The organism is Methyloligella halotolerans (assembly GCF_001708935.1).
GTDB lineage: Bacteria > Pseudomonadota > Alphaproteobacteria > Rhizobiales > Methyloligellaceae > Methyloligella > Methyloligella halotolerans.
The window spans coordinates 56,402-113,171 of the sequence record NZ_MASI01000008.1 but is presented as its reverse complement, the minus strand read 5'-3'; the positions used below and the strand labels follow the sequence as shown (position 1 = coordinate 113,171).

Annotated in this window: 49 protein-coding genes and 3 pseudogenes (2 of these 52 cut by a window edge); 28 read left to right on the top strand and 24 right to left on the bottom strand. The window is 63.8% G+C overall.

The genetic code is table 11. The features are described 5' to 3' along the window. On the bottom strand, positions 1-1,403 hold the 5' portion of the coding sequence (locus A7A08_RS13275; RefSeq protein ID WP_069095985.1) for a leucyl aminopeptidase family protein. It extends 31 nt beyond the left edge of the window; the window shows 1,403 of its 1,434 coding nt (coding positions 1-1,403); its start codon is at positions 1,401-1,403; its stop codon lies beyond the left edge, outside the window. A gap of 97 nt (positions 1,404-1,500) precedes the next feature. Between A7A08_RS13275 and A7A08_RS13270 the strand changes: the two genes are divergently transcribed. From A7A08_RS13270 to A7A08_RS13260, 3 genes are all read left to right on the top strand, one after another. Further along, positions 1,501-2,178 (top strand): glutathione S-transferase family protein, encoded by a 678-nt coding sequence (locus tag A7A08_RS13270; RefSeq protein WP_069095948.1) that lies wholly within the window; start codon positions 1,501-1,503, stop codon positions 2,176-2,178. A 292-nt stretch (positions 2,179-2,470) separates the two neighbouring features. Beyond that, a complete protein-coding gene (locus A7A08_RS13265) occupies positions 2,471-3,112 on the top strand; it encodes a tetratricopeptide repeat protein (RefSeq protein WP_141694001.1) in 642 nt (213 codons plus the stop codon). Continuing rightward, positions 3,055-3,615, top strand: coding sequence for a hypothetical protein (locus tag A7A08_RS13260; RefSeq protein ID WP_141694000.1), 561 nt, complete (start codon positions 3,055-3,057; stop codon positions 3,613-3,615). The genes A7A08_RS13265 and A7A08_RS13260 overlap by 58 nt, the downstream gene beginning before the upstream one ends. Before the next feature lie 196 nt (positions 3,616-3,811). On the opposite strand, the gene A7A08_RS13255 is transcribed toward A7A08_RS13260, so the two are convergent. The 10 genes from A7A08_RS13255 to A7A08_RS13215 form a co-directional block, all read right to left on the bottom strand. Next, positions 3,812-4,786 carry a type II secretion system F family protein gene (locus A7A08_RS13255; protein ID WP_069095945.1) on the bottom strand — a complete coding sequence of 325 codons (975 nt, stop codon included), beginning with the start codon at positions 4,784-4,786 and terminating at the stop codon, positions 3,812-3,814. A 2-nt stretch (positions 4,787-4,788) separates the two neighbouring features. Continuing rightward, positions 4,789-5,778: a type II secretion system F family protein gene (locus A7A08_RS13250; RefSeq protein WP_141693999.1), complete on the bottom strand. Its 990-nt coding sequence runs from the start codon at positions 5,776-5,778 to the stop codon at positions 4,789-4,791. After that, the gene (locus tag A7A08_RS13245) at positions 5,771-7,393 is read right to left on the bottom strand and encodes a TadA family conjugal transfer-associated ATPase (RefSeq protein ID WP_083226781.1); all 1,623 of its coding nucleotides are present in this window, start codon (positions 7,391-7,393) and stop codon (positions 5,771-5,773) included. Before A7A08_RS13245 ends, A7A08_RS13250 begins: the two co-directional genes overlap by 8 nt. Before the next feature lie 2 nt (positions 7,394-7,395). Beyond that, positions 7,396-7,758 carry a CpaE/TadZ family protein gene (locus A7A08_RS16940; RefSeq protein WP_245290942.1) on the bottom strand — a complete coding sequence of 121 codons (363 nt, stop codon included), beginning with the start codon at positions 7,756-7,758 and terminating at the stop codon, positions 7,396-7,398. Then, positions 7,746-8,687, bottom strand: a complete 942-nt coding sequence (locus A7A08_RS13240; RefSeq protein ID WP_245290941.1) for a CpaE/TadZ family protein — start codon at positions 8,685-8,687, stop codon at positions 7,746-7,748. Before A7A08_RS13240 ends, A7A08_RS16940 begins: the two co-directional genes overlap by 13 nt. Beyond that, the gene (locus A7A08_RS13235; RefSeq protein WP_069095944.1) at positions 8,687-9,433 is read right to left on the bottom strand and encodes a CpaD family pilus assembly protein; all 747 of its coding nucleotides are present in this window, start codon (positions 9,431-9,433) and stop codon (positions 8,687-8,689) included. Before A7A08_RS13235 ends, A7A08_RS13240 begins: the two co-directional genes overlap by 1 nt. A gap of 21 nt (positions 9,434-9,454) precedes the next feature. Next, complete coding sequence (locus A7A08_RS13230) at positions 9,455-10,897, bottom strand: type II and III secretion system protein family protein (protein ID WP_169823012.1); 1,443 nt, start codon at positions 10,895-10,897, stop codon at positions 9,455-9,457. Positions 10,898-11,001: 104 nt separating this feature from the next. Continuing rightward, on the bottom strand, positions 11,002-11,784 hold the full coding sequence (gene cpaB / locus A7A08_RS13225) for a Flp pilus assembly protein CpaB (protein WP_069095942.1): 783 nt from the start codon (positions 11,782-11,784) through the stop codon (positions 11,002-11,004). 181 nt (positions 11,785-11,965) lie between these two features. Next, entirely contained in the window at positions 11,966-12,487 is a 522-nt protein-coding gene (locus A7A08_RS13220; protein WP_245290940.1) for an A24 family peptidase, read from the bottom strand. Positions 12,488-12,655: 168 nt separating this feature from the next. Continuing rightward, a complete protein-coding gene (locus A7A08_RS13215) occupies positions 12,656-12,832 on the bottom strand; it encodes a Flp family type IVb pilin (RefSeq protein ID WP_069095941.1) in 177 nt (58 codons plus the stop codon). A 449-nt stretch (positions 12,833-13,281) separates the two neighbouring features. Between A7A08_RS13215 and A7A08_RS13210 the strand changes: the two genes are divergently transcribed. Next, on the top strand, positions 13,282-13,797 hold the full coding sequence (locus A7A08_RS13210) for a pilus assembly protein N-terminal domain-containing protein (RefSeq protein ID WP_169823011.1): 516 nt from the start codon (positions 13,282-13,284) through the stop codon (positions 13,795-13,797). A 91-nt stretch (positions 13,798-13,888) separates the two neighbouring features. On the opposite strand, the gene A7A08_RS13205 is transcribed toward A7A08_RS13210, so the two are convergent. Then, positions 13,889-15,460 (bottom strand): pilus assembly protein, encoded by a 1,572-nt coding sequence (locus tag A7A08_RS13205; protein WP_069095939.1) that lies wholly within the window; start codon positions 15,458-15,460, stop codon positions 13,889-13,891. Positions 15,461-15,679: 219 nt separating this feature from the next. On the opposite strand from A7A08_RS13205, the gene A7A08_RS13200 reads away from it, so the two are divergent. Together A7A08_RS13200 and A7A08_RS13195 are read left to right on the top strand one after the other, a co-directional pair. Then, a complete protein-coding gene (locus tag A7A08_RS13200; protein ID WP_069095938.1) occupies positions 15,680-16,198 on the top strand; it encodes a TadE/TadG family type IV pilus assembly protein in 519 nt (172 codons plus the stop codon). Positions 16,199-16,208: 10 nt separating this feature from the next. Beyond that, entirely contained in the window at positions 16,209-16,787 is a 579-nt protein-coding gene (locus A7A08_RS13195; protein WP_169823010.1) for a TadE/TadG family type IV pilus assembly protein, read from the top strand. Positions 16,788-16,807: 20 nt separating this feature from the next. Here the strand turns inward: A7A08_RS13195 and A7A08_RS13190 are convergent, their stop codons facing one another. Next, a complete protein-coding gene (locus A7A08_RS13190) occupies positions 16,808-18,910 on the bottom strand; it encodes an AsmA family protein (RefSeq protein WP_069095936.1) in 2,103 nt (700 codons plus the stop codon). A 371-nt stretch (positions 18,911-19,281) separates the two neighbouring features. Here A7A08_RS13190 and A7A08_RS13185 point away from each other — a divergent pair, with 371 nt between their 5' ends. The 3 genes from A7A08_RS13185 to pbpC all read left to right on the top strand — a co-directional run bounded on the left by A7A08_RS13185 (position 19,282) and on the right by pbpC (position 27,658). After that, positions 19,282-20,223 (top strand): LysR substrate-binding domain-containing protein, encoded by a 942-nt coding sequence (locus tag A7A08_RS13185; RefSeq protein WP_069095935.1) that lies wholly within the window; start codon positions 19,282-19,284, stop codon positions 20,221-20,223. Between the two features lie 129 nt (positions 20,224-20,352). Continuing rightward, on the top strand, positions 20,353-25,581 hold the full coding sequence (locus A7A08_RS13180) for an alpha-2-macroglobulin family protein (RefSeq protein ID WP_083226776.1): 5,229 nt from the start codon (positions 20,353-20,355) through the stop codon (positions 25,579-25,581). A gap of 13 nt (positions 25,582-25,594) precedes the next feature. After that, positions 25,595-27,658, top strand: coding sequence for a penicillin-binding protein 1C (gene pbpC, locus A7A08_RS13175; RefSeq protein WP_069095934.1), 2,064 nt, complete (start codon positions 25,595-25,597; stop codon positions 27,656-27,658). A 3-nt stretch (positions 27,659-27,661) separates the two neighbouring features. Here the strand turns inward: pbpC and A7A08_RS13170 are convergent, their stop codons facing one another. Next, positions 27,662-27,850 (bottom strand): DUF3008 family protein, encoded by a 189-nt coding sequence (locus A7A08_RS13170; RefSeq protein ID WP_069095933.1) that lies wholly within the window; start codon positions 27,848-27,850, stop codon positions 27,662-27,664. Positions 27,851-28,183: 333 nt separating this feature from the next. On the opposite strand from A7A08_RS13170, the gene A7A08_RS13165 reads away from it, so the two are divergent. From A7A08_RS13165 to metK, 8 genes and pseudogenes are all read left to right on the top strand, one after another. Then, positions 28,184-28,393 carry a hypothetical protein gene (locus tag A7A08_RS13165; protein WP_069095932.1) on the top strand — a complete coding sequence of 70 codons (210 nt, stop codon included), beginning with the start codon at positions 28,184-28,186 and terminating at the stop codon, positions 28,391-28,393. 199 nt (positions 28,394-28,592) lie between these two features. Beyond that, positions 28,593-29,984: a tRNA (N6-isopentenyl adenosine(37)-C2)-methylthiotransferase MiaB gene (gene miaB, locus A7A08_RS13160; protein ID WP_069095980.1), complete on the top strand. Its 1,392-nt coding sequence runs from the start codon at positions 28,593-28,595 to the stop codon at positions 29,982-29,984. A gap of 75 nt (positions 29,985-30,059) precedes the next feature. After that, positions 30,060-31,088, top strand: coding sequence for a PhoH family protein (locus A7A08_RS13155; RefSeq protein ID WP_425349029.1), 1,029 nt, complete (start codon positions 30,060-30,062; stop codon positions 31,086-31,088). Continuing rightward, positions 31,006-31,556: pseudogene (ybeY, locus tag A7A08_RS17710) on the top strand (rRNA maturation RNase YbeY); the annotation flags it as partial. The gene A7A08_RS13155 and the pseudogene ybeY, both read left to right, overlap by 83 nt. Positions 31,557-31,663: 107 nt before the next feature. Further along, entirely contained in the window at positions 31,664-32,638 is a 975-nt protein-coding gene (locus tag A7A08_RS13145; RefSeq protein WP_069095931.1) for a hemolysin family protein, read from the top strand. A gap of 42 nt (positions 32,639-32,680) precedes the next feature. Continuing rightward, on the top strand, positions 32,681-34,321 hold the full coding sequence (gene lnt / locus A7A08_RS13140; protein WP_069095930.1) for an apolipoprotein N-acyltransferase: 1,641 nt from the start codon (positions 32,681-32,683) through the stop codon (positions 34,319-34,321). A gap of 160 nt (positions 34,322-34,481) precedes the next feature. Further along, positions 34,482-34,895, top strand: a complete 414-nt coding sequence (locus A7A08_RS13135) for a helix-turn-helix domain-containing protein (RefSeq protein WP_069095929.1) — start codon at positions 34,482-34,484, stop codon at positions 34,893-34,895. A gap of 107 nt (positions 34,896-35,002) precedes the next feature. Further along, a complete protein-coding gene (gene metK, locus A7A08_RS13130) occupies positions 35,003-36,178 on the top strand; it encodes a methionine adenosyltransferase (RefSeq protein ID WP_069095928.1) in 1,176 nt (391 codons plus the stop codon). A gap of 24 nt (positions 36,179-36,202) precedes the next feature. On the opposite strand, the pseudogene A7A08_RS13125 reads toward metK, so the two are convergent. Continuing rightward, positions 36,203-36,986: pseudogene (locus tag A7A08_RS13125) on the bottom strand (sulfite exporter TauE/SafE family protein). A gap of 140 nt (positions 36,987-37,126) precedes the next feature. Here A7A08_RS13125 and trmB point away from each other — a divergent pair. The 9 genes from trmB to pnp all read left to right on the top strand — a co-directional run bounded on the left by trmB (position 37,127) and on the right by pnp (position 47,656). Beyond that, entirely contained in the window at positions 37,127-37,879 is a 753-nt protein-coding gene (trmB, locus tag A7A08_RS13120; RefSeq protein ID WP_083226775.1) for a tRNA (guanine(46)-N(7))-methyltransferase TrmB, read from the top strand. A gap of 176 nt (positions 37,880-38,055) precedes the next feature. Continuing rightward, positions 38,056-38,610 carry a ribosome maturation factor RimP gene (rimP, locus tag A7A08_RS13115; protein ID WP_069095927.1) on the top strand — a complete coding sequence of 185 codons (555 nt, stop codon included), beginning with the start codon at positions 38,056-38,058 and terminating at the stop codon, positions 38,608-38,610. A 59-nt stretch (positions 38,611-38,669) separates the two neighbouring features. After that, positions 38,670-40,346, top strand: a complete 1,677-nt coding sequence (nusA, locus tag A7A08_RS13110; protein ID WP_069095926.1) for a transcription termination factor NusA — start codon at positions 38,670-38,672, stop codon at positions 40,344-40,346. A gap of 27 nt (positions 40,347-40,373) precedes the next feature. Further along, positions 40,374-41,048: an RNA-binding protein gene (locus tag A7A08_RS13105; RefSeq protein WP_342586691.1), complete on the top strand. Its 675-nt coding sequence runs from the start codon at positions 40,374-40,376 to the stop codon at positions 41,046-41,048. Beyond that, positions 41,045-43,564: a translation initiation factor IF-2 gene (gene infB / locus A7A08_RS13100; protein WP_069095924.1), complete on the top strand. Its 2,520-nt coding sequence runs from the start codon at positions 41,045-41,047 to the stop codon at positions 43,562-43,564. The genes A7A08_RS13105 and infB overlap by 4 nt, the downstream gene beginning before the upstream one ends. A 205-nt stretch (positions 43,565-43,769) precedes the next feature. Next, a complete protein-coding gene (gene rbfA / locus A7A08_RS13095) occupies positions 43,770-44,156 on the top strand; it encodes a 30S ribosome-binding factor RbfA (protein WP_069095923.1) in 387 nt (128 codons plus the stop codon). A gap of 21 nt (positions 44,157-44,177) precedes the next feature. After that, on the top strand, positions 44,178-45,104 hold the full coding sequence (truB, locus tag A7A08_RS13090; RefSeq protein ID WP_069095922.1) for a tRNA pseudouridine(55) synthase TruB: 927 nt from the start codon (positions 44,178-44,180) through the stop codon (positions 45,102-45,104). 39 nt (positions 45,105-45,143) lie between these two features. Next, positions 45,144-45,413 carry a 30S ribosomal protein S15 gene (rpsO, locus tag A7A08_RS16050; RefSeq protein ID WP_069095921.1) on the top strand — a complete coding sequence of 90 codons (270 nt, stop codon included), beginning with the start codon at positions 45,144-45,146 and terminating at the stop codon, positions 45,411-45,413. Positions 45,414-45,532: 119 nt separating this feature from the next. Further along, complete coding sequence (gene pnp / locus A7A08_RS13080) at positions 45,533-47,656, top strand: polyribonucleotide nucleotidyltransferase (protein ID WP_069095920.1); 2,124 nt, start codon at positions 45,533-45,535, stop codon at positions 47,654-47,656. Between the two features lie 121 nt (positions 47,657-47,777). Here the strand turns inward: pnp and A7A08_RS13075 are convergent, their stop codons facing one another. The 4 genes and pseudogenes from A7A08_RS13075 to fabA form a co-directional block, all read right to left on the bottom strand. Beyond that, complete coding sequence (locus A7A08_RS13075; protein ID WP_069095919.1) at positions 47,778-47,963, bottom strand: hypothetical protein; 186 nt, start codon at positions 47,961-47,963, stop codon at positions 47,778-47,780. Between the two features lie 31 nt (positions 47,964-47,994). Beyond that, positions 47,995-48,896 (bottom strand): annotated as a pseudogene (gene fabI, locus A7A08_RS13070) (enoyl-ACP reductase FabI). Between the two features lie 44 nt (positions 48,897-48,940). Further along, entirely contained in the window at positions 48,941-50,161 is a 1,221-nt protein-coding gene (gene fabB, locus A7A08_RS13065; RefSeq protein ID WP_069095918.1) for a beta-ketoacyl-ACP synthase I, read from the bottom strand. A 55-nt stretch (positions 50,162-50,216) separates the two neighbouring features. Continuing rightward, on the bottom strand, positions 50,217-50,744 hold the full coding sequence (fabA, locus tag A7A08_RS13060) for a 3-hydroxyacyl-[acyl-carrier-protein] dehydratase FabA (RefSeq protein WP_069095917.1): 528 nt from the start codon (positions 50,742-50,744) through the stop codon (positions 50,217-50,219). Between the two features lie 315 nt (positions 50,745-51,059). On the opposite strand from fabA, the gene irrA reads away from it, so the two are divergent. Then, positions 51,060-51,479 carry an iron response transcriptional regulator IrrA gene (irrA, locus tag A7A08_RS13055; protein ID WP_069095916.1) on the top strand — a complete coding sequence of 140 codons (420 nt, stop codon included), beginning with the start codon at positions 51,060-51,062 and terminating at the stop codon, positions 51,477-51,479. Positions 51,480-51,518: 39 nt separating this feature from the next. On the opposite strand, the gene A7A08_RS13050 is transcribed toward irrA, so the two are convergent. Next, entirely contained in the window at positions 51,519-52,067 is a 549-nt protein-coding gene (locus tag A7A08_RS13050; RefSeq protein ID WP_083226774.1) for an SH3 domain-containing protein, read from the bottom strand. Positions 52,068-52,280: 213 nt separating this feature from the next. On the opposite strand from A7A08_RS13050, the gene A7A08_RS13045 reads away from it, so the two are divergent. Continuing rightward, the gene (locus A7A08_RS13045) at positions 52,281-53,270 is read left to right on the top strand and encodes a 2-hydroxyacid dehydrogenase (RefSeq protein ID WP_069095915.1); all 990 of its coding nucleotides are present in this window, start codon (positions 52,281-52,283) and stop codon (positions 53,268-53,270) included. Positions 53,271-53,370: 100 nt separating this feature from the next. Here A7A08_RS13045 and A7A08_RS13040 read toward each other — a convergent pair whose 3' ends face one another. The 4 genes from A7A08_RS13040 to coaBC all read right to left on the bottom strand — a co-directional run. Beyond that, positions 53,371-54,615, bottom strand: a complete 1,245-nt coding sequence (locus tag A7A08_RS13040; RefSeq protein WP_069095914.1) for an FAD-dependent oxidoreductase — start codon at positions 54,613-54,615, stop codon at positions 53,371-53,373. Between the two features lie 134 nt (positions 54,616-54,749). Beyond that, entirely contained in the window at positions 54,750-55,553 is an 804-nt protein-coding gene (locus A7A08_RS13035) for a HesA/MoeB/ThiF family protein (RefSeq protein ID WP_069095913.1), read from the bottom strand. Positions 55,554-55,708: 155 nt separating this feature from the next. Then, entirely contained in the window at positions 55,709-56,170 is a 462-nt protein-coding gene (gene dut, locus A7A08_RS13030) for a dUTP diphosphatase (protein ID WP_069095912.1), read from the bottom strand. Positions 56,171-56,187: 17 nt separating this feature from the next. Then, a protein-coding gene (gene coaBC / locus A7A08_RS13025; protein ID WP_069095911.1) for a bifunctional phosphopantothenoylcysteine decarboxylase/phosphopantothenate--cysteine ligase CoaBC crosses the window boundary here: on the bottom strand, positions 56,188-56,770 show its end. Its footprint extends 653 nt past the window's final position; 583 of the gene's 1,236 nt are visible here — the last part of the coding sequence; its start codon lies beyond the right edge, outside the window; its stop codon occupies positions 56,188-56,190.

Genomic DNA, 56,770 nt, shown 5'->3' with positions numbered 1-56,770 from the left:
AGATAGGCAAAGAGCGCGCGGGCGGCTTGCGGTTCGCCCCCCATCGGCCGGCCGGGCGTCGGCCGGGGTACCCAGCCATAGATGTCGAGATGGGCGAAGTGCTTCGCCTCGCTGACGAAGCGGCGCAGAAAGAGCGCGGCAGTGATCGAACCGGCGAAGGGCCCTTGCGAGATGTGGTTGACGTCGGCGATGGAGCTCTTCAGCCACTCGTCGTACGGCCCCCAGAACGGCATGCGCCAGACGGGGTCGCCGGTATCCGTCCCGGCTTGCTGAAGCGCCTCCGCGAAGCCGTCGTCGTCGCTATAGAGCGGCGGCAGATCAGGACCAAGCGCCGAGCGGGCTGCGCCGGTGAGCGTGGCGAAGGTGACGAGGTAGTCCGGGGCTTCCTCGTCAGCCAGGCTCAAAGCGTCCGCGAGGACGAGTCGGCCTTCGGCATCGGTGTTGCCGATCTCCACGGTCTTGCCGCTTCGGCTCTGGAGGATGTCGCCGGGGCGGAAGGCATTGGCCGAGATATTGTTGTCGGCGGCCGGGATCAGCACGCGCAGGCGTACGGGAAGCTCCGCCTGCATGATGAGGAATGCGGCGGCCAAGGCCGCGGCCGCACCGCCCATGTCCTTCTTCATCAGCAGCATGGCGCTAGGCGGCTTGATATCGAGACCGCCCGTATCGAAGCAGATCCCCTTTCCCACGATGGTTACTTTCGGTGCGTCGGGCTTGCCCCAGGTGAGATCGATGAGCCTGGGCGGCCGGTCGCTCGCGCGCCCGACGGCGTGGATCATAGGGAAGTTGTCGGCGAGAAGATCGCGGCCTTCGGTAACCTTCACGCTGGCGCTGAAGGTGTGACCGAGATCGCGAACCGCGGTCTCAAGCTCAGCCGGGCCGAAATCGTTCGCCGGCGTGTTTATGAGATCGCGGCCAAAATAGAGAGCCTGGGCGAGGGCGACGACCTTTGCCTGGTCGGCCCCGGCGGGAAGCTTCAGTCGGGTGGGCCTCACGCTCTGGTCGGCCTTGTAGCGATTGAAGCGATAGCAGCCGGCGAGCCATGCGAGGCTGGTGAGCTCGGAATCGGAAGTATCGTCGACGAAGGCGTAGTCGCCGGCCGGAAGCAATGCCGGAAGCGCGCCCGGCAGGAACGGGCGGTCCTTCTTCCAGGCGTCTCCGCCCGTGCCGAACAGCACACCGCCGATGGCGCCGCTATCGCCGGGCAGGATCAAGGCCTGGCCGGGCGCGGGCTGCCAGTTCTGGCTCTCGACCCATGCCCGCTGGCCATCGGTCAGCTTGTCGAGGGTGCCGTCTTCGAGAGAGGCGATGAGCCGGATCGGGATCGCTTCCGCGTCCTTGTCGGCGATGAACGTCTTCAGTTGGAGGCCAAGAGCCTCCAGGGTATTCGCTTTATTTGCCATGGATTCCGCAGCGTTGTGGCCGAGCTTGTGCGCGCGCAGCATTAATGGCAGGGCATTGCGGCGATGACAATGGCGACAACAAAAGTGGAGGGCAAGAATGGCTGACCATGGCTACCGGCTGGTGATCGGAGACAAGAATTATTCGTCGTGGAGCCTGCGGCCCTGGCTAGCCATGAAGCATTTCGGCGTGCCCTTCGAGGAGGAGTACATCGTTCTCCGCAGAGGGCTGGAGACGAAGCAATCGATCCTCGATCATTCACCGTCGGGGAAGGTGCCCGCGCTGAAGACCGACGGGTTCCTGGTCTGGGATTCTCTCGCCATCCTCGAATTCCTGGCCGAACGGCACCGGGAGGCCCGCTGGTGGCCCGAGGACGAGCGGGCCCGGGCGGAGGCGCGCGGCGTCTCGGCGGAGATGCATGCGGGCTTCCAGGCATTGCGCAACGATATGCCGATGGATCTGGTGAGCACCCTCCCAACGCCTGAAATCACTGAACCGCTGCAGCACAATATCGCCCGGGTCGTCGCCATCTGGAACGGTGCGCGCAAGACCTACGGCGCCGAGGGTCCGTTTCTGTTCGGGCGCTTCTCCATTGCAGATGCGATGTACGCGCCGGTTGCCACGCGGTTTAAAACCTTTCAGGTGGACCTCTCCGAATTCGGCGATGACGGACGGGCGGCTGAGTATGGCGAGACGATCCTGGCCATGCCGGAAATGGCGGAATGGCTCGCCGGAGCCAAGGTCGAGATGGCCGAACGCTATCCTGACGTTACCTAGGGCCGCACCCCTTTCCATCGGCAGAGTCTTAACGCCGGTTAACTTCTCAAGCCTTTCCAAGTCCTTATGGTTAATTCTTTTTTGACGCGTGTATCAGAAAGTGACGGGAGCGAATGCAGTGAAGCGGCCTCCTCTGCGGCCGCCAACGAGGTCCTTGCATGTTTCCCGTCTTTTCCGAGACCGAAGGTTCCCGGCGTCATTCTTCAGGATCCTGATCCTGACCACGGCCGCCGCGGCCCTGCTTGGAGGCTGCAATAAGACGGCCGGAAATGGGCTGATCGGCGCCAATGGCATGGCTCTTCCGACCGTTAACTCGGCGGCCCTGAGCGGCGATCAGTCGAATCGCGCAAAGGTCGGCCAATGGGCTGCGGCCTATGCCAAGAATCCGAGCGATCCGAAGATGGTGCTCGGCTACGCCTATGCGCTGAAAGCCACGGGCAACAAGCAGCAGGCGCTCACAGTCCTGAACAGCGGTTTCCAGGCCAATTCCGGCAACGGCGAAATCGCCGCCCAGCTCGGACGAGTGGCCCTTGAGCTGGGGCGCACGGACATTGCCCAGAAGTCCCTCGCCGTCGCCCAGCAGAAAGGCGTGACGGATTGGCGGACGCTTTCGGCCCAGGGCACCCTGCTCGCCAAGAAGGGCGACCACGCGAACGCGCAGCGCTATTTCCAGGCCGCGCTCAAGCAGAAGCCGGATTCGACCTCCGTGATCAACAATCTCGCCCTTTCCTATGCGCTGGACGGGAAGGCAAAGGAGTCCGAGACACTTCTGCGCCAGGCGGTGGCGAGCGGCTCCACGGATAAGCGGGTGCGCCAGAACCTCGCCTTGGTCCTTGGGCTGCAGGGCAAATACAACGAGGCGACCCAGGTAGCTCGGTGGGGACGAGCAAGAAGGAGGCGAACCAGAACGTCGCCTATCTGCGCAATATGCTGAACAATCAGACCCAGGTCGCTTCCGCCGAACCTGAACCCGTACCGGAGCCACCGGCGCGAGATTTCGGTCCGTTCGGCCCCGATGGACATGACAGCAGGCAGGCCGCCTCTCAGCCTGTCCGCATGGCGGCGGCCGAATCTCCGGCGGGCAATGTGCCCGCCCGTCCGGCCGGCCGGCTGCCCCAGAGCCTGCAGACACCATCGAGCCAAGCAGCGATCGAGGCCGAGCGCTCTCAGAGCTCCGGCTCCAGCGTGGCGCCGAAAGGAACGGCGCCGACGCCGGTCGCTTCCCGGAACATTCCGATTCCGGCCAGCGTGGAGCGGCCTGCCGTGGCTATGCGGTACGACCCCAGCGCGAACCAAGCGACCACGGTTGCAAAGAAGAGCGCGCCGCCGCGCACCGCAATCGCCCAGGCCGACCCGGCCCCGACCGTCCAGAGCCCTCCCGCGGGCGCCGTCAACCCTGCCGCCGCGGCCAGCCTGCTCCGCTCGGACGTGCAATAGGCTGACATCGATTTTTACTTAGATGGGGAAGCGGCGTCGTTTGGCGCCGCTTTTTCATTTGCCTGGATTGCCGCTATCGGCGCTCCGGCCATCTTGGCCGGTTAGCCCGGCGAAGATCCCGCGGCCACTCTCCTGGCGAGACGCTTCAGCCCGCGCGTACCTCTCCATCGCCGTGACGGGCGCGGGTGTCCGCTGTCTACTTCCAGACCGCCAGCACCTGGATTACGGCCGGACCAAGGATGACGATAAAGAGTACGGGCAGGAAGAACAGGATCATGGGAACGGTCAGCTTGGGCGGCAACGCGGCCGCCTTCTTCTCTGCCTCGATCATGCGAGCATCGCGGCTTTCCTTCGCCATGACGCGCAGTGCCTGACCGAGACCGGTACCGTATCGTTCGGCTTGAAGCAGACTTGTGCCGACCGCCTTGACCGCCGGCACGCCGGTCCGCTTGCCGAGGTTCTCATAGGCCTGACGCCGCTGGGGCAGATAGGACAGCTCAGCGGTGGTCAGCGCAAACTCCTCGGCGAGTTCGAGGGATTGGGTTCCCATTTCCTGGGAAACCTTGTTCATCGCCGCCTCAATCGACATGCCCGATTGCACACAGATGAGGAGCAGGTCGAGAGCATCCGGGAAAGCCTGGCGGATGGACTTCTGGCGCTTCTGGATGAGGTTGGTGATGAAAATGTTGGGTAGATAGAACCCGATATAGGCCGCGCCGATAGCTATGCAGAACTTCGTGACGCCTCCTAACTGGTACGACGTGACGAAGAATAGATAGAACAATGCACAGCCGAAAGTAACGAGCGGCAGCGTGGCGCGGAAGAACAGGAACGCGACCACGGGGGCCTGACCGCGCAAGCCGGCCATCTTCAGCCGCTGATGGGTTTCCTCCGTCTCCAACGCCTTGCGCAGGTTCAGCCGGTCCACCACCCGCTTCATGAAGGTCCGCGGATCCTGCCGAAGGCGCGCCTCGCGCTGCTGCTCGGCAAACTCCGCCATGCGCTGCTCGCGAAGACGTTCGCGCTCGCCCGCGACGTATTTCATTCGCGAGCCCAACCGGTCGGCGGCGAAGAACGGCATGATGAGCGTCGCTACGGTCGCGAAAGCGGCGATCGCGACGAGAACCATGATGAGGACCTGGCGGTCGAGGAGGAGATAGAGAATATCCATGGTCAGAAATCGAAGTTGATCATTTGACGCATGACGAGCACGCCGAAGAGCATCCAGACGCCGCTTACACCCAGGAGGATATTGCCGATGGGGTCGGTGAACAGCAGACCGATATAGTCTGGCGTCAGGACATAGACCGCCAACATCACCACGATCGGCAGCGCGCCGATGATCATCGCCGAGGCCTTCGCTTCGGCGCTGTAGGCTTTGACCTTGCTTCGGAGCTGCTGACGGGCGCGAAGCACCTGTGACAGGTTCGACAGCGCCTCCGCCAGATTGCCACCGGTCTGGGACTGGATGGCGATGACAATAGAAAAGAAGTTCACCTCCTGAAGCGGCATCCGCTCGTGCATTCTGAGGAAGGCCTGCGGCAGGGGGATACCGACACGCTGCTGCTCAACGATATCGACGAAGGCGCTCTTGACCGGCTCGGAGGCTTCGTTGGCGATGATCTGGAGGCAGTCGCCGAGCGGCAAACCCGTCTTGATGCCCCGGACGATGATGTCGATGGCGTTGGCGAATTCGACGATGAACTGGGTCTGCCGGCGATCAGCAGCCTTGTTCAGCACAAAGCGGGGCAGCCCCACACCTGCGGCGAAGCCGGCCAGCGCTCCGACCCAAAGCGGCGATCCAAGGAGCAAAACCGCGATAAACGCGACGAAGCCCGTCGCAAAGCTCAAGAGATAATAAGTGCGTGGCTTGAAGCTGAAGCCCGCCCGCTGGATACGCGTGCGCAAGTCGATGCGCTTGCGCTCCTTGTTCTTGGCTTCGAGCTCCTTGACCGTATCCTGCACCTGCTTCCGGCGCGTGGACAACGGCTGCTTTGCCGTCTTCTGAAGACGCCGGCTCGCAGCCCCCTCAGACGCGGATGCCAGACGCTTCTGCGCCTGACGGTCTCCGAAATAGGGCGAGATCAGCACATAGGCAAAGATGCCCACACCGAGTGCGACCATGAAGATGATCGCTGTCTGAAAGAGCTCGGAGCTAACCAACGCGCTCTCCCAACGGCCGGCCGGTCTCGTCGAGCACCTCGCCGGCGCTCAGCGCCTCGGCCAAGCGCTTCTCTTCGTTGAAATAGCGCGCGCGTTCGTAGAAGGCCGGGCGGGCGATACCCGTAGTGCGATGGCGGCCGAGGATGCGGCCGCTGGAATCCTCGCCCTCCAGGTCGTAGACGAAGAGATCCTGAAGCGTGACTACGTCGCCCTCCAGCCCGATCACCTCGGTAATCCGGGTGATCTTGCGCGAGCCGTCGCGCATGCGGGAGGCCTGGACGATGATGTCCACCGAGCCGACGATCATCTCCCGGATGGTATGGGCCGGCAGATTGTAGCCGCCCATCAAGATCATGCTTTCCAGACGTGAGATGCACTCTCGCGGACTGTTGGAGTGGAGAGTGCCCATAGAGCCGTCATGGCCGGTATTCATGGCCTGGAGGAGGTCGAACGCCTCCGGGCCACGCACCTCGCCGACGATAATCCGGTCCGGCCGCATACGAAGGCAGTTCTTCACAAGATCGCGCATGCTCACCTGGCCTTCTCCTTCCAGGTTGGGCGGACGCGTCTCGAGCCGAACCACATGGGGCTGCTGAAGCTGGAGCTCCGCGGAGTCCTCGCAGGTGATGATGCGCTCATCGGGCTCGATATAGGCAGTCAGACAGTTCAGCAGGGTCGTCTTACCGGAGCCCGTGCCGCCGGAGATGATCACGTTGCAGCGGACACGGCCGATGATGGCGAGAAGGGTCCGGCCCTCCGGGCTGATGGACCCGTAGCGAACCAGCTGATCGAGGGTGAGCCGGTCGCGCTTGAACTTACGAATGGTGAGGGTCGGGCCATCGATCGCGAGCGGCGGCGCGATGACGTTCACGCGGCTGCCATCGGGAAGACGGGCATCGCAGATCGGGCTCGATTCATCCACGCGCCTGCCGACCTGGCTCACGATGCGCTGACAGATATTCATCAGCTGGCCGTTGTCGGCGAAGCGGATCGTGGCCGGCTCGACTTTGCCGTTCACTTCGATGTAGGTCGTCTCGGCACCATTCACCATGATGTCGGCGATGTCGTCCCGGGCGAGCAGCGGCTCCAAGGGGCCGTAGCCCAATACGTCGTTGCAGATGTCCTCGAGCAGCTCTTCCTGCTCGGCGATCGACATCACCACGTTCTTGATCGCAACGATCTCGCTGACGATGTCACGGATCTCTTCGCGGGCGACGTCCGCGTCCAGCCTTGCGAGCTGGGTCAGGTCGATCGTGTCGATGAGCGCCGTAAAGACCGTGGTCTTGACGTCGTAATATTCTTCGGAGCGGTTGCGCTTCGGCTTATCCGAACGGGGCTGGGCCGATTTCGGCCGGATATCCTCCATAGGCGCGGCGGGCGGTTCGGGCGTCGGCGATCGTGGCTCCAGCAGCGCGGACGCCGAGTCCTCTGCCGCATTTAGCGGGGCAGATTCTAGCGGGCTAGATTCCTGCGGCCCGGCCTCCGCCGGCGGCGGCGCAGCCCGGCGCTCCTCCGCCTCGTGGGCAGGAGTGGGCTTCGGCCGCTCCGGTTCGGACTTTTCGTCCGGCCTGCTGGCATCGGAAAAGCCCTTATTGACGCCCCGCTTACCAAACATCCCTACGCACTCTTACTCAGACCTAGGCTCGAAAGAATGGACCCGAACATCGAAGAGGATTGGGTCCTGTTGTCCACACGACCAGTCAGCCGATACGCCAAAGCCCGGAATTGCTCCGCGGCTTTCGACTTGTCGGAAACCTCTTCGATCATCTGTCCGTTGTTCGCTGCGGTGCCGAACAGAGGCGCGTCAAAATCGATCACGACGGTCGGATCGAGATCCAGCGCCTGCGCGAAATCCTTGATGGAGATTTCGGGCCGCTTCGGCACGCCAACCTGATTCAGCACAAGGTGGGGCGGGCGGTCGTTCACACGCTTCGACTTGAGCTGATCGACGATGTTCTTAGCGTTCCTCAGATTTGCCAAATCCGGGACGCAGTCAGCACCACGTGATCGGCCCGCAGGACGACCTGCTGTGCCCAGTCCGTCCAGATGTGCGGGACGTCCAGAGCCACCCATGGGACATTGCTACGGACGGTATCGAGCACCGTCTCGCATGACGCCGCTTCAATGTCGTGGGTGCGATCAAGAGTCCCCGGCGCGGCGAACAGGCTCAGGTGATCGGAGCAGCGCGACAGAAGACGGTCGAGAAGCACCTCGTCCATGCGTTCCGGCGAAGAGAGCGCCTCGGCAATGCCCTGGATCGGGTCTTGATTGAAGTCCAATCCCGCGGTCCCGAAAGGCAGATCAAGATCGACGATGACGGCTTCGTCCTGGAGGTCCGCCGAGATGGCAAAGGCCGTATTATGGCAGACGGTGCTGGAACCCGCGCCGCCCTTCGCACCGACAAACGCCACGATCTGGCCGACGGGGTCGCTGTCGGGGTTGGCATAGATGTCGGATATGCTCTCGATGATCTGCGCGACGTTCATCGGCGCAACGACATATTCGCTGACGCCGCGCTTCATGAGCTCGCGATAGAGAAGCACGTCGTTGACGTGACCGATGGCGATCACCTTGGTGCCGGGGTCGCACACCTCCGCCAGCCGGTCGAGCTCGGCGACAAGCTCCTGGCCCTTCAGGAAGGACTCGATGACGATCAGGTTGGGCGTGGACGTGCTGCGAAAGAAGGTGACGGCAGCATCGATCCCGCCCATGCGAACATTCACATGAGCCTTAGCAAGGCGCCTGTCCTCGCTCGCCTGCTGGATGGCGGCGGCGGTTTCCTGGTTCTCGCAAAAAGCCTGAATGTTGATACGCGGCACAGGGCGCGCGCGGATCGGCGCGACCTGCTGGGGCTGGCTGGCTCCCTCGTCGTCTTCAGGCTCGATGGAATAGGCGGCGTCGCTGACCACTAATTGCCTCCTCCGCTATCCATGGAGTTGGTCCGCTCAGGCAGAGGTTCCGGGGTCCAATCGGCGCCGGTGACCTCACCGGCGATGTATTTGCCCCAAACGGTGTCGCGCCGTTCGCTGGAGCGCGGCGTCTGATCGGCCGGCTGCACCAGATCGCGCGGATTGGCGACTTGCGCGGCAAGGTTCCGCTGCGTGGCGCAACCCATATTCGGATAAGGCTGATTGTTGGGATCCCAGGCCAGATTCTCAGACCAATCGGGGCATGTCGGCCCCTTCGCGACGAAGCGCTCATAGGTCAGACGAATGGCCCGGGTGGATTTATAGCCCGGCGAATAGCTTTGAAGCACGACAGAGTTCTCTGTGAAGCCGTACCTCCGCAACGCCCGCTTCACGTCGGTGAAGACCGCACGGGTGGCGCGCTCGTCTCCGCCCACAGGCGCGTTGATGACGAGCTGCGAGCCTTTGTTGCGCCGGAAATCGGCCAAGTAGCTGTTGAGCTGGGATTCCTGGCTGCTGGTCATGCCGTAGGAGCCCGCGTAGACCGGAATATCGAGCCGGGCTTCCGCGTTGGAGACCAGGATCGGATGACGCTCATTCGGATTCGACAGCATGAACGGCGCTTCGAAGCGCGGGCCTGCATTCATGCAGCCGGTCAGCGCAGCACTGGACAAGAGCACGGCGAGGAGAGCGGCAGCAGACCGGGCGCTCGCGACCGGCTCGCTGGGGAGTTTCGGGAATCCAGACATTCGTGCGTTCTCCATTCTCACCTACTCGACGATGAACCCGACATCGCCGCCGAATTGAGCCGGCGGGGCGGCTTCCGGCTGGCGGCCGTAGACGCGGTTCATCTGCCCCATGAAATTCGAATTGACGTCGTTGGCCCATGCGAAGCCCTGATCAGGCTGTGTCAGCTCGTTCCTGGACACCGCCTTCGCGATGTACGGCGTCACCATGACCACCAGCTCCGTCTCGTCCTTCTGAAAATCCCGGCTGCGGAACAGCGTGCCGAGGATCGGCAGGTTCTTGAGACCGGGATAACCGCTGATGGTCTGACGCGACTGATCGGAGAGAAGGCCGGCGATGACCAGGGAGCCGCCGCTGGCAAGCTCCACCGTGGTCTCCGCCCGGCGCACCTTGAGCGCGGGGATCGTGAAGCCGCCCGTGACGGCGATGGCCCCTTCGTTGGACAGCTCGCTGACCTCGGTCGAGATCTTCAGGCTGATCCGCCCCTCGGAAAGGACGACCGGCGTGAACGCCAGCCCGACACCAAACTTCTTGAAATCCACCGATGCCGTGTTGGTCGTCGTGTCGACGCCGGTCACGACGGGGAATTCGCCGCCCGCGAGGAAGTTCGCGGTCTCGCCAGAGATGGCGGTAAGGTTCGGTTCGGCAAGGGTGTGGATCAGGCCGTTCTGCTCCAGGGCCTGCATGATCGCCGAAGCACGGTCGCCGCCGCTCGTCCAGTTCACACCGGCAAGCGCCGGGGCGATGGCGCCTTGATTCACGGGAAACGGCATTTCGCTCAGCGCGGCGAACTGGAAGTTTCCGGAGTTCACCAACGTGTCGAGGTTCACGCCGAGCTGCTTGGCGGTGTTGCGCTCCATCTCGACGACGGAAACCTTGAGCATCACCTGCTCTTCGCCTTCGACGGTGATCATGTTGATCACCTTGCGCTGCTCGTTCCCGATGCTGGTTTGGGTGGCGCTGCCGCCCACAGCCTGTGGTCCGTTGAGCGAGGTGTTCGTGACCGCGGGCGCATCCGGATCGTAGGCAATGACGCTGTTGGCGATCTGGCTGGCGCGCGTCGCATCCATGGGCGTCGGGACGCGGCCGGTCAGCAGGATGTTGCCGCCGAAAGCTTCGACCTGGATGCTCGAGCCCGGAATGAGGCGAGCGAGCAGGCCTTCCAGGGCCGTCAGATCACGCTGGATGTTCAGCTCCAGGGTCAGCACCTGGTTGCCGTTCTGGTCGGTGAAGAAGACATTGGCTTCGCCAAGCTGCTTGCCGATGACATAGGCGCGGCGAGAGGTCTGCATCACCGCATCGACCTTGTCCGGGTTGGAGACCATGACGTCGCGAACGGCCACGGGCAGCTCGACCACCATGGACTTGTTGAGACCCAGATTGACCTCGCGGATCGCCGGAACCGAGGCGGCGGAGACTCTTATGAGCGACGCACTCTCCTGGGCGTGCAGCTGGACCGGCATCATTGGTCCAATCGCAATCGCGAGTGCGCATAGGGTGTCGAATGCCTGACGTAAGCGAGCCATTCCGTTGCCTTTTCCTGTTATCCCCCGTGTGGCGCGCATGACGCTCAGTTCACTCCAAAGACTTGAGACGGAAGGCCATATTTGAGCACCTTGACGGAGCTGCCCTTGTCTTCGCTGATGTCCAGGGTCGAGCCGGGCTTGGGCGTATCGGCCAAGCTCCGGAGCGACAGCGAGAGCTGCCCCATGGATTGAGCGAGCGAGAGAATCTCCGTCTGGCGAGGCGTCAACTCGAGGGTCGCGGTGGCACCCGAGGCCACCTTCTCCTCGCCAGTCGTTTCGAGCGTCTGGCCGATCGCCAGGACCCTGACGTTCCGGAGGACAGTCTCGCTGATCTGCTGATCCTTGTTGTTCACCTGCATGCGGCGGGTCAGGATCACGTCCACCCTGTCGTTGGGCAGAATGAAACCGCCGGCGGCGCTCTCCTCGCTGATCGGCGTGGAGATGGCGCGCATGCCCGCAGGCAGGATCGCCGCAAGAACGCCGCCTTCGCCCGGCTTCACGAGCTTCGCGTTGTTGACCGGCTCACCCGACACGAAGGGAGCGCGGGCGACGGAGCCCATAAAATCGGAGATCGCGTCGGGCTGCTTTTCGCGGGTGACGAGCTCGGGCGTAACGCCCTCTTCCGGCCACTGCTGCCATTTGAGGCTGCCTTCCGAAATGGTGTCGCCCAGCTTCAGATCCTTCGCGGTGACGAGAACGTCCTTTGCCCCTACCGTCTTCTCGACGGTCACGGTCTCTGTTTCTGAAACCATGTTGCGCGCGATCATGGCGGCGCCGATCGCCGCCATGAAGGCGATGGCCAGAACGATGATTCTGCCTTTTTTCATTCGAGTGGACTCCTGACGCCCCCTGGCGTTGCGCAACGTGCCCACTCTGCGCCGTCAATTCTCAACGGCGGGTTAATGCCCGTGCCAAATTGGCCGGGCGGGTCCGGAAGCGCCTACAAAAAAGGCGTGCTGCAGGGGAGCAGCACGCCCGATGGAACGCGGCGGTGATGTGGGAGATTGCTCAGCCGGCTAGGGCCATCATGAAGGGGGTCTGAGCGTAGGCGATCAATCCACCCGCAGCGAGAGCGATGCCGTAGGGCACGCCTTCGCGGGGCTCGTGGAGCCGCGCGACCCAGTCCTGCGACATCAGGAAGGCCGGCAGGGGGTAGCTACGGTACATCAGAAGCATGAGCGTGAGCGCGCCGCCGAGGATTGCCGAGAGCATCGTATAGGTCACAAGCGCAGCAGGATTGAGCCAGAGCACCGTTGCGGCAAACAGTTTCGCGTCACCGCCGCCGATCCAACCCATGGCGAACATGCCGAAGCCGATGACAAGGGCCGCAATTGCGAACGCAACCTGGAGACCGATCTCAGGCAACGTGAGACCGACGAGGGGTGCGAGGCAGATGAAGCCAATGACGAGCGCGACCGGAATGCGGTTCGGCACCGTCATTGTGATGAGGTCCATCGAGGCGGCAAGTGCCATGCAGGCCGGAAAGATCGTGAGGATGAGGAAATTCAGGATCACGTCCGAAGGCTCCATGTTTGCTTTCGAGAAGCGTGCCGCGAAAATCGCTGAGGGCGGGTTGCGTACGCCCCGTAAAAAAGAAGCCGCTCCCAATTAAAGGAGCGGCTTCCATAGTCGTCCGGACCGCTGCCCAGCGGAGTTGACCTTGAGGCTTGGCTCGATGCTCGGCCTCAAGGCTTGTCCTTAAGACTTGGCCTTGAGCAGCTCGGTATTGATGTAGGTGAACACGCCGTTCAGGCTGCCGCCGAGCGTATTCACGATGGCAACGATGGCGACGGAGATGCCGGCGGCGATCAGGCCATACTCGATGGCGGTCGCGCCGGACTCGTCCTTGGCAAAACGGGCAACAAGATTCTTCATTTCGACAGTTCCTTTCACAGTTTCACAGCACCCAGTTCGCCGCCCCTGACTGTTGATCGCTTCGGTGCGGCTCGAACTGCGGCCACCATAGAGCTGCCGCGTTACGGTCAAGTTAAACCAAAAGAATAATTCCGAGGACTTATAGTTAACGAATTGTATTCGCCCTCAAGCAGCCCACAATCCCTTGTTATCAGACTAGGTTTTTGAGTCCACGGGCTCGGTAAGGGATGTTTTCGAGATTATTTCTTCTCCCCTGCTGGTTTTGCTTAAATTCTATATTGTCTATTCTTTTCGCACGGCGTGAAAGCCCGGTGCCGGCTCCGACCTGCCAACAAGGCCGTTCGATCGAAAGATCGATGCGCGTCGTCTCGTTCTCGTGCGGATATTTGCCAATCCTTCACCTTTTGGACCCAGGCTTCCCGACCATCGAAGTCGAAAGGATCGCCGTTATGATCGATAAGGCCGGTTACCGGCTCCGCTTCCTCGCGCTAGCAATTTCGCTGAGCGCCCTCTCCTTGGGCTGCGCCGGAACCGCGTATGCGCAAGTTGACGCCAATGTCGACCGCGGTGTGATCGAGGTCGGCCTCGACAGGGCGAGAATGTTGAAGCTCGATCAATCGGCGGCGGAGATCATCGTCGGCAATCCTTCGATCGCCGATATCTCGGTTCAGAACGCCAAGCTCCTCGTGGTCACGGGGAAGTCGTTCGGCAGGACCAACCTGATCGTTGTGAATGCGAAAGGGGAGGTCATTCTTGAAAGCGATCTGACCGTTAGCGACCCCTCGAAGGGTATGATCACCGTGCACCGCGGCGCCAATAACAACGAGACTGTCTATTGCGCGCCGAAATGCACCTCGTTGCCGGCGATAGGCGATACCAAGGAATACTTCGAGCGCGTTCAGGGGCAGATCGGATCGAAGCAAGGCATGGCGCAAGGGAGTGCCGGTCCCCAGGGCGCTCAGTAGGCCGCCGCGCCGAGCGTTCGGAAAGCAAAAGGCCGGAGCGGTACTCCGGCCTTTTCGTCTTCAACACTCTTACAGCCTAAGCGAGCGCTCGCTACCGCGCGATCCGGAGCTCACCCAGCCCTTGGGCGATATCCTGAAAGATCCCCGCGAGCTGGGAGTTGCTCGGCGAGTTGTACGCCATATCCGGCTCCGTGGCGCAGTTCCGCAGCAAGGTCTGAACGTTGCCGCTGACCTGAAACCCGATGGTGTAGAGCCTGATCTTCTTGTCCTTGATGTTCGAGCAAACCGTCAGGGTCTTCTGATCGAGAGTGGAATCTGCGTTTGAGCCACTCGTGTTGCCCAGATGTCCTTCCGCGGCGTAACCGAAGGCATTGTAATTGGAATGGTTGTGACCATTCCTGTTGCTGCCACCGTTGACGCTATTCTCGCCGTCGGTCAGGAGCACGATGGCCTTCACCCAAGTCTCGTCATCATAAGGAGCGCCCTCGGTGAACGGCGCGTTATCCGATATTGCCCGCCAGCCCCAGAGAAGGCCGGCCGGTATCACCGTGCTGCCGTCAGGGTTCAGCGCGTTGATGGCGTTCAACACCGTGTTCTTGTTATTGGTCATCGCGGTGACAGGGTTCGGCGGGCACAGATAATTGGGCCCTGGCGCATTGCCGCCGACCGAAGCATTTTGATACTTGTTGGTCATGCGCTGGATCTTCGCGGGATCCGTCGTCTCAGGCTCGCAGACCTTCCAGAACCAGACGACTCTGCAGGTCTCCGGGACCTGATCGGCCAGATAGTTGTTCACATAGCCGCCGGAGTCCGGCTCGTCTGGCGCAAAATACGGCGCAAACAGCGTTTCCTTATTGCTGTTGGTGGGGGTGGTATCGGTGAGCTCGTACGGCGTGGCGCGCTCGCGCACGCACCCACCCCAGCTGCGGTTGCGAAGCTGGCTGTAGAGGGTCCACGTGTTGTCGCCGGGGTTGAAGTCCTCAATCGCAATTGAGGATTGGCCGCTTCGGTCGAGCCACGGCGAATTGCTCATATTTGCGCCGACATTGACGGCAGCCGAGAACGGAACGACGCCGATCTTCAGCGTGTCTGAGGTACTTTTACCGTCGAAGAGGGTGTTCACCATCTCGCGGGCAGCGCTCTTGAGGGCGTCCATCTTGCCGCCGCTGCCCATGGAGCCGGTGGTATCCAGGACGAGCACGAGTTCGATGTTGCGCTCCTCTTTGGTGACCATGGTCTCGGCGCCGACATCCATCTTCTTGAAATTCGCCAGCTTCATGAAGGTCGTGGGCACCTCTCCCGACACCGAGACGAAGATATTGTTGTCGTTGTCGAAGCGGACTTTGACCTTTCCGGCCGTTCCCAAGGTTTCCTTCGGATAGTTCGCGTCGAAAAATTCCTGAGCCTTGGCTTCCATCTGAGGCTGAGTCAGATCCGGCCACGAGCCGATCGCGAGCGCGGCAGCGTCCGTCGCCTCGCTCATCCGATCGCGCACGGAAAGCGCCCGGCCATAATCGACCGCGATTCCGACCGCCAGAAGGATCGGGATCAGTGCAACTCCGAACAGGATGGCGACGTTGCCGCCACGCGCTTTCACGAAGTCCCGCACGAGGCGGAGCAATGCGTTGGTGTTCATATAGGGTACCCAGTTTTCGCCGATCATTCAGTCTCTAGGCGGCGATCCGACGGCCCTACCTTAGATACTATCCCCTTAATCCAGGTAATTTATCTCGATGAAAAAAGACTATAATTCTCATAAAATTTTACTCTAATGTATTAAATAGTTTTTCTAGCTGCTTCTTTCTCGTTTATCGCCCCTTAATTCTCTTCCTATACTTATCTTCTCTTGTGCATATTCCACGGGATAAATCCGAAGCGAGCAATGAAGCCTTTTTGGTCGAAAAAAACACCCCGGCGCGGCTTTCTGAGAAATCGAGAGGGCGCTTCCGCGATCGAGTTCGCGATTGTCGGTGGGCCGTTCCTCCTGTTGCTGATCGGCCTGTTCGATATCGGGCTCATCTATGCGGGCAATACCGCGCTGGATCAGACCGTCGCCGAAGCGGGCCGGTTCATCCGGACGGGGCAAGCCCAGCAATGGGGCGAGGCGGCGTTCCGGAAGCGGGTGTGCGAGGAGCTGGGCCCTCTGCTCTCGTGCCAGTATTTGCATTTCGACGTGCGGACCTTCGACAACTTCCAGGCCGCCCAGCTGACAGATCCCTTCGACAACAAGGGAAAGCTCAAGGAGCAGTTCAGCTACGACCCGGGCACGCGAAACGAGGTGGTGGTCGTCCGCGCCTTCTACGAATGGCCGATCCTCAAGAACTTCCCGGTCGCGTTCGGCTTCGGAAACAGTGAGCGGCTTCTCGTGGCCACAGCGGCCTTCCGCAATGAACCGTTCTGAGGGAGCTTCGATGCTACGAGGGCTTAAGCGAACTGTCGGGACCTGCCGGTGCAAGGTCGATACCGTTCTTCGCGAGGTGCGCGGCACGGCGGCGATCGAGTTCGCGCTCATCGTCCCGCTGATGTTCGCTCTTTATGTCGGGGCGGCAGAAATCGGCAACACCTTGACGGCAAGCCGGCGAACGGACCAGGTCGCCTATTCCGCGGCCGACCTTGTGGCCCAGGCGAAGACCGTCTCGCGCAATGACTTGAAAGACATCACCGAAGCGGCGGGCAGCATCCTCGCCCCCTATTCGACCGACGCTCTGAACATCGTCCTCACGAGTGTGGTGGCAGACAGCAGGAACCGGCCAAAGGTCGTCTGGAGCTGTGGCTACAACGGCGGCAAGGCTCGCGGCACCGGCGACAATTTCGCTCTGCCGACGGGCCTCACGACAAACGGCAGCAGCGTCATTGTCGCGGAGGTCGAGTATGCGTACACGCCGCTATTGGGCATACAGGACACCTTCAAGCCGTTCACCATGACCCGCACCTTCTACACGCGACCGCGGCGGTCGGCCGAGGTGGTGAAGTCGGACAACGGCTGCTGACGCTAAGGCCGTGAGGGCGCCTACTGGTTGCCGCCCTGGATCTTCACGCCTCCTAGGAAGCGGCCCAAAGCATCGCCCACGGGCTTGTCCTTGAACTTCTTCTGGATCACGTCGCCCAGCTTGTTGATGGTCTTCGAGGCCGCCTCGGGATTGTTGAACAGTCCGGCGACCTCGGGCCGATAGGTGGGATTCTCGAAGGGTCCCTGAATCCGGATCGGGATGGTCAGGCCGACGAGATCCTTCGCATCGCCCATGCCTTCCGGCGCTGCGACGAGCTCGGGATTGGCGAGGATGTCCATGGTGCCGGACGGAATGTCCACCGTGCCCTTGGCGCCCACCTTCAAATACTGGCTGACCAGCTGAAAATTGTTCGTCTGGGCGATGCCCTTACGCATGGTGAAGCTGCCGCCGAGGCTGTCGAACTTGGTGCTGCCGCCCTTTACCTTGGGAAGCTGGCCCTGATTCACCTGGGCGAGGATGCCGGTGATGTCGATACCCTCAACCGCGCCTTGGCTAACCAGGATATTGCCGTTGCCGGTGAGCGAGGATTTGATCGCCTCGGCCTCCTGGCCCTTGCCGTTCAGCTTGAAGATCACCTTGATCTTGCCGGAGAGCCGATCGAACTCGGCCGCGTCGGTGAGGAACGGCTTCGCGTCCACGCGATCGAGATTGAGATTGGCGGAGAAGACCGGCACGGCCGGGTTCTGATCGATGATCAGCTTGCCGCGACCTTCGCCGCCATAAAGCTGCATGCCGCCGAGATTGGCAGTGAGAACGCCGTCGCGGAAGGCGAAGGAGAGCGCGCTCGGGCCGATGGTGATGTTATCCACCCGGGTCTGGCGGACGTTCACGTTCACGTCGGCATCGATGGGCGAAGGCTCCTTGGGCTGGGTCGCACCGGGCTGCATTGCCGCCGCGGGATCGTCCTGGGGAGGCGTTTCCGGGAAGTCGTTTGGAAAGGCGTTGCCGCCGCCGCTCGGCTGGCCGCCGCTCTGGTTCACGATCGGCTCCGGCGCCGGACGCTTCGGAGCAGCTTGACGGCCGGCACTTCCGCCCTGAGGCAGGAAGGGCGTAACGTTCAAAAGCTCGATGGCGAGTGCGGCGCGAAGATGGGGCTTCGGGCTATCCAGATGAAGCGCCGCCTGGCCCCGCCCCTTGGTGTCGCCGAGCTGGAAGGCGAGATTGGATAGGGTGGCGCCGGCGAAGCTCCACTTCACTTGGCTGCTGATCTCACCGGGGATAACCGGTTTCGCCGGCTGCCCGCCATCGGGCGTCCAGGCGATGACGTCCTTGAAGGAGGAGGCCGTGCCCTTGAAGACGCCGCTGGCGCTCGGCTCGGGCTCGGGAACGACCGCGCCCTCGAACTGCCCCTTGAATGCGTCGGACGATAAAACCAGCGCGACATCGGCCTGGCGTCCCGCTCGGAGCGCCCCCGCCGACGTCAGGGTGAGATCGTAGTTCAGGGTCTTGCCCTTCAGCTGGAAGTCGCCGGTGGAGCGAAGCGGCTCGTCGATATGGGGCATCTGAAGCGAGGCATTGATGTGCTCGATCTCCCGGTTCACCTGGCCTTCCTCGTCGAGAATGCGGACGGTACCGTCTTCAATCTCCACCTCCCGCAGACGGACGTCGCTCGTATCGTCATCGCCGGTGGCTGCCAGGGCCATGGAGCCCTTTGCGAAACGTGGCTCTTGCGGAGCCGGAAGGGATGCCCGGCGCGTCTTTTCAGGAACCGAACCTTCGCTTCGCTGCTGGGGCGCGGTCTGCGCGCTGCCAGGCCGGACCGTTATCAACGGCTTCTCAAACAGAACGTAGCGCGCATCCACGCGCTGGCTGATGAGCTCGAAGAGATCGAGGGTCACCTCGAGGCGGCTCACATGGAGATCGATCGCCGTGGAATCGGTGCCGGGATCCCTCAGGGTCGTGTCGGTGAGGACCATCTCCGGATTGGGCAAGAACGTGAGGGACGCCTCGCCGTTGACGATGAGCTCACGTCCGGTCTGCTGCTTAATGCGTTCGGCCACGCGGGACTGGATGGCCTCCGGAGAGACGAAAATATTGGCGGCGATCAGCACAAGCACGATCACCGAGAAAAGACCGCCGAGAATTTTGAGGAAAAGCTTCATGGGGAATCGATGCCGCGCACCGTCGAATATGTCTGAAAGGGGAGCGCCAAATTAACGAAAGAATTGCGGTTAGAATAGGTGTGCGTGTCTCGACGCTCATGGCAGGCGCCCCGAGGGCGGCAGCCTTGCGGTATTTCACGGGTTTTCATCACAGAAAAAGCGGCCCCAAAACCGCTAGCGGTCCGCTGCTGGGAAGCAAGCGGACCGCCGCACGGTTGAGATGAGGAAGCGAAGGACTCGCCCCATTGGGCGGGGCTAGTCATGGGCGCTTCGGGGCGTCAGGGCTGGGATACCCGTCAGCCTTGTCAGGACCCTAGCCCAGCGATTAACATGCATGAAGTGAAACCTTTTCAGATGAATTATTGCACCCCATGCATCTTCGTGAAGTTGACGCCAATCTCCTCGTTATCCTCGATGCCCTCCTGACCGACGCGAGCGTCACGCGCGCTGCCGAGCGCCTCGGGCGCAGCGCGTCCGCCGTCAGCCATGCCCTCGCGAAGCTCCGGGAGATCTTCTCCGACGAGCTGTTCGTCCGGGCCGGCCAGCGCCTCGTGCCGACCGCGAAGGCGCAGGAGCTCGCGCCGACGGTGCACGTGATCCTTGCGGGCATGGAGAGCCTGCTCCGCCAGGACAAACCGTTCGACCCCACCCTTGCGGACCGGGACTTCTTCGTCGCGGCCTCGGAAGCCGGCGAACTGATCATGGTGCAACCGCTGCGCCGGCATCTGGGGGAGGCCGCACCGAATGTGCGCGTCGGCTGGATGGCGGGAAGCGGCGAGGACTCCATCGAGGCCTTGCGGAACAGCCGGTGCCATTTCGCAGTCGACCTCGAATCCACCTCGATTCCGGCCCCCGACATCCGTTCGTCCAAGCTGTTCGACGATCATCTCGTGGTGCTCGGGCGACCGGGACATCCGCTGGGGGGCAAGCGGCCCAGCGCGGAGGACTTCGCCCGGGCAACCCATGTCGCGGTCAACGCGCTTCCCGCCTACGATCTTCTGGCCCGGAAATTTGCGGAGTCCGGCCGGCTCCTGGCGCCGCCGGAAAAGGTATCCTCGGTCCTTGTGGGCCTGCTACTCGCGTTGAACAGCGATGCACTCCTGACTGTGCCGACGGCGCTGGCGCAAATTCTGGAAAAGCAGTTCGCGCTCATCCGGATCGCCCAGCCTCTCGATCCGGTCGGCCTTCCCGTGCGGCTTCTGTGGCATTCCAGCTATGACCGGGACGAGTGCCACCAATGGGTGCGGGGCGAAATCGCCAAGCTGGTCGGCGACCGGACTGGGAGCGCAGTTGAGCCTGCAGGCACGGCGTAGATTTTTGCGTTGCGCAGCGCAGTCCCACTAGCGCCTGTCACATCGCTCAATTAGCATGCGAGCCAGGTCCCCGAGCGGTGGCCGGTCCGGTCTTCCGCCTTGCCGAGAGGGACCCTCCGGAGGATCCGCATGCCTGCTCTCGCCCGCGCCACGCTGCTGGTGCTTCTCATCTCCTGCTCGACGTTCTTCACCACCGTCGCCCCTGTATCGACGGCGTTCGCAGACCCGGCCATCTATCAGAACGACGCGCTCGACGACGACGCGATCAAGCTGGAAGCCCAACTGAAGGACGAAGCGAGCAGCGTGAGCGCTCCCGCCCTCGCGCTGCAGAAGCAGGCGGATGCGGCGCTGAGCCAGAAGGATTTCGCCGGCGCCGCCCGACTCTACAGTCAGATCGTGGCGCTGGAGCCGAACGACGCGCGGAGCTGGCGACGCTACGCGGACATCCTGCTGCGGGTGGAACCGGAAGGCGGCGATGCCTACACGCTCCGGCAGAACGCGACGACAGCGGCGTATATCGCTTATCGGCGCGCGGCGACGAAAGACGATCAGGCCGATGCGCTGGTGACTTTGGCCAACAGCTACGGCAAGCGGCAGGAATGGCGGAATGCGCTGAATGCCCTGAAGGTCGCGCTGGCCGTCCGCGAGACGGAGAATCTGCGCCAGATCTATTCCCAGCTGCGGGAGAAATACGGGTTCCGGGTCACGGATCACAGCATCGACGCCGATGCCGCTTCGCCGCGCGCCTGCTTCCAGTTCTCGGAGGCCCTGCCGGATCGTGCCGACTTCTCCCCTTTCGTCGTGGTCGAGGGCGAGGAGAAGCCCGCCCTTTCGGTGGACGACCAGCAGCTTTGCGTCGACGGGCTGAAGCACGGCGAGACCTATCACATCACCCTGCGGGAAGGCCTGCCGTCGGATATCGACGAGTCCCTTCTGAAGCCGGCGGAATTCGACATCTATGTGCGGGATCGGGCGCCTATGGTGCGGGTCTCGGGCAAGAACTACGTGCTGCCGAAGACCGGCCAGCAGGGCGTTCCGCTGATCAGCGTGAACACGGATAAGCTGGACGTGACGGTCTACCGGATCGGCGACCGCAACCTGCTTAATTCGGTTCTCGGAAGCGACTTCCAGACGAATCTCTACCCCTACTCCCTCAGCGAGATCGCCGACACGGAAGGGGCGAAGATCTGGGAAGGCACGCTCGCGGTCGAGAAGACGCTGAACCAGGATGTGACCACGAACTTCCCCGTTACGGAGGCGGTGCCGGATCTGAAGCCCGGCGTCTACGTGATGTCCGCGGAGCCGGCGGACGGGCCCGACGCGGATTACGAGGAGATCGCCACCCAGTGGTTCATCGTTTCCGATCTCGGCCTCACCGCCTATTCGGGAGATGACGGGATTCACGCCTTCGTCAACTCCCTGGCGACCACCGAGCCGGTCGGCGATGTCGAGCTGCGCCTGATTGCCCGCAACAACGAAGTCCTGGCCCGGGTGAACACGGACGAGGCGGGCCGCGCCACCTTTGCGCCCGGCCTGACCCGCGGCGAAGGCGGCCTGGCGCCGGCCATGCTGGTCGCCTCCCAGAAGGGGGTCGATTACGGCTTCCTGAGCCTTAAGGGTTCACCGTTCGACCTGACCGATCGCGGCGTCGAGGGGCGCGCCCTGCCCGGCGCCCTCGATGCCTTCGTGTTCACCGAGCGCGGCGTCTACCGGACGGGCGAGACCGTGCATGTGACGGCGCTACTCCGCGATGCTGTCGGCGAGGCGGTCCTGAACACGCCGTTGACTCTTGTGGTCACGCGGCCCGACGGCGTCGAATACAAGCGCCAGGTGGTGCAGGACGAGGGGATCGGCGGGCGCGATCTCGACGTGCCGATCATCGGTTCGGCGCCGACCGGCACTTGGCGGGTGGCAGCCTACGCCGACCCGAAGGGCGACGCGATCGGCGACGCCAGCTTCCTGGTCGAAGACTACGTGCCGGACCGCCTCGAATTCGATCTGGCATCGGCGAGCCCGGCCATCGCGCCCCGCGAGCCGGCCGAGATTACGGTGGACGGCCGCTTCCTCTACGGCGCCCCGGCTTCGGGCCTGCCGCTGGAAGGTGAAGTGACGATCTCCGAGGCGGCTGAGCGTCCGGGCTTCGCCGGCTATCAATTCGGTCCGAACGCGGACGAGGATTCGGGCGCGAGCACCGAGATCATGCCGCTGGAGGAACTGCCGGCAACGGACAAGAGCGGCAAGGCGACCTTCCCCGTCACCCTCCGGAACGTGCCCGACACCGGACATCCGATGGAGGCGAAGATCGCCGTTCGCATGTCGGAGCTGGGCGGGCGTGCCGTGGAGCGCGATATCACCCTGCCCATCACGCCCGACGATGCGATGATCGGGGTGAAGCCCTTGTTCAAGGAAGCGTCACTGGCGGATGGCGCGCAGGCCGAATTCCAGATCGCGATGGTGGGGCCGGACGGCGCTCCCCAGGAGGCGAAAGGCCTCGAATGGCAGCTGCTCAAGATCGACAGCAAGTACCAGTGGTACCGCCAGAACGGTTATTGGAGCTACGAGCCCATCAAGGTCACCCGCCGGGTGGCCAGCGGCACCGTGGACGCCGCGGCCGACATGCCGGCCAAGATCGGCGCTCCCGTGACCTGGGGCCGCTACCGGCTGGAGGTTTCGAGCCCCGAGGCTTCAGGCCCCTTCACCACGATCGGTTTCGACGCCGGGTTCTATGCGGAAGCCAGCGCCGACACGCCGGACTTTCTCGAGGTGGCCCTGGATAAATCCGAATATCGTCCGGGCGACACGATGACCGTAGCAGTGACCGCCCGGAGCGCAGGCCAGGTGAGCCTGGCCGTGATGGGGACGGGCAAGCTGCTCGCCACCAAGACGGAAGATGTCGAGCAAGGCACTGCCCAGATCCCGCTCGAGGTCGGCGAGGACTGGGGGACCGGCGCTTATGTGGTCGCGACCCTGCGGCGGCCGCTCGAGACGGAAGCCAAGCGGATGCCCGGCCGATCCATGGGGCTCGCCTACTTCTCCATCGACAAGGCCGCTCATACGCTCGATGTCAGCCTGGACCTTCCGGAGAAGGTCCGGCCCGAGACCACACTGCGGGTGCCGGTGAAGATCGCCGGGCTCGCAGGCGGCGAGACGGCACGTGTCGTCGTCTCGGCGGTCGATGTCGGCATTCTCAACCTAACCAATTACGAGCCGCCCGCGCCCACGGACTATTTCCTCGGCCAGCGTCAGCTCTCCATGGAGATCCGCGATCTCTACGGTCAGCTGATCGACGGCATGCAGGGGACGAAGGGCCAGATCCGCACCGGCGGCGACTCGGGCGGGGCCGAAATCTCCGGCAGCCCGCCGACACAGCCGCCGCTCGCCCTCTATTCCGGCATCGTGACCGTGGACGAGAACGGCGAAGCCGAGATCGAATTCGATATCCCAGGCTTCACCGGGACCGCGCGGGTCATGGCGGTGGCCTGGAGCGACACCCAGGTCGGCGAGGCCAACGGCGACGTGCTGATCCGCGATCCGGTCGTGGTGACCGCCACTCTGCCACGCTTCCTGCTGATCGGCGACCAAAGCACGTTGCGGCTCGATCTCGACAATGTCGAAGGCGCGCCCGGCGATTATCAGGTCACCGTTTCCTCGGAGGGTCCGGTCGGCGTTACCAAGCCGGAAGCCACCGTCAGCCTGGACGAGCAGCAGCGGACAGGACTGAGCCTGCCGATCGCCGCGACGGGCGTGGGAGACGCCGTCCTAACGGTCGCCGTCACGGGACCCGAGGACTACGTGGCACGGCGGGACTATGCGGTGTCCGTGAAGCCCGCGACTCAGATCATGTCGCGGAGGACGGTGCAGTCCTTGCCGCCGGGCGGGAGCGTGGAGGCCTCGGCGGAGCTGTTCGCCGATATCGTGCCGAATACCGGGCAGCTTGCGATCTCCGTGACGCCTTGGGCGTCGCTCGACGTGGCGACGCTCGTGCAATCCCTCGACCGCTATCCGCTCGGCTGCACGGAGCAGATCATCAGCCGGGCCATGCCGCTGCTCTATGTCAACGAGCTGGCGAAGAAGGCGAAGCTGACGGCGGACAGCGCCATCGACGAGCGTCTCGACAAGGCGATCCAGACGGTGCTGGCACGCCAGGCGCCGGAGGGCGGGTTCGGTCTTTGGGGGGCGTATGACACCGACCCCTGGCTCGACGCCTATGTGGTGGATTTCTTCACCCGGGCGCGGGCGCAAGGCCACTCCGTGCCTGACGACGCTTTCCGCCTTTCTCTGAACCGGCTGCGAAATTATGTGAGCACCGCACCGGACGTGGACCGGGACGGCGGGCTTTCCCTCGCCTATGCCCTCTATGTGCTGGCACGGAACGGAACGGCGCCGGTGGGCGACCTGCGCTACATCGCCGATACCAAGCTGGGCGCGCTGGGCACGCCAGCAGCCAAGGCGCAGATCGGCGCGGCGCTCGCCATGCTGGGCGATCGCATTCGTGCGGAAAAGGCGTTCCGGGCGGCGCTCGGCGCTCTGCCGGAGAGCCCCGAATCCGAGCCTGGCCGGCAGGATTTCGGCTCGCCGCTGCGGGATGCCGCTACCGTTGTGACCCTTGCGGCGGAGGGCGATGCGCCGAAGCCGCTGCTGGTGAGCGCGACGGCCAGGATCGGCCCGGCCCGCAAGCTGGTGAAGCGCACCTCTACCCAGGAGGACGCCTGGCTGATCCTTGCGGCCCGCGCGCTGGGCCAGGAGGAGATCGCGCTTTCTGTAAACGGCGAGACGGCCAATGAACCCGTCTACCGCAATATCAGCGAGCTGGAGCTTTCCGGCAATCCGATCACGGTATCGAACCAGGGCGATGCCCCGGTCGATGCGGTGCTGACGGTTTCCGGCGCGCCCTTCGCGGCAGAGCCCGCGGCCGATCAGGGCTTCCAGATCGAACGGAGCTACTACACGTTGCAAGGCGCACCCGCGGACCCGACGACGGCGACGCAGAACCAGCGCTTCGTGGTGGTCGTGCGGATCACCGATCCCCAGCCGCAATTCGCCCGGGTCGCACTCATCGACTACCTGCCGGCGGGCTTCGAGATCGACAATCCCCATCTCGTGAGTTCGGGAGAGGCCGACTTCGAATGGATCCCGGATGCGACCGATCCGGTCCATCAGGAGTTCCGCGACGACCGCTTCACCGCGGCCTTCGACCGGACGTCGGACAGCAACGCGGTGTTCTCGGTCGCTTATGTGGTGCGGGCGGTGTCGCCGGGCGAGTACGTGCTGCCCCAGGCCCATGTGGAGGACATGTATTCCCGCGACCGCTTCGGGAATACGGGCACGGGGAAGATCTCTGTGAAGGCCGCCAAGTGAGCGCGGTGAAGCCATGCTCCGCCCTCTGACAGCCTTCGCCCTCGGTGTCCTGTTCACCGGCGCGATCGCGGCGGGCGCGGCCACCGGGTTGCGCGACGGCCTCGGCCCGCCCCCGCTCGGCGAAGAGATCGCGCTTTCCCCCATCGTGGTGGACCGGCACGGCGCCCTGCTCCGTCCCTACACCACCAAGGAAGGGCGCTGGCGTCTGCCGACGGAGGCGAAGGCGGTCGACACCCGCTTCCTCAGCGTGCTGCTCGCCTACGAGGACAAGCGATTCTTCCGCCACCAGGGGGTGGATGTGCTGGCCATGGCGCGGGCGGCCGGCCAGCTTGCGACCCACGGGCGGATCGTCTCCGGAGGCTCCACCATCTCGATGCAGCTGGCCCGGCTGCTGGAGCCCCGGGACGAGCGCTCATTGGGCGCCAAGATCCGTCAGGTCTACCGGGCGCTTCAGATCGAGCGGCAGCTGACGAAGGAGCAGATCCTCACCCGCTACCTGACGCTTGCCCCCTATGGCGGCAACATCGAGGGCTTGCGTGCGGCGAGCCTCGCCTATTTCGGCAAGGAGCCCCGACGGCTCTCCCTGGGTCAGGCGGCACTCCTGGTGGCCCTGCCCCAGGCGCCGGAGGTCCGGCGCCCGGACCGCGCGCCCAAGGCAGCCCGTGCGGCACGGGACCGGGTGCTCGACCGGATCGCCGAAACGGGGATCTTCGCCGACTCGGAGATCGTCCGGGCGAAAGCGGAGACGGTCCCGGAGGGGCGCTATGCCATGCCCATGCTGGCGCCGCATGCGGCCGATGACGCCATGGCCGCCGCGCCGGAGACGCGTATCCACACGCTGACGCTGGAAAGAAGCTTCCAGGCCCGGCTCGAAGCGCTTGCCGAGAAGGGGGCGGACAAGATCGGCCCCGATGCCTCAGTCGCCATCCTGGTGATCGACAACGAGACGGGGGAAGTGCGGGCGCGGGTCGGGACACCCGACTATTTCAACGCCCGCCGGGCCGGCCAGGTGGATCTGACCCGGGCGGTGCGCTCGCCGGGCTCGACGCTCAAGCCCTTCATCTATGGGATGGGCTTTGAAGACGGTCGCATCCACCCCTCCACCCTGATCGCGGACCGGCCGGTGCGCTTCGGCGCCTACGCGCCGGAGAACTTCGACATGCAATACCAGGGCACGGTCACGGTGCGCCGGGCCCTGCAGCTTTCCCTAAACGTGCCGGCCATCTCGGTGCTCGAGGCCGTCGGGCCGGACCGGCTGGTCTCGCGTCTCGGGGGTGCCGGCACGACGCTGATCCTGCCGGAGCACGACAATCCTGGCCTGGCGCTGGGCCTCGGCGGGGTGGGCGTGACCCTGACCGATCTGACCCAGGGCTTCAGCGGTCTGGCGCGGCTCGGGACCGTGCGGCCCGCGGTGGAACGGGAAGACGCGCCGCGGCTGCCGGAGCGCCGCCTCCTAACGCCTGTCGCGGCCTGGTATGTCGGCAACATCCTCAAGGGCGCACCACCGCCGGAAAGCGCCGCACCCGGTCGCATCGCCTTCAAGACGGGCACGAGCTACGGCTACCGGGATGCCTGGGCGGTCGGCTATGACGGGAAGTATACGATCGGCGTCTGGGCCGGCCGGCCGGACGGCGCGCCGGTACCGGGCATCGTCGGGCGCATCACGGCCGCGCCGATCCTGTTCGACGCCTTCGCGCGGGTGGAAGAGACGCCGGCGCCTCTGCCGAAGCCGCCGGAGGGTGTGTTGAGCGCAAGCTCGGGCGCGCTGCCGCCGCCCTTGCAGCGTTTCAGCGCGGATCCGGTGGCGGCGGAGGACGTGACACCCACGCTGAAGATCCTGTTCCCGCCGGACGGCGCCAGTCTCGCGCTGTCCTCCATGGATGGGGCCCTCGACCCGGTGGCGGTGAAGATCGCCGGCGGCAAGCCACCTTTGACCATGCTGGTGAATGGCGCGCCGCGCTCCGTGAGCCGGCCGGGCGAGACATTGTTCTTCGAACCCGACGGGCCGGGCTTCACCCGCGTCACGGTGACGGATGCCCAAGGCCGCGCCGATAGCGTGCTCGTCCGGCTGCAATAGCCTCTAATCTTTGTCGACGTGCTCCGGCTTGCCTTTGCGCTTCGTGGAGGCCATTTCATCCAGCTCCTTCTCGGACATGGAGTCGTACATCTCCTTCGAGGCGCCCTGGAGGTCGCTGACCTTCGTCTCGCCGCGTTTGGCGGCCAGGGCCGCGCCGGCAGCTTGCTGTTGTGCTTTCGATTTCGCGGGCATTTCGTTCCTCCTCACAATTCGGACCCTCTTATAACTTGCGGCCCCGGGGCCCGGGTTCCGGCCCGGCCTCCTCCCAGACAGCGAAATCCCAATTGGGACAAGACGGGGGCAGATGATGCACAAGATGTCGCAGCTCGTCCTGCTTCGCGATCCGAAGATATGAACGATTTCAAGACTTGCCGCTTTCTTTGAGTTGCTTGGTTACATTTTGGTAGGACGCAGATTTGCCGCCCTTTCGCCGTGGGGCCTTCTCGATCCGGGCGCTAGATTCCCTGGTCTCCGACGGAGACATGCCGGCGCTTTCCCGCACCGGCAAACCAAGGAGTAAGGACGATGAAAAAGTATGTGATCGCAGGTTTGGTGCTCGCCGGATTTTCGTCCCCTGCATTCGCCGCCAGCTATTGGGTGGCGCAAGGGGCGAACCATCACTGCGAGATCACGACGACGCAGCCGGGCGGCAGCATGAAGGCCCTTGGCAGCGCCTACTCCAGCCGGGCCGACGCCAAGAAGGCAATGAAGTCGGCCACCGAATGCAAGGCGTAGCCAGCGCCTAGCATTTCATCCGTCCGGGTTCCTCCATCGCCTGGACCGATGCGTACGAGCCGTCCCGCAACGCGCCCCCTCTCCCCCCGTCTCGGCCGTTGCGGGGCGGCTCTTCGCCTCCAGTCTTCTTCAGCCTCCCTGGCCTGCCCCATGGATTTCGAGGGTTGACGGAAAGGCCTTGCTGCCCAACAAACGCGGCATGACAGACGGCCCGACGAGCAAGACCCTGAAGCTGCACGTGAAGACGTTCGGCTGCCAAATGAATGTCTACGATTCCGAACGCATGGCGGAGGCGCTGGCCCCGGCCGGCTATGCCCTGACGGAGGAGATGGACGATGCCGATCTCGTCATCCTGAACACCTGCCATATCCGCGAGAAGGCCGCCGAAAAGGTCTATTCGGAGCTCGGGCGGGTGCGGCAGATGAAGGAGACTCGCGCCTCGGGCGGCAAGGAGACCATGGTGGCGGTGGCGGGCTGCGTGGCCCAGGCCGAAGGCGCCGAGATCATGCGCCGGGCCAATGTGGTCGATCTGGTGGTCGGCCCTCAGAGCTATCACCAGCTTCCCGATCTCGTGGCCAAGGCCAGGGGCGCAAGCGGGGTGCTCGCCACGGACTTCCCTACGGAAGACAAGTTCGACCACCTGCCGGCGCGGACCATGAAGCGGGCGCTGCCGTCCGCCTTCGTCACCGTGCAGGAAGGTTGCGACAAGTTCTGCACCTTCTGCGTCGTGCCGTATACGCGGGGCGCGGAGTTCTCGCGGCCGGTCTCACAGCTCGTGCAGGAGACGGAAAGCCTAGCGCAAGGCGGCGTACGGGAGATTACGCTGCTCGGGCAGAACGTGAATGCCTATCACGGTGAAGGACCGGACGGGAAAGACTGGTCGCTCGCCGATCTGCTGCGACGGCTGGCCGAGATCCCCGGCATCGAGCGCCTGCGCTACACGACCAGCCACCCGCGGGACATGGCCGACGACCTGATCGCGGTCCACGGCGACGAGCCGAAGGTGATGCCCTATCTCCACCTGCCGTTCCAGGCAGGCGCCGACCGCATGCTGAAGGCGATGAACCGCAAGCATACGGCGGAGGAATATCGCGAACTGATCGGCCGCATCCGTGCCGCGCGGCCGGATATTGCTCTATCCACGGACATCATCGTTGGCTTTCCCGGCGAAACCGATGCGGATTTCGAAGAGACGGTCGCGCTTGTGAGAGAAATCGGCTTCGCTCAGGCCTTCTCGTTCAAATACAGCGCCCGGCCCGGCACGCCCGCTTCGACTCTGGAGGATCAGGTGCCGGAAGAAGCCAAGAAGGAGCGGCTTCGGGTGCTTCAGGACGTGATCGAGGACGAGCGGAAGCGATTCGAGCAGGCGCTGGTGGGACGGACCGTGCCGGTTCTGTTCGAAAGGAAGGGGCGGAAACCTGGTCAAATCGCCGGCCGATCGCCATATCTCCAGGCTGTGCACAGCGAAGGGCCCGAAAGCCTGCTCGGAGAGATCGTGGAGGTTGACATCACCGCTGCGGGGCCGAACAGTCTTACCGGTGTCATCAATTCCGGTTTTGCATGGGACGACCGCGTGCAACCGGCCGTTTGAAAGCGGTGGGAATGGCACCGGATCGATTGGGTAACCGGCTGTTTGGACGAAGACCTCGGAGACGAGAGACCTAATTTGGCGCCACAACCCGCGTCTGACAACGCGACCGCCTTTCGAGAAGGCGAATCCGAGCCGCTCGTCGTGTTCTTCGACGACACGAGGCTCATGCGCGATCTGCTCGGCGATTACGATGCAAACCTAGCCGTCCTGGAAGACCGTCTCGGCATCGAGGCGGTGGTGAACGGTACGGTCGTGTCCCTGCGCGGCCCGGAAGAGGCCTGCGAGACGGCGAAGGCCGTTCTCGAGGATCTCTACGCTCGGCTGTCGAAGGGCGAGGTTATCGGCATCGGCGAGGTGGTCGGATCGATCCGGCACGCGGACGTGAAGCCGAGCCCCGACGAGCCGGACGGCGCGCGGGGTGCTGAAGCTCAGCAGATCCGCACCCGGAAGCGTCTCGTCACGGCGCGGACGCCCGCGCAATCCGCCTATATCTCGGCCCTGGAACGCCACGACCTGGTGTTCGCCTCCGGCCCTGCCGGTACGGGCAAGACCTATCTCGCCGTGGTCTACGCCGCCGCTGCGCTGGAGAACGGCCAGTGCGACCGCATCATCCTGTCCCGGCCCGCTGTCGAGGCGGGCGAGCGGCTGGGCTTCCTGCCAGGCGACATGAGGGAGAAGGTCGATCCCTATCTGCGGCCCCTCTACGATGCGCTCTACGACGTGCTCGCACCGGAGCGGGTGGAACGGGGCCTTGCGACGGGCACCATCGAGATCGCGCCGCTCGCATTCATGCGGGGGCGCACGCTTTCGAATGCCATGGTCATCCTGGACGAGGCGCAGAACTGCACGCCGGTGCAGATGAAGATGTTCCTGACGCGCCTCGGCGAAGGCAGCAAGATGATCGTCACGGGCGATCCAACCCAGGTCGATTTGCCATACGGCAAGGATTCCGGCCTTACGGAAGCCATCAAGATCCTGGAAGGAGTGGAAGGCATCTCCCATATCGCCTTCAGCCCGAAGGATGTCGTGCGACGGGAGCTTGTCGCCCGGATTGTCAATGCGTATGAAGCGGCATCGAGTGAGAGCCGCAAGAGCGATGAGTGAAGACGTTCCCAGTAGACCCGAGGCTTCGGGAGAAACCGTCCCGAAGCCGGAAGCCGGAGATGAGGCGGATTTAAGCGTCTCGCTGATCTGGCACGCCCGCCCGCCCGCAAGCTGGGCCCTGAGCGAGGAGCGTCTCGAGGAAGCGGCAAGGGCCGCCTACCGCGCCGGATCGTCCGGCATCCCCAAACACTCTCACGAGGTCGCGATCGTCTTCGACGACGATGCCGCCGTGCAAGGCTTGAACCGCGACTTCCGCGGCCAGGACAAGCCGACCAACGTTCTCTCCTTCCCCGCCGAGATGATGGATGGCGACTCTTCGACGACGCGCTGCCCCTCGGCGACGTCATTCTCAGTCTCGACACGGTGGGACGGGAAGCCGCTGCGCTCGAAATTCCGCCACAAGATCACGTCACGCATCTCGTTGTGCATGGCGTTCTTCACCTTCTCGGCTTCGACCATATGGACGAGACCGAGGCTACTGAAATGGAAGCATTGGAGACCGAAATCCTGGGCCAGCTCGGAATCGCCGATCCCTACGGCGAGACGGAGCCCCTGACCCAGGCTGGAATTGCAGGATGAGTAACGCCGCGTTGCCGGATAACGAACCGGCTCCCGAATCCGAACGATCCCCCGAAGAAGGTTCTTGGCTCGACCGCGTGCTGGCACGTTTCGGTCTCGGCGAGGAGCCTGACCTCCGCGCTCTGATCGAGAACGCGCTGTCCCGTGGCGACGACACCCAGGACACGTTCAGCGCGCCCGAGCGCACGATGCTGCTCAACATTCTCCGCTTCGGGAAGCTGACCGTCGAGGACGTGATGGTGCCCCGTGCGGATATCGTCTCGGTGGAAGGATCGATCTCCATAGACGAGCTTTTGAAGGTGTTCCGCGAGGCGGAGCATTCCCGGCTGCCGGTTTTCCGCGGCACCCTCGACGAGCCACTGGGGCTGGTTCATATCCGGGATCTGATGTCCTGGATCGCCGAAGAGGCGGAGAAGGCAAACGGCGAGAATCTCAGCCTCGGCCATGTGGATCTGAAGAAGACCCTGGGCGATATCGGGATCACCCGCGACATCCTTTACGTGCCGAAATCCCAATCGGTGCTGGACCTGCTTCTCAAGATGCAGACCACGCGGGTCCATCTTGCCCTCGTGGTGGACGAATATGGCGGCACGGACGGCCTCGTCTCCATCGAGGATCTCATCGAAGAGGTGGTGGGCGAGATCGAGGACGAACACGACGTCGACGAGGAGCCGATGATCACCAGCGACCGCACCGGGCTAATCGCCGATGCGCGCGCGCCGGTGAAGGACGTCGAGGACCGGCTTGGCCAGGTTCTGGTCGATCCGGAAGAGGACGACGACGTCGACACGCTAGGCGGTCTCGTGTTCTCGCTTTCGGGCCGCGTACCCGTTCGCGGCGAGCTTCTCAAGCATCCGAGCGGCGTGGAGTTCGAAGTTCTGGACGCCGACCCGCGGCGCATCAAGAAGCTTCGCATCCGGCGGCAGCGCGGGAACGCCCGCGAGGGCGAAGCAAGCAGCGGCGCGAGGTAGCCGTGGCGTTCGCATCTCCGGCCGGGCGGTGAGGCCGCGCGCATGAGACAGATCTTTGCGCGGCTCGACGGCCTCGCCGGATGGGTCGCCGCCTTGCGCGGCTGGCCGCGAGCCGGCTTCGGCATCGTGGCCGGAGCCGTCGGTGCGCTCGCTTTCGCCCCCTACGATCTTTGGCCGTTCCTCTTTCTCAGCTTCGGCGCCCTGGTCTGGATGCTGGACGGCTCCTATGCCGCGTATCCCACAGTGCAGGGGCGCATCCGTTCGGCCGCCGCGGGCGGCTTCTACTACGGGTTCGGATTCTTCCTCGCGAATTTCTACTGGCTGGCGGAGGCCTTTCTGGTGGAGCCGGAACGGCATGGCTGGCTGATCCCCTTCATTCTGCCGGGCTTCGCCTCCTGGATGGCGCTCTATTTCGCCGGCGCGACCGTCTTCGCGATCCTGTTGTGGGGACGTGGAGCGGCAAGGGTCTGCGCGCTCGCCGCGGGGTTCGGCCTGTTCGAATTCATCCGGGGCCATCTTTTCACGGGGCAGCCCTGGAATCTGTTGGGTTACGCTTTGACGCCCAATCTGCCGATGATGCAGCTCGCATCCCTGTTCGGCATCTATGGGCTGACCGTTCTGGCGGCCCTGCTGTTCGCCTCTCCCGCCGCGTGCTTCGCGCCGGCCGGATCGCATCTGAGGGGCCGGGGAAGTGCGGCCGCGCTGGCAGCCTGCCTCCTTCTCCTGCTCGCGACAGGCGCCGGCTGGGGTGCATGGCGGCTGCAGAACACACCGGTCGCCTCCACGGGCACCAAGGTGCGGATCGTCCAGGCCAGCATCGATCAGGCCGAGAAGTGGAAGCCCGGAAATGCCGACCAGATCTTCGAGGAGTATCTCCGGCTGAGCAAAACCGTGAAGGACGGTGTCGGGCTCGACCAGGTCGATCTCGTCGTCTGGCCGGAAACCGCCATTCCGGTGGTTCTCGAAAACGAGCCCCAGGCGCTGGCCATCATCGGCGACATGCTACCGGAGGGCGGTGCGCTGCTCGCCGGGTCGATCCGAATGGTCTACGACGATGCGCCCAATGGCAGCAGCCGGAACGTGTATAACGGGCTGCTCGCGATCGGACACGACGGACGGGTCATCGACAGCTACGACAAGATCCATCTCGTTCCGTTCGGCGAGTATCTGCCCTTCCAAAGCTTCATGGAGAGCCTGGGCATCATGCAGATGACGGGCATCCGCGGCGGATTCACGGCAGGGCGCGGACCGCGGCGCCTGGACCTTCCGGGCCTTCCGCCGCTCATGCCCCTGATCTGCTACGAGGTCCTCTTTCCGGATGAGGTGAACGCTCACGGCAGGGGCGCGGCATGGATGCTGAACATCACCAACGATGCGTGGTTTGGTCGCAGTGTCGGCCCCTACCAGCATTTCCATCAAGCCCGTGTCCGGGCTGTCGAACAGGGGCTGCCACTGGTGCGCGCAGCCAATACGGGTATTTCCGCGGTGATCGATCCGATGGGCCGGATTCTCGGTGAGCTCGAGCTTGAAAAGAAAGGCGTTGTGGATGCTACGCTACCGGGCCATTTCCCCGCCACGTTTTTCGGTCGTTATGAACGCAGGATAGAAATTGTCCTGTGGTTGCTTGCAGTTATCGGTTGCATTCTGCCGAGAATGCGTCAATTAAACAATAAATTAGAATAGCGTACGACGTGCGCTTTTGGCACGCTTGACGGCATTCAGCGCCACCCTTAAGACACCCCGGTACCCCCGCGCTGCCCTGTTGAAAACGTTCATATCGGTGCGCAGCGGTACTCAGTTCTACGTAAGGTATTTCTTTTCCATGACAGTCACGAGTGAGCCAATGGCCGGCAAAAAGCCAAATCCCGTCGATGCGCATGTGGGCAGCCGCGTGCGTCTGAGACGGATGCTTCTGGGCATGAGCCAGGAGCGTCTCGGCGAAAGTATGGGCCTCACTTTTCAGCAAGTTCAAAAATATGAAAAGGGCGTCAACCGGATCGGTGCCAGTCGCCTGTTCCAGATTGCGAAAATTCTCGACGTCCCCGTCCAGTTCTTTTTTGAAGAAGCCCCCCAGTTCGACGGTTCTGCCCCCACGGGCATGGCCGAAGCCGAATCCGAGACTTTCATCCTCGAGTTCCTGAACAGCCGCGAAGGCCTGGAGCTCAACCGCGCTTTCGTAAAGATCGCGGATCCGAAAGTCCGCAAGAGCGTCGTCGATCTCGTGCGCTCCCTGAGCAACCAGGACGGCGCCGCGTAAGCCGTCCTACGCTCCCTTTGAAGCGGGCTTGACCCTTCGGCCATTCGTTGCGACAACCCGCCCGATTTTTGCGCGCTTAGCAGCGGCCTGCCAATAAGGGGGTTGAGTTGTCTCGACAAGATTACGTCTTTACGAGTGAATCGGTTTCGGAAGGCCATCCGGACAAGGTCTGCGATCGCATTTCCGACGCCGTCGTCGATCTTTACCTCGGCGCCGACCCGCAAGCCCGCGTGGCCGTTGAAACCCTGGTCACCACGAACCGTATCGTGATGGCCGGCGAGGTGCGCGGCCCGGAAAGCATCACCCCCCAAGCCATCGAAGACGCCGCGCGCGAGTGCATCAAGAACATCGGCTACGAGCAGGACGGCTTCCACTGGCGCGATGCCGAGTTCGAGTTCTACGTGCATGAGCAGTCGGCCGACATCGCCATGGGCGTGGACGCGGATGCCGACAAGGAGAAGGACGAAGGCGCAGGCGACCAGGGCATCATGTTCGGTTATGCCTGCCAGGAGACGGAGCCGCTCATGCCGGCGCCGATCTACTACGCCCACTCCATCCTGCACGAGATGGCCAAGGCTCGTCATGCGGGCAACGCGCCGGAGCTCGGACCGGACGCCAAGAGCCAGGTCACGCTGAATTACGTGAACGGCGAGCCGAAGCGGGTCAATTCCGTCGTCGTCTCCACCCAGCACAGCGAAGACGCAACCCAGGAGCGGGTGCGCGAGATCGTTATGGAGATCGTGAACGAGAACCTGCCCAAGGGCTGGATCGATTCCGACACAAAGTTCTACGTCAACCCGACCGGCCGCTTCGTGATCGGCGGACCCGACGGCGATACCGGCCTGACGGGCCGCAAGATCATCGTCGACACCTATGGCGGCATGGCGCCCCATGGCGGCGGCGCCTTCTCCGGCAAGGATCCGACGAAGGTGGACCGCTCCGCAGCCTATGCGGCGCGCTATCTGGCCAAGAACATCGTTGCCGCCGGTCTCGCCGACCGCTGCACCTTGCAGCTCTCCTACGCCATCGGCGTGTCCCAGCCGCTCTCGATCTTCGCGGATCTGCACGGCACCGGCAAAGTCGCCGAGGACAAGGTCGAGAACGCTATCCGCGAGGTCATGGATCTTTCGCCTCGCGGCATCCGCGAGCATCTCTCCCTCAACCGTCCGGTCTATGAGCGCACCGCGGCCTACGGCCATTTCGGCCGGACGCCGGACAATGACGGCGGCTTCTCCTGGGAGAAGCTCGACCTGGTGGAGCCACTCAAGGCGCATATGAGCTAGACAGCTCAGTCCGACCGGTTACGCCTATATCCAGGCAGCAAGCTTGGCCGCCTGGAACATCACCAGAAGCAAGATAAGCAGGCCAACCGCGATACCCAGGGTGCGCGGCGAGATGCGTTTGACTGCATAGCCCGCCAGGGGTGCCGCGATCAGTCCGCCGGTGATGAGCCCGGCGACCGCGGCGGCATTGTTGGCAAGGTCGCCACCCTCATCCCAATGGCCCGAAAAGAGCGCCGCGATGAAGCTGGCGGAGATCGCTGCGGTGACCAGGAACTCGGCTGTGTTCACCGTGCCGATGACGTAGCGCGGCACACCGCCGGCGCCGACCAGGGAGGAGGTGACGACCGGTCCCCATCCACCTCCACCGACCGCATCGACAAAGCCGCCGACCAGCCCCAAGGCGGGCACCCCGGACGCGTCTCAGTCTTCGGCGTCCGGCGGCGCAGGGTCCGCCACAGGATGACGAACGCCATTACCGCCATGTAGGCGACGATGAACGGCTTTATGACTTCGCTGTCGATTGAGGTGAGCAGGTAGGCGCCCACGATGCCGCCCGCAATTCCGGCCGCGCCAGGCGCCAGAACAGCCGGCGATCGACATTGCGATGCCAGAGATGAGACGCGCCGGACGCGCCCGTGGTGAAGAGCTCGGCGACATGAACGCTTGCCGAGGCGTTGGCAGGCGGCACGCCGAACGATAGAAGGACCGTGGTCGAAACGACGCCGTAGGCCATGCCGAGGGCGCCGTCGACGAGTTGAGCGATGAATCCCACGGCTGCGAACAGCGTGAAATCCCAGACGACATCCATACCTATGGTCAAAGCGTCCTCCAGCAATCGGACGAGGGCCGATAGTCGAATTTCAGGCACCGCGCCAGCGGATTCGCCGGGTTCGGAAGAAGAGTTTCTCCGGCGATTTGAATTTGGAATTTTTTGGTGCGAGCGGGCCCATGGGCAGCAATTCTAAGGCGGGCGGTGCGATGCAGACCGGGCCCGGGCCAGACGGTATTTCCGAACATTCCACGGAGCTCCGCTCCTACGGCCGCCGCAAGGGCCATCGCCTGACTCCGCGCAAGCAGAGCCTGATGGAGACGCGGCTACCCGAGCTGCGACTCGATCTCTCCGCGCCCGCCCCTGGTCTCTCGGCGCTGTTTCCCGGCACGCCCGGACAGGTGTGGCTGGAGATCGGGTTCGGCGCCGGCGAGCATCTTATCTGGCAGGCGGAACACCACCCCGCCACCGGCATCATCGGCTGCGAGCCCTTCATCAACGGCGTCGCTTCCCTGCTCGGCAATGCGGAGCGGAAGAGGCTCACGAATATCCGCCTGCATGATGGGGATGCGCGGGAGGTGCTGGCCTGGCTCCCAGAGGCGTCCATCGACCGGCTGTTCGTGCTGTTCCCCGATCCCTGGCCGAAGAAGCGCCACGCCAAGCGGCGGCTGATCCGGCGTTCGACCATGGCGGAGATCGTTCGGGTGCTGAAGCCCGGCGGCGAGTTCCGTCTGGGGAGCGACAGCGCGGAGTATCTGGCGCGCACCCTGCTCGCGGCGCGGAACTTCGACGCGCTCGAATGGCTGGCGACACGTCCGTCGGACTGGCGGGAGCGGCCGGAGGACTGGCCGGAAACGCGCTATGAGCAGAAAGCCAGGGCCGCGGGCCGGGTTTGCGGCTATCTCCGGTTCCGGCGTGCGGCTTCCCCTTGAGGACAACTGCTTGAATTCCCGGGAAAGCGGCGTATATTACCCGTCAGAACTCATGAATGGTCTCCATCAGGAGTGGGCCGCGGCCCGCTCCTTTTTATTAGGTCCACCGGTCTTTCCGGTTCGGAGCTTCCGAGGCCATCGCGGGTTCTCGCTTTCAGCGAGGAATGTGACGGCCTATGTCAAACCTGACGCCCAGCCTGGAGCGGCGCTTTACCCGTGAGACGGGGCAAGCCCGCGCGATTGCCGATCTTGCCGAGCCGGTGCTCGAGCAGCTCGGATTCCGGCTGGTTCGCGTGAAGATGTCCGGCGAAGGCGGCAGCACCGTTCAGGTGATGGCCGAGCGCCCCGGCGACCATATGACGGTCGACGATTGCGCTGCCATCAGCCGGGAGCTTTCGCAGGTGCTCGACGCCCACGATCCTCTGCCCGGAGCGTACAATCTGGAAGTTTCCTCGCCCGGTCTGGACCGCCCTCTGGTGCGGCCGAGCGATTTCGAGACCTTTCTCGGCCAAGAGGCCAAGGTCGAGCTTTCCGAAGCCATCGATGGCCGCAAGCGTTTCCGCGGTGTGGTCGACGGCGCGGAGGAAGGCGAAGCCCGGCTTATCGTGCAGTTCGAGAAGGGTGGCGAAGCACAGGTGATCGGCCTGCCCTTCTCGATGATCGAGGAGGCCAAGCTGGTGAGCGACAAGGACAGCCTGCGAGACGACCTCTCGCGGAGCAAGGCCCATTAGGAACCGTCAGCGCAGCCGGACCGGCTGCCCATCGTTTGAGAGAACCGGAGGCAAGGCATATGGCTGAGGCGGGCATTAGCGCCAATAGGCTGGAGCTCCTGCAGATCGCAGATGCGGTCGCGCGCGAGAAGTCGATCGAGAAAGACGTCGTCATCGCGGCGATGGAAGACGCGATCCAGAAGGCGGCCAAATCCCGCTACGGCAGCGAGAACGAGATTCGCGCCCAGGTCGATCCGAAGACCGGCGAGATCCGTCTGGAGCGTCTGCTGGAGGTCACCGACGACGTGACCATGGAAGCGACTCAGATCTCGCTCGAAGACGCCCGCCGCCGCAATCCCGAAGCGCAGATCGGCGACTTCATCGCCGAGGAGCTTCCGCCGCTCGATTTCGGCCGTGTCGCCGCGCAGAACGCCAAGCAGGTCATCGTGCAGAAGGTGCGCGATGCCGAGCGCGAGCGCCAGTTCGAGGAATACAAGGACCGCGTCGGCACCATCGTGAACGGCATCGTGAAGCGGGTCGAATACGGCAACGTGATCGTCGATCTCGGCCGGGCGGAAGCCATCGTGCGCCGTGACGAGACCCTGCCGCGAGAGAATTTCCGCTACGGCGACCGCATCCGCGCCTATGTCTACGACGTGCGCCGGGAGCAGCGTGGGCCGCAGATCTTCCTGTCGCGCACCCATCCGGAATTCATGGCGAAGCTGTTCGCCCAGGAAGTGCCGGAAGTCTACGACGGTATCGTCACCATCAAGTCGGTGGCGCGCGATCCGGGCAGCCGCGCCAAGATCGCGGTGATCTCGCGGGATCAGTCCATTGATCCGGTCGGCGCCTGCGTCGGCATGCGCGGCAGCCGCGTTCAGGCGGTGGTGAACGAGCTCCAGGGCGAGAAGATCGACATCATCCAGTGGTCGGAAGACGCCGCGACCTTCATTGTGAATGCGCTGGCCCCGGCCGAGGTGGTCAAGGTCGTGCTTGACGAAGACGCCGAGCGTATCGAGGTGGTGGTGCCGGATGCGCAGCTATCGCTGGCCATCGGCCGTAAGGGCCAGAACGTGCGCCTCGCCTCCCAGCTTACCGGCTGGGATATCGACATCATGACGGAGGCGAACGAATCGGAACGCCGCCAGGCGGAGTTCGCCGAGCGCTCGCAGATGTTCATGGAAGCCTTGGACGTGGACGAGGTGATCGCCCAGCTTCTGGCCTCCGAAGGCTTCTCCTCCATCGAGGAAGTGGCGTTCGTCGAGGAGAACGAGATCGCGTCCATCGACGGCTTCGACGACGACACGGCCAGCGAGATCCAGACCCGCGCAAGCGAGTATCTGGAGCGCGTCGAGCAGGAGATGACCGCCAAGCGCAAGGAGCTGGGGGTCGACGACGCCCTGGCCGAGGTGGACGGCGTGACCACGCCGATGCTTGTGGCGTTCGGCGAGAACGACGTGAAGACGGTCGAGGATCTGGCCGATTGCGCCACCGACGATCTGACCGGGTGGAACGAGCGCAAGGACGGCGAGACGACCCATTTCGACGGCATCCTGGAAGGCTTCAATGTGAGCAAGCAGGACGCCGAGAATATGATCCTGGCGGCCCGCGTGAAGGCAGGCTGGATCGAGGAAGAGCCCGAGCCCGAGCCGGAAGAAGAGGCCGAGGCTGAAGGCGAAGACGAAACCGAGGCATCCGAGGACGAGTCGGGCGACACCCCGGCCGACGATGCCGATACGGATACCGCGGACGCGTAGCCGTGTTCGCACCGGGAGCATACGCTGTTGCAAGAGTTGGCACAGGCAGAGACAAAGGCCGCGGCGGAGACGTCTTCTCCGCCGGTGCGCCGTTGTGCCCTCACGCGGCAGGCTCTCGAGAAGCATGAGCTGATCCGGTTCGTCGCCTCTCCTGACGGAGAGATCGTGCCGGACCTGAAGGAGAAGCTCCCCGGCCGCGGGGTCTGGATCACCGCCGACCACGCATCCGTTGCGGAGGCAGCCAAGCGCAATGCCTTCGCCCGCGGCCTCAAGACTTCCGTCAAGGTGCCGCCCGGCCTTGCTGATCGCCTCGGGCAAATGCTAAACGAAGCAGCGATTTCGGCACTTGGTCTCGCGAACAAGGCCGGCGAGGTCACCTGCGGCTTCGCCAAGGTCGAAGAGGCTATTCGACGGGAACGGGTTCTTGCCCTGGTTCATGCCCTGGATGCGGCAGAAGACGGGTGCAAGAAGCTGGATGCCAAATTCCGGGCGCGGGCCGGCGAAGATGCCCTGCCGCCAATCCGGGGATTCACCTCGGAGCAATTGAGTTTGGTTCTAGGCCGGACAAATGTGATACATGCAGCCCTGGCCCGAGGCGGGGCGGCGAAGAACTTCATCGAAGCCGCCAATCGCGCGATGCGCTATTTTCTCGGCAGCGGCGCGTTTGAGGCCTCCATCGGGCCAGATACGGACACGGAATGAGTGATACGAACGAGACCGACGAAAAAGCGAGCCGCGGATCGCGCAACAAGCTGAGCCTCAACGTACGGCGTACTGTTGAGTCCGGCCATGTGCGCCAGAGCTTCAGCCACGGGCGAAGCAAATCCGTGCTCGTCGAGAAGAAGAAGCGGCGCTCCATCGGCAGCGGCGGAGCGGCTGAGGAGACCCAGGCGAAGCGGGAAACCGCCAAGCCGGCCCCCACGCCGAAGGCGGAAGCCAAGCCCGCAGCGCCCAAGCCCGAAGCCAAGCGCGAGGCGCCGGCCCAGGAGAAGAAGGGTGTGGTGCTGAAGTCCCTGTCCGACGAGGAAAGGGATGCCCGCGCACGTGCGCTCTCCAACGCCAAGGAGCGGGACGAGAAGCAGCGCGAACGCGAGCAGGTCGAGGCCCAGCGCGCCGCCGAGCGTGCCGCCGCCCGTGAGGCGGAAGAGGCAGCCAAGCGCGAGCGCCGTCTGGAAGAAGAGCGCGAAGCCAAGGCCCGCGCCCAGGCCAAGCAGGCTGAGGAAGACGAAAAGCCCCAGCGCAAGGCGAGCCCCAAGGCTGCAGCGGTCGAGAAGCCGGCCGCCCCGGATCGGAAGAAGACTCCTTCTCCCAGCCGTCGCGGCGAGGACCGGCGCGTTCGCGGCCGCCTGACCATCACCAACGCCCTCGACGAAGAGCAGCGCCAGCGGAGCCTCGCCTCCCTGAAGCGCCATCGCGAGCGCCAGAAGAAGCAGCCTTCGCAGCAGAACCAGCAGAAGATCGTGCGCGAGGCGATCATCCCCGACGTCATCACGATCCAGGAGCTGGCGAACCGCATGGCCGAGCGTGCCGTCGACGTCATCAAGTTCCTGATGAAGGACGGCGCGATGCATAAGATCACCGACGTGATCGATGGCGATACCGCGCAGCTGATCGCCGAGGAGTTCGGCCATACGGTCCGGCGCGTGTCCGAGGCCGACGTGGAAGAAGGCTTCATCGGCGAGCGGGATGCGGACGAGGATCTGCAGCCGCGCGCACCGATCGTGACCATCATGGGCCATGTTGACCACGGCAAGACCTCGCTGCTCGACGCCCTGCGGACCACCGATGTGGTGGGTCACGAGGCCGGCGGCATCACCCAGCATATCGGCGCTTATCAGCTCGAAGCCGGGCCCAACGGCCAGAGGGTGACGTTCATCGACACGCCGGGCCATGAGGCGTTCACCGCCATGCGCGCCCGCGGCGCCAAGGTGACCGATATCGTGGTGCTGGTGGTGGCTGCCGATGACGGCGTGATGCCCCAGACGGTGGAGGCGATCAATCACGCCCGCGCCGCCGGGGTGCCGATCATCGTGGCGATCAACAAGATCGACAAGCAAGGCGCGGATCCGACCCGCGTGCGCACCGACCTGCTGAGCTACGAGATCGTGGTGGAAAGCATGGGCGGCGATACGCTCGAGGTCGAGGTCTCGGCGCTGAAGCGCACCAATCTCGACAAGCTGCTCGATGCGCTGCTGCTGCAGGCCGAAGTGATGGAGTTGAAGGCGAACCCGAATCGGGCCGCCGACGGCGTCATCGTCGAGGCGAAGCTAGAGCGCGGACGCGGTCCCGTGGGCACGGCGCTCGTGCAGCGCGGCACCCTGAAGCGCGGCGACATCGTCGTGGCCGGCACCTCCTGGGGCCGGGTGCGTGCGCTCATCGACGATCACGGCGATCAGGTCGACGAGGCCGGCCCGTCGGTTCCCGTCGAGGTTCTGGGCTTCGACAGCGCGCCGGAAGCCGGCGATCAGTTCGCTGTCGTGGACAACGAAACCCGGGCCCGCGAGATCACCGATTATCGTCAGCGGGAGCGCCGCAAGAAGCTGGCCGTCGCCGGCGAGCGCGGTTCACTCGAGCAGATGATGAATCAGCTGAAGGAGAGCGGTGCACAGGAATTCCCTTATCTCATCAAGGGCGATGTGCAGGGCTCCGTGGAGGCGATCACCTCTGCGCTCGACAATATCAGCACCGATGAGGTGAAGGCCCGTCACGTCCATGCGGCGGTCGGCGGCATCACGGAATCGGATATCTCGCTGGCTGCGGCGTCGAATGCCGTCGTGTTCGGCTTCAATGTCCGCGCCAATACCCAGGCCCGCCAGGCGGCGGAGAAGGCCGGGGTGGAGATCCGCTACTACTCGGTGATCTACGATCTCGTCGACGACGTGAAGGACGCCATGTCCGGCATGCTTTCGCCGGATCGCCGCGAGACCTTCCTTGGCAATGCCAAGATCCTGGAGGTGTTCAACATCTCGAAGGTCGGCAAGGTGGCCGGCTGCCAGGTGACCGAGGGCAAGGTGGAGCGCGGCGCCCATGTCCGCCTGATCCGCGACGACGTCGTGGTGCACGAAGGCAAGCTCTCGACCCTGAAGCGCTTCAAGGACGAGGTGAAGGAAGTTCAGACCGGCCAGGAATGCGGCATGGCGTTCGAGAACTACCAGGACATGCGCGAAGGCGACGTCATCGAGTGCTTCACCGTGGAGCATGTGGAGCGGACGCTTTAGAGCGTCCCACCCGTTCGGCTGTGATCCCCGCGAAGGCGGGGATCCAGTAACCACTGCATGCGTTGTAGCGCTAAGGCGGTGGCTACTGGATTGCCCGATCAAGTCGGGCAATGACAATCAGGACGTTCTTGCAGAACATTCTTGCTCCTTTGAAATCGATTCGACGGCGCTTGCGACCGGCCGTCTTTGAGAGGACTCTTTCCTCATGACACGCGATAAGAAAGGCCCTTCCCAGCGCCAGCTGAAGGTTGGAGAGCTGATCCGGCACGCCCTTTCGGACATCCTCACCCGCGGCGAGCTGATGGACGAGGTGATCGAGCGGCACACGATCACGGTGCCCGAGGTGAAGATGTCACCCGATCTGAAGCTGGCGACCGCCTATGTCATGCCGCTTGGCGGGGGCGAGGTGAAAGAGGTCGTGACCCATCTGCAGAAGCACGCGAAGTTCTTCCGCGGCGAGCTCGCGAAGCGGGTGGAGCTCCGCTACATGCCGGAGATCCGGTTCCGCAAGGACACCAGCTTCGAAACCTCCCAGCGCATCGACGAGATCCTCGCCTCGCCCGAGGTGACCCGCGATCTCGACGACGACTAGCCGGCAAAAGGGGTTCGGCTGATGGCGCGGCGGCGCAAAGGACTTCCGGTCCACGGATGGCTCATCCTGGACAAACCGGAAGGCATGACCTCCTCCCAGGCGGTGGGGAAGCTGCGGTATCTGTTCAATGCCCAGAAGGCCGGTCATGCCGGCACGCTGGACCCGCTCGCGACCGGTATCCTGCCCATCGGGTTCGGCGAGGCGACCAAGACCATGCCTTACGTGGTCGACGGCACGAAAGCCTACCGGTTCACGATCCGCTTCGGCGCGGAGACCGACACCGAGGATGCGGAGGGTGCCATCACTGCCCGCTCCGACGCCCGGCCGGACCGCGCCGCCATCGAGGCCGCCCTGCCCCGTTTCACCGGCGAGATCGAGCAGGTGCCGCCGCGCTACTCCGCTCTGAAGGTGGACGGCGAACGGGCCTACGATTTGGCCCGGGAGGGCAGCGATTTCGAACTGGCCGCGCGGACCGTCACCATCGACAGCCTCGATCTGGTCGATATGCCGGATTCCGATCATGCGGTGATCGAGACCCAGTGCGGCAAGGGCACCTATATCCGGTCTCTCGCCCGGGATCTTGCCCGCAACCTGGGGGCGCGGGGACACGTTTCCGCCCTTCGGCGGACCCGGGTCGGCCCGTTTACGGAAAGCGCCGCAATTTCGCTGGAAAAGCTGGAAGAGTTAGGACATAGTGCCGCCGGTCGCGATGCCCTTCTGGGGCAGCTAAAGCCGTTGGAGACGGCGCTGGACGACATCCCGGCGCTCGCCATCAGCGGCGATGACGCGGCAAGGCTCAGAAGGGGCCAGCCCGTGCTGATCAGAGGCCGGGACGCTCCCATCATCGAAGGGCCTGCCTACGCCACCTCCCGAGGACGTCTCGTGGCGGTCGGTGAAGTTGATCGCGGCGAGATGCGGCCCACCCGGGTGTTCAATATCCCCGGCTGACCGCGATCCGCCATTCTGACATCCAATAAGGAGAACACGATGTCGATTAGCGCTGAGCGCAAGCAAGAGCTTATCGAAGAATACGCCACGAAACCTGGCGACACCGGCTCCGCCGAGGTTCAGGTCGCAATCCTGACCGAGCGGATCGCCAATCTCACCGAACATTTCAAAAGCCATGCCGGCGACAACCATTCCCGGCGCGGCCTGCTCAAGATGGTGAGCCAACGCCGCCGGCTGCTCGACTACGTCAAGGATCGCGACGTCGAGCGTTACCAGACCCTGATTGGCCGTCTGGGCATCCGCCGGTGATCATTCAAGCCGACCGTCACAGCGTCGCGGCAGGGGCCGCCCTGTGACGGTTCGGCTTTCGCGCGCTGCCAATCCGGGCGGCGCGTCAGACCGATAACATCCGAATCGAGAAAAACATCATGCTCAATCCGCAGACCGTTGAAATCGAATGGGCTGGCCGTCCGCTCAAGCTTGAGACCGGCCGCATGGCCCGTCAGGCCGATGGCGCCGTGCTGGTGCAATACGGCGAAACCACGGTGCTCGCCACGGCGACCGCCGCAAAAGAACCCCGAGCCGGGATCGACTTCTTCCCGCTCACCGTGAACTACCAAGAGAAGACATTCGCCGCCGGTAAGATTCCAGGCGGCTTTTTTAAACGCGAAGGCCGTCCCACCGAGAAGGAGACGCTGACCTCTCGCCTGATCGACCGGCCGATCCGGCCGCTCTTCGCCAAGGGCTTCAAGAACGAAACCCAGGTGATCGCCACGGTTCTTTCCCACGACCTCGAGAACGATCCCGATATCGTTGCCATGGTGGCGACCTCGGCGGCGCTCACCATCTCCGGCATCCCCTTCCTGGGACCGATCGGCGCGGCGCGCGTCGGCTATATCGACGGAGAGTACGTGCTGAACCCGACCATCGAGGAGCTGGCCGATAGCAAGCTCGACCTCGTGGTCGCCGGCACCCGCGATGCGGTGCTGATGGTGGAGTCCGAGGCCGAAGAGCTGCCCGAGGATGTGATGCTCGGCGCGGTCATGTTCGGCCACAAGGGCTTCCAGCCGGTGCTCGACGCCATCGTCAAGCTGGCTCAGAGCTCCGCGAAGGAGCCGTGGGACCTGCCCCAGGACGACAGCGCCGACGACCTGACCGCGAAGGTCCGCAGCATGGCCGAGAGCGGCCTGCGGGACGCCTACGCGATCCAGACCAAGACCGAGCGCCGCGACGCCATCTCCGCGGTGAAGGACAAGGTCGCCGCTGAGCTTACGCCCGAGGACGACGACGGCAGCTTCGGCGCCAAACTGTCGGGCGCCTTCAAGTCGGTCGAGAAGGACGTGGTGCGCGGGAACATCCTGTCCACCAAGTCCCGCATCGACGGGCGCGACCTCTCCACGGTCCGGCCGATCGTCTCGGAGGTGGGGATCCTGCCCCGCACCCATGGCAGCGCGCTGTTCACCCGCGGTGAGACCCAGGCCCTCGTCGTCGCGACGCTGGGCACGGGCGAGGACGAACAGTTCGTCGACGCCCTGGAAGGCACCTACAAAGAAAGCTTCATGCTGCACTACAACTTCCCGCCCTACTCGGTGGGTGAGACGGGCCGCATGGGCTCTCCGGGCCGCCGCGAGATCGGCCATGGCAAGCTCGCCTGGCGGGCGATCCATCCGGTGCTGCCGGCAAAGGAGAACTTCCCCTACACGCTTCGCCTCGTTTCGGAGATCACCGAGTCCAACGGCTCGTCCTCCATGGCGACGGTTTGCGGCTCCTCGCTTGCTCTGATGGATGCGGGCGTTCCGCTCGCGCGCCCCGTGGCCGGTATCGCCATGGGCCTCATCAAGGAAGCCGAGGAATTCGCCGTTCTGTCGGACATCCTCGGTGACGAGGACCATCTCGGCGACATGGACTTCAAGGTCGCCGGCACGGAAGAGGGCGTGACCTCGCTCCAGATGGACATCAAGATCACCGGCATCACCGAAGAGATCATGCAGATCGCCCTGAACCAGGCGAAGGACGGCCGCATGCACATCCTCGGTGAGATGGACAAGGCCCTGAACACGGCCCGTCCGGAAGTCGGCGAGTTCGCCCCGCGCATCGAGGTGATGCAGATTCCGACCGACAAGATCCGCGAAGTGATCGGCACGGGCGGTTCGGTGATCCGCTCCATCGTCGAGGAGACGGGCGCCAAGATCGACATCGCCGACGACGGCACGGTCAAGATCGCCTCGCCCAACGGCGAGTCCATCCGGGCCGCGATCGCCAAGATCAAGGGCATCGCAGCCGAGCCTGAGGTCGGTGAGATCTACAAGGGCAAGGTCGTCAAGATCATGGATTTCGGCGCCTTCGTGAACTTCTTCGGTCCCAAGGACGGTCTGGTGCACATCTCCCAGCTGACCCAGGGCCGGCCGAAGACCGTGGACGAGGTCGTCAAGGAAGGCGACGAGGTCTTCGTGAAGCTTCTCGGCTTCGACGATCGCGGCAAGGTTCGCCTGTCCATGAAGGTCGTCGATCAGGAGACCGGCAAGGAGCTCGAGGCGGAAGACGCCAGCTAGGCTTGCGATCTTAGGGAGGCCGGAGACGGCCTCCCGCCATCAGACACAAAAAAGGCCGCCTCAACGGGCGGCCTTTTCTTTTGGGCGCTCCTTTGGGGAGCGTCTGCCATGGTCGGTTCGCTTACGCCTTCTTGCAGGAGAAGCCGGCGACCATCTTATCCTCGTTGTCGGACTGCCATTCCTTGATCCGATCCGGTGCGGCCTTCATGCACTCGCTGATGGATTCCACCTTCTCCATCGGGATCGTCACCTTCTGACAGTCTCCGGCGGTGGCCAGGAGACAGGCTGTGAAAACGAGCTCAACCATCCGACTTGCTCCTTAACGGTTGCTCAGGGCCCTATTGCACGGTTTCGCTGGAAGCGGCCGAGGCGGCGGAAGCGCTTTTCGCCTTTTCCTCGTCGGTCTCCTCGCCGGTCGCAGCCTTGATCGATTCCAGGCTCGGCATGAAGATCGTGTTGTATCCGCAATCGACCATATGAACTTCGCCGGTCACCGCGCCCGACATATCCGACAGCAGGTAGAGGGCCGAGCCGCCGACCTCGTCCAGGGTGGGCGTGCGGTGCATGGGCGAGTTCTCGCTCTGATAATGGAACAGCATCCGCGCATCGGAGATGCCGGCGCCGGCGAGGGTGCGCATGGGACCGGCCGAGAGGGCGTTGACCCGGATGCCCTTGCCGCCGAGATCGGAAGCCAGATAGCGAACGGATGCCTCCAGCGCAGCCTTGGCCACGCCCATCACGTTGTAGCAGGGCACGACCTTGTTGGAGCCGCCATAGGTGAGCGTCAGCAGCGATCCGCCGTCGGGCATCAGGTCGGCCGCAAGACGGCTGATCTCGGTGAAGGAGAAGCAGGAAATCTCCATGGTGCGGGAGAAGTTCGCACGGCTGGTATCGCAATAGCGCCCCTTCAGCTCGGTCCGGTCGGAAAAGGCGAGAGCGTGCACCACGAAGTCCAGCTTGCCCCATTGTTCCCGGATTTTGTCGAACACCTTCCTGACGCTCTCGAAATCCTCCACATCGCAAGGCTCGATGATGGTGGCGCCGGTCGATTCAGCGAGCGGCTTGGCCCGGCGTCCGAAGGATTCGCCTTGGTAGGTGAAGGCGAGCTCAGCGCCCTGACCGGCAAGCACCCTGCAATGCCCCAGGCGATGGATCGATCGTTGGCAACGCCCAGGACGAGCCCTTTCTTGCCTTTCATGAGCGGGCCGGGCTCGGCGATGTCTTGTTTCTCTGTGGTCATGGCACTTGCTCTGGTTATCGTGGTGGAGCTTTCCGGCGGGTGCGTCAGCCGTCGTAGCGTCGGAAAACGAGGGTCGCATTGGTCCCGCCGAAGCCGAAACTGTTGGACATGACGCAGTTCAGATCCACGTCGTCCTTCCGCTCCCGAAGGATCGGAATGTCGGAGAAGGCGGGGTCGAGATTTTCAATGTTGGCGGATTCGCAAATGAATCCGTTGTTCATCATCAGAAGCGAATAGATCGCCTCCTGGGCCCCCGCCGCACCCAACGAATGGCCGGTCAGGGATTTCGTCGCGCTGATCGGCGGAATGTCCTCGCCGAACACCTCCTGGATCGCCTCGATCTCGCGCAGATCGCCGATGGGCGTGGAGGTTGCGTGGGGGTTGATATAGTCGATCTTGTCGCCGTTGAGGTTCTGCATGGCCATGCGCATGCAGCGCACCGCGCCCTCCCCGGAAGGCTGGACCATGTCATAACCGTCCGAGGTCGCGCCGTAGCCGACGAGTTCGGCATAGATCTTGGCGCCGCGCGCCTTAGCGTGCTCCAGCTCCTCGAGGATCACGACGCCCGCGCCACCGGCGATAACGAAGCCGTCTCGCGCTTCGTCATAGGCGCGGCTCGCCTTGGCCGGCTGATCATTGAAGTCCGACGACATCGCGTTCATGGAGTCGAACAGGACAGACAGGGTCCAATCCAGCTCCTCGCCGCCACCGGCGAAGACCATGTCCTGCTTGCCGAGCTGGATGAGCTCGGCGGCGTTGCCGATACAGTGAGCGGAGGTGGAGCAGGCGGATGAGATGGAGTAGCTAACGCCCTTGATGTGATAGGGCGTGGAGAGGGTCGCGGAGTTCGTGGAGCTCATGGATTTCGGCACCTCGAACGGTCCGACCTTCTTGGGGCCCTTCTCCAGGGTCGTCTGCGCTGCGTTGACGATGGCGCGGGTCGACGGGCCGCCGGAGCCCATGATCAGACCGGTGCGCTCGTCGGAGATCTCGTCCTCCTCGAGGCCGGCGTCGCGGATGGCCTGCTCCATGGCGACGTAGTTCCAGGCCGCGCCAGCGCCCATGAAGCGGCGCACCTTGCGGTCCACGACTTCCTGCCAGTCGAGGCTCGGCGCACCGTGTACCTGGCAGCGGAATCCCAGCTCCGCGTAGTCGTCGGCTTTCACGATGCCGGACTTGGCCTCGCGCAGAGACGCCAGCACCTCTTGGGCGTTGTTACCGATGGACGAAACCACGCCCATTCCAGTCACGACCACTCGCCTCATGGGTATCCCTCGACGGAGCCTTTAAAGTTGAAAACGATTGCCGATCCGGTCCGCCTCACGCGGTCGCAGCCGCATCTTCGGCAGTGAACAGTCCGACTCGCAGATCCTTGGCCTGGTAGATCACCTCGCCATCGGCAAGCAGCGTCCCGTCGGCGATGCCGAGGGTGAGCTTGCGGCGGACCACCCGCTTGAGATCCACAATATATTCGAGCTTCTTCATGGTGGGCAGCACCATGCCGGTAAATTTCACCTCGCCGACAGCGAGGGCGCGGCCCTTGCCGGGTGCGCCAAGCCAGCCGAGGAAAAAGCCCAAGAGCTGCCACAGGGCGTCCAGCCCAAGACAGCCCGGCATCACCGGATCGTCCTTGAAGTGACAGGGGAAGAACCAGAGATCGGGCTTGATGTCTAGCTCGGCCCGGATCTGTCCCTTGCCGTGCTCACCGCCCTCCTCGACCACCTGAGAGATGCGATCGAACATCAGCATGGGCGGCAGCGGCAATTGCGCATTGCCGGGGCCGAAGAGTTCTCCTCTCGCGCAGGCCAGGAGATCCTCATAGTCGAATTGAGCTCGACGCTCGGTCATGCACAGTCCTTTTTATATTTCCGCCGGCGCTTCTCAAGCGTTCGGTCGCGATCGGCGCCGGGTGTGACAGTCGCCGCGTTACCTATCACAGTCGATCAGAAGCCAAAACCCTTAGACCGGATGCGCAGGAGCGCAAAAGGATTTAGGGGCTCGTGCCGACGAATGCCAGCGGCCAAGCGCCTTGCAACGGCGCAGTTTTCGTGACCAAGTTTTCCTGGCTAGGTTTTCCCGACCAGCCTTCCTGGTTTAACCAGCCCAGTCTATCGTGTTCAGCCCGCATTGCGGGAATCAGGTCTTGTTCGTATATTCCCACCCATGAGCATTACGCAGAGCAATAGAGATATCGGCAAGCTGTTGCGCGAGGCGGGCCTGCGCCCCACCCGGCAACGCATGGCATTGGCGGCCATGCTGTTCGACGGCGAGGAGCGTCACGTCACGGCGGAGATGCTCTACGAGACCGTCCAGTCCCAGAACCTGCCGGTGTCGCTCGCCACGGTCTACAACACCCTGCACCAGTTCACTGAGGCCGGCCTGCTGCGCGAGGTCGCGGTGGAAGGGGCGAAGACCTATTTCGATACCAACACCTCGAACCACTACCACTTCCTGTGTGAGGAGTCGGGCGAGCTGATGGATATCGAGCATGGCGAAATCGCCATCCAGGGCCTGCCCAACGTGCCGGAAGGCATGACGGTCTCGCGGGTGGATGTGCTGGTGCGGCTCAAGCGCGCGAACTAGCACCCGCGCGTCTTACGCCCGATCCGGCTTTATTTTCAGCTAGTTGATGATCTCGCCGCGATAGGCGCCCCACAGCAGCTCTTGCTGGACGTATCCGCTGTAGTCGCCGACGACGATCTCGCACCATTCCCCATCGCAGGATTCGATGTCGCCCAGCACATTGGGCTGGAGCTCGGCCACCACGCCCGCGCTTTGGGATGCGCGGCTATAGAGCGGGACGGCTTCGCTCTCCTTGGCCCAGGGGCTGATGAGAGCGGTGCGGCGGCCGCTGAGGAGGCTGTGAAACACCCAGCCGTCCGAGCCTTCGCTGTCGCGCACACGGCGCCAATTGACGGTCTCTGCGATGATCTCGACCGGAAGACCTGCCCGGGAGAAGACCCAGGAGATGGCCTGGTCGGTGCTGGGGCCGCGGCGGACATTCACCCGATCCGCCTTCAGGCTGACGAAACGCGGCACGGGCAGGCCGCTGTCGCTGCCCTTCCCCTCGGCCGCGCCGAGGGGTGTGCCGTCGGACGCGACCACCAGAGCGGTCAACGCGGCGATCAACAGAACACCAGCAAAAACCGCAGCGCTTCGTCTATTCACCATTGCCTCTTTCGGAAAGAACCCCTTCGATCGGCCCCGCCCCGGAGCCGCCCGCCCCGCTTCTGGTGGGCCAGAAAAGTGAAGGGATCGTGGCGTTCGCCGAACATGGCCCTTATCTGTTGCATTCGCTTCTGTTAGAGAAAGCGGCGAATTGCCGCCTGGAAACGTACTCCAGCGGCGTTCACCACCGAGAGCGAAGTCTCGACAGGATGTATTATGGATTCCGAACGACCCACTGTGATTGTCACCCGCAAGCTGCCCGAGGTGGTGGAGACGCGCCTGCGCGAGCTATTCGATGCGAAGCTTAATCTCGATGACAAGCCTTTTTCGCGCGATGAGCTGATCGATGCGGTGAAGACCGCCCATGTGCTGGTCCCGACGGTGACCGACAAGATCGACCGCTCGGTGCTGAGCCAGGCCGGACCGAATCTCAAGCTTATCGCCCAGTTCGGCACGGGTGTGGACAATATCGACCTGGAGACGGCGCGGAACCGTTCGATTCTCGTGACCAACACGCCCGGCGTGCTGACCGAGGATACGGCCGACATGACCATGGCGCTGATCCTGGCGGTCCCGCGCCGGCTGGCTGAGGGCTCGCAGTATCTTAAGAAGGAAGGCGACTGGGAGGGCTGGTCGCCGACCTGGATGCTCGGTCACCGCATCTTCGGCAAGCGGCTCGGCATCGTCGGCATGGGCCGGATCGGCCAGGCGGTCGCGAAGCGTGCCAGGGCGTTCGGCCTGCAGGTCCATTATCACAATCGACGGCGTGTGGCGCCGGAGGTGGAAGAGGCGCTGGGCGCCACGTATTGGGACAGCCTCGACCAGATGCTCGCCCGCATGGACATCATCTCGGTGAACTGTCCCCACACGCCGGCAACCTATCATCTGCTTTCGGCCCGGCGGCTCGCCCTGCTGAAGCCTTCGGTCTATATCGTCAACACCGCGCGCGGCGAGGTGATCGACGAGAACGCGCTGGCGCGGATGATCGAGAACAACGAGATCGCCGGCGCGGCGCTGGACGTTTTCGAGCACGAGCCGGCCGTGAACCCCAAGCTGCTGAAGAGCGATAGCGTGGTCGTGCTGCCCCATATGGGTTCAGCCACGATCGAGGGCCGCGTCGATATGGGCGAGAAGGTCATCATCAACATCAAGACCTTCCTGGACGGACATTCGCCGCCCGACCGCGTCCACCCGGCGATGTTCTAGGCTTCGGCACTCGAACAATATTCCGCTGTCATCCTCGGGCGCGCGACCCGGCGATCCGGTAACGACCGTTCTCAGATCACGGCTACAGCAAGGGAAGCGCTCAGCTCTTCTTCCCAGGCGGGGTGAGCACCTCGCGGCAGCGGATATGCTCGGGCCGGAAGCCCATGCCGATGATGCGCGCCGGAATGCGGCGGAGCGGCGGAAACCAATTCAACAGCTTCACGGCCAGTGGCGCCTTGGGAGCCGTGCGGCTTGCGAGCAGCGGCTTGATGAACTTGTTCTGCAGGAAGATCTGCAGCCCTTGCGTCATCTTGGCCGGCCATTGGCGGCGCTGCTGCACGTCGTCCAGGAGACCGACGGCGGCCGGACCGTCGCGCAGCGGCTCGGCCAGGATGTTTGCCGCGGCCACCGCGTCCTGAATCGCCAGGTTGATGCCCACGCCGCCGATGGGCGACATGGCGTGGGCGCAGTCGCCGATGCAGAGCAGCCCCGGCCGGTACCAACGCTGGACCCGGTCCACGGTCACTGTGAGGAGCTTCACATCATCGAAGCTCACAAGCGCCTTCACGTTCTCGGCGATCGCCGGATTGATGCGCACGAGCCTGTCCCGGAAACTCTCGATTCCCTGCTCTTTGACCGCATCGAAGCCGTCTTTGGCGATCACGAAGGCACATTGCCAGTAGTCGCCGCGATCGAGCATCACCAGGAAGCCGTCCGCGCCGATATAGCCGAGAGTCCCGCCCTCCGTTTCGGTTGCTTTCGGGATTCGCATCCACAGCACATCCATGGGGGCGCCTTGATCGCTCACCTGAAGCCCGGCCTTGGCGCGCACAGTCGAATGGCGGCCGTCGCAGCCCACGACGAGATCGGCGCGGATATCGAGACGGCCGTCGCCATGGCGGGCGCGAACGCCCGCGATGCGGTGGCCGTCCCAGAGGAGATCGGTAACCTCGGTCTCCATCCTGAGCTTGAAATTCGGGAGGGTCCGAGCCTCCTCGGCCAGGAAATCGAGGAAATGCCATTGGGGCATGAAGGCGATGCAGCGTTTATGCACCGGTAGGTGCGAGAAGTCGGCGATCTCGTAGCGCTTGCCGCTGATATCGGCGCCGACCTCGCGAACTTCCTGATGGGGCCGCTTCAGGAACGCTTCCAGCAGACCCAGCTCGTAGAGGCACTGCATGGTGGAGGGGTGGATGGTATCGCCGCGAAAATCGCGCAGGAAATCGGCGTGCTTTTCCAGCACAATCACGTCAACGCCGGCGCGGGCCAGGAGGTAGCCGAGCATCATCCCGGCGGGACCGCCACCGACAACGCAGCAGCGGGTGTTCAGCTTTTCGTTGGCCATGACGGCTCGACCTTCGGAGTCCCAGAATACGCCTCCTCTTTCCTATCCCAGGCGGGGCCGCGCGGGATAGTGACACGCGCCGACCGTCCACGGTTTCAACCCGCGACGGCGCGGCCCGCGACCGAAGGACATGCTCAGCTGCGCAAATGGCTGAGATCGGTGTATTTGGGCGCTTTGCCGTTCAGCGGATTCTCCGGGTCCCAGGCGTATTGCATCGTCGAGAACCGGGTGGCGAGGGCATCGTAGAGCAAGAGGCGGCCGACGAGGCTTTCGCCGGTGCCGGTCAACTCCTTCAGGACCTCGACGGCCTGCAAGGTCCCCATGACGCCGGCCACGGCCCCGAGGATGCCTGTCTCAGAGCAGGGCGCCACGGTGCCGGCCGGCGGCGGTTCGGGGAACAGGCAGCGGTAGTTCGGGTTCGGATCGCCATCGGAGCCGGTCTCGAATGCACGAAATGTCGTGAGTTGGCCGTCAAAGGGGCCAAGGGCCGCGAAGACCAGGGGCACTTTCGCGAAGTAGCAGGCGTCGTTCAGAAGATAGCGCGTGGTGAAGTTGTCCGACGCATCTGCGACGAGGTCGTAGCTCTCGATCAGCTCAAGCGCGTTGTCGATATCGAGCCGGGTCTGGTGGGGCTCGACATTCACATGGGGGTTCAAACGATGGACGAGGCGTGCGGCGCTTATGGTCTTGGGCTCGCCGACGGCGCCCGTATCATGGGCGATCTGGCGCTGGAGGTTGTCCAGGCTCACCGTATCGTCGTCGACCAGGCCGATAGTGCCGACGCCGGCCGCGGCGAGATAGACGAGAAGCGGCGAGCCGAGGCCGCCTGCGCCCACGATCAACACCCGGGCGCGCTTGAGGCGCTGCTGTCCGTCGCCGCCGATCTCTTTCAGGACCAGGTGGCGCTTATAGCGTTCGATTTCTTCGTCGGTGAACATGGGGTGTTCGAACCCTCTCATTCGTCATGCCCGGATTTGATCCGAACATCCATTTCGTTCCGTTGCAGGCTGAGCTTGACCGGACTCTCATACACGAGCTGAGAGGTAACGGCGTGGATCGCCGGGTCAAGCCCGGCGATGACGAGCCGGAGACGCTAGCGTCCCGTGGAGCCGAAGCCACCCTCGCCGCGGGCCGTCTCGGAAAGCTCCACGACCACAGCTATCCTGGCGCGGGTCACGGGTGCGATCACCATCTGGGCGATGCGCTCGCCCCGCTGAATCAGGAAATCCTCCTCACCGAGATTGATCAGCAGCACCTTTACCTCGCCCCGGTAATCCGCATCGATCGTCCCAGGGCTGTTGAGCACGGTCACACCGTGCTTGAAAGCGAGACCGGAGCGGGGGCGAATCTGGGCTTCGAAGCCCCTGGGGAGCTCCATGGAAAATCCGGCCGGGATCAACTGGCGCTCGCCAGGCCGAAGCTGCACGTCCTCGCCTTCCGCCACGGCGGCGAGAAGATCGAAGCCGGCCGCGGCCTCGCTCTGATACGCGGGTAGCGGCAGGCCTTCCCCATGGGGCAGCCAGATCAGTTTCACAGATACTGAATGGGTGCTCATCGAAAGTGCAATAGCACTCATTCGGCTGCGGAGCGAAGCCCGGAGAGCGCGCCGGCGGCGCGGCGCAGCAGCGCGTGCGCCATCTCGTCCTTCGCCATGGGCTGCCAGTCCTCGACGCCGGCTTCGGTGACGAGGTGAATGCGGGTGTCATCGCCACCCATGATGCCGGTGGCGGGCGAAACGTCGTTGGCGACGATCCAGTCGGCGTTCTTCTTCTGGCGCTTGGCGACAGCATTCTCGATCACGTTCTCAGTCTCGGCGGCGAAGCCGATGACGAGAGACGGACGGTTCGGGCCGGCCTTCGCGACGGCCGCGAGGATGTCGGCATTGCGGGAGAGCGCGACCGAATGGGTCTCCTGGCCCTCCTGCTTCTTCATCTTCTGATCGGCTTCGCCGGCACAGCGCCAATCGGCGACGGCGGCGGCCATGATCGCGATATCGGTGGGAAGCGAGGCCTGGACCGCCTCCAGCATCTCCGCGGCACGCTCCACCTGGATGAGAGTGACGCCATCGGGTGCGTCTAGAGCCGTGGGTCCGCTCACCAGGGTCACGCGGGCGCCCAGAGCAGCGGCGGCACGCGCGAGCGCATAGCCCTGCTTA

Excerpts from the sequence above, each read along its gene's own strand:
- dut (WP_069095912.1), bottom strand. The coding sequence starts at position 56,170 with ATGAGCACCCATTCAGTATCTGTGAAACTGATCTGGCTGCCCCATGGG.
- A7A08_RS13220 (WP_245290940.1), bottom strand. The coding sequence starts at position 12,487 with ATGGAGCCTTCGGACGTGATCCTGAATTTCCTCATCCTCACGATCTTT.
- A7A08_RS13075 (WP_069095919.1), bottom strand. The coding sequence starts at position 47,963 with ATGGTTGAGCTCGTTTTCACAGCCTGTCTCCTGGCCACCGCCGGAGAC.
- pbpC (WP_069095934.1), top strand. The coding sequence starts at position 25,595 with ATGCTCCGCCCTCTGACAGCCTTCGCCCTCGGTGTCCTGTTCACCGGC.
- A7A08_RS13200 (WP_069095938.1), top strand. The coding sequence starts at position 15,680 with ATGAAGCCTTTTTGGTCGAAAAAAACACCCCGGCGCGGCTTTCTGAGA.
- A7A08_RS13050 (WP_083226774.1), bottom strand. The coding sequence starts at position 52,067 with ATGGTGAATAGACGAAGCGCTGCGGTTTTTGCTGGTGTTCTGTTGATC.
- A7A08_RS13190 (WP_069095936.1), bottom strand. The coding sequence starts at position 18,910 with ATGAAGCTTTTCCTCAAAATTCTCGGCGGTCTTTTCTCGGTGATCGTG.
- A7A08_RS13195 (WP_169823010.1), top strand. The coding sequence starts at position 16,209 with ATGCTACGAGGGCTTAAGCGAACTGTCGGGACCTGCCGGTGCAAGGTC.
- rbfA (WP_069095923.1), top strand. The coding sequence starts at position 43,770 with ATGACACGCGATAAGAAAGGCCCTTCCCAGCGCCAGCTGAAGGTTGGA.
- A7A08_RS13170 (WP_069095933.1), bottom strand. The coding sequence starts at position 27,850 with ATGCCCGCGAAATCGAAAGCACAACAGCAAGCTGCCGGCGCGGCCCTG.
- A7A08_RS13145 (WP_069095931.1), top strand. The coding sequence starts at position 31,664 with ATGAGTAACGCCGCGTTGCCGGATAACGAACCGGCTCCCGAATCCGAA.
- A7A08_RS13230 (WP_169823012.1), bottom strand. The coding sequence starts at position 10,897 with ATGATGCCGGTCCAGCTGCACGCCCAGGAGAGTGCGTCGCTCATAAGA.
- miaB (WP_069095980.1), top strand. The coding sequence starts at position 28,593 with ATGACAGACGGCCCGACGAGCAAGACCCTGAAGCTGCACGTGAAGACG.
- rpsO (WP_069095921.1), top strand. The coding sequence starts at position 45,144 with ATGTCGATTAGCGCTGAGCGCAAGCAAGAGCTTATCGAAGAATACGCC.
- irrA (WP_069095916.1), top strand. The coding sequence starts at position 51,060 with ATGAGCATTACGCAGAGCAATAGAGATATCGGCAAGCTGTTGCGCGAG.
- A7A08_RS13040 (WP_069095914.1), bottom strand. The coding sequence starts at position 54,615 with ATGGCCAACGAAAAGCTGAACACCCGCTGCTGCGTTGTCGGTGGCGGT.
- A7A08_RS13265 (WP_141694001.1), top strand. The coding sequence starts at position 2,471 with ATGGCTCTTCCGACCGTTAACTCGGCGGCCCTGAGCGGCGATCAGTCG.
- lnt (WP_069095930.1), top strand. The coding sequence starts at position 32,681 with ATGAGACAGATCTTTGCGCGGCTCGACGGCCTCGCCGGATGGGTCGCC.
- nusA (WP_069095926.1), top strand. The coding sequence starts at position 38,670 with ATGGCTGAGGCGGGCATTAGCGCCAATAGGCTGGAGCTCCTGCAGATC.
- A7A08_RS13165 (WP_069095932.1), top strand. The coding sequence starts at position 28,184 with ATGAAAAAGTATGTGATCGCAGGTTTGGTGCTCGCCGGATTTTCGTCC.
- pnp (WP_069095920.1), top strand. The coding sequence starts at position 45,533 with ATGCTCAATCCGCAGACCGTTGAAATCGAATGGGCTGGCCGTCCGCTC.
- A7A08_RS13180 (WP_083226776.1), top strand. The coding sequence starts at position 20,353 with ATGCCTGCTCTCGCCCGCGCCACGCTGCTGGTGCTTCTCATCTCCTGC.
- A7A08_RS13185 (WP_069095935.1), top strand. The coding sequence starts at position 19,282 with ATGCATCTTCGTGAAGTTGACGCCAATCTCCTCGTTATCCTCGATGCC.
- trmB (WP_083226775.1), top strand. The coding sequence starts at position 37,127 with ATGGGCAGCAATTCTAAGGCGGGCGGTGCGATGCAGACCGGGCCCGGG.
- fabB (WP_069095918.1), bottom strand. The coding sequence starts at position 50,161 with ATGAGGCGAGTGGTCGTGACTGGAATGGGCGTGGTTTCGTCCATCGGT.
- A7A08_RS13135 (WP_069095929.1), top strand. The coding sequence starts at position 34,482 with ATGGCCGGCAAAAAGCCAAATCCCGTCGATGCGCATGTGGGCAGCCGC.
- A7A08_RS13035 (WP_069095913.1), bottom strand. The coding sequence starts at position 55,553 with ATGTTCACCGACGAAGAAATCGAACGCTATAAGCGCCACCTGGTCCTG.
- fabA (WP_069095917.1), bottom strand. The coding sequence starts at position 50,744 with ATGACCGAGCGTCGAGCTCAATTCGACTATGAGGATCTCCTGGCCTGC.
- A7A08_RS13210 (WP_169823011.1), top strand. The coding sequence starts at position 13,282 with ATGATCGATAAGGCCGGTTACCGGCTCCGCTTCCTCGCGCTAGCAATT.
- A7A08_RS13245 (WP_083226781.1), bottom strand. The coding sequence starts at position 7,393 with ATGTTTGGTAAGCGGGGCGTCAATAAGGGCTTTTCCGATGCCAGCAGG.
- A7A08_RS13205 (WP_069095939.1), bottom strand. The coding sequence starts at position 15,460 with ATGATCGGCGAAAACTGGGTACCCTATATGAACACCAACGCATTGCTC.
- infB (WP_069095924.1), top strand. The coding sequence starts at position 41,045 with ATGAGTGATACGAACGAGACCGACGAAAAAGCGAGCCGCGGATCGCGC.
- cpaB (WP_069095942.1), bottom strand. The coding sequence starts at position 11,784 with ATGAAAAAAGGCAGAATCATCGTTCTGGCCATCGCCTTCATGGCGGCG.
- A7A08_RS13270 (WP_069095948.1), top strand. The coding sequence starts at position 1,501 with ATGGCTGACCATGGCTACCGGCTGGTGATCGGAGACAAGAATTATTCG.
- A7A08_RS13235 (WP_069095944.1), bottom strand. The coding sequence starts at position 9,433 with ATGTCTGGATTCCCGAAACTCCCCAGCGAGCCGGTCGCGAGCGCCCGG.
- A7A08_RS13045 (WP_069095915.1), top strand. The coding sequence starts at position 52,281 with ATGGATTCCGAACGACCCACTGTGATTGTCACCCGCAAGCTGCCCGAG.
- rimP (WP_069095927.1), top strand. The coding sequence starts at position 38,056 with ATGTCAAACCTGACGCCCAGCCTGGAGCGGCGCTTTACCCGTGAGACG.
- A7A08_RS13255 (WP_069095945.1), bottom strand. The coding sequence starts at position 4,786 with ATGGATATTCTCTATCTCCTCCTCGACCGCCAGGTCCTCATCATGGTT.
- A7A08_RS13215 (WP_069095941.1), bottom strand. The coding sequence starts at position 12,832 with ATGAAGAATCTTGTTGCCCGTTTTGCCAAGGACGAGTCCGGCGCGACC.
- truB (WP_069095922.1), top strand. The coding sequence starts at position 44,178 with ATGGCGCGGCGGCGCAAAGGACTTCCGGTCCACGGATGGCTCATCCTG.